Origin of the sequence: Burkholderia orbicola (assembly GCF_900100915.1) — a bacterium.
In the GTDB taxonomy this organism is placed as follows: domain Bacteria; phylum Pseudomonadota; class Gammaproteobacteria; order Burkholderiales; family Burkholderiaceae; genus Burkholderia; species Burkholderia orbicola.
This window is the reverse complement of sequence record NZ_FNKW01000001.1, coordinates 623144-678342: the sequence shown is the minus strand read 5'-3', so window position 1 is coordinate 678342 and position 55199 is coordinate 623144. Positions and strand designations below refer to the sequence as shown.

Sequence of the window (55199 nt, the reverse complement as noted above, 5' to 3'; positions counted from 1 at the left end):
CGGCCGGCGCGGTTGCCGGCACTTCGAACGCGTCGGTCGGCGACACCGCGACCGGAGCCGGGCCCGCTTCCGCGATCACCGGTGCGACCGGTGCCGGTTCTGCTGCCTGGACGGCGACGGCGGGCTCGACCGGGGCGGCCGGAGCCGTCTCGACGCGTGCCGGTGCCGGCTGCGCTTCGACAGCGGCCGGTGCGGCATGCTGCTCGACGACGGCTTCGACGGCGACCGCGCTGGCCACGGCCGCGACGACTGCCGGTGCGGCCGTATGGGCCGGTTCGGCTGCGACCGGTGCGGCCGGCGTCACGGCTTGCGCCGCGACTTCACCTTCGACTTCGATGCCTTGCTCGGCCTGGTCGACTGCGCCGTCTTCCTCGCGCTCGCGACGACCGCCGCGGCGGCCGCGACGGCGACGGCGACGTTCTTCGCCGTCACGTGCGCCGGCTTCCGCATCGGCTGCCAGTTCCGCGCCGGGCAGGGCTTCTGCAACAGCCTTGTCGGTTTCCGGTTCCGGATGGTTTTCACCGCGGGTGACGGTCTCGAGCGTGGCCGCATGCTGGGTCGGCTTGCGGCGTTCGCCGCGCTCGCGACGCTCGCCGCGTTCCTGGCGCTCGCCACGGCCGGCTGCGTCGCCGCCTTCCGGCTGTTCGGCACGCTCGCGCGGCTCGCGATTTTCGCGCGGTTCGCGCGGCTCACGGCCTTCACGCGGCTCGCGACCTTCGCGCGGACCACGGCCCTCGCGACCTTCGCGACCCTCACGGTTCTCGCGACCTTCGCGGCCCTCGCGACCTTCACGCAGCTCACGGCCCTCGCGCGGCTCACGGCCTTCACGCGGTTCGCGCACTTCCTTGCCTTCGCGTTCCTGGCGTTGCGGCTGACCACGGCCTGCTGCTGCCTGGTCGCGGCCGCCTTGCGCCTGCTGGGCGCCGCCGCGACGGTTGCGGTTGCGATCGCCGCCGCGTTGCTCGGTCTTTTCGGTGCGTTCGCGAGCCGGACGGGCTGCCTGCTCCTTCGCCGGTGCCGGAGCAACCGGTGCGGGCGCCGGTGCCGGCGACACGCCGAACAGGCCCTTCAGCCAGCCGATGAAACCGCCGCTTGCCGCTGCGACGGGCGCAGGGGCGGGGGCGGCAACGGGCTCGACCGGACGCTGCGGCGCCGCGCTCGGTGCGGGACGCTCGGGCGTGATGCCCTTGACCGCGGCTTCCTGCTTCGGCTTCACTTCGGCGGCACGCTTGCTGTAGCCGGTTTCCGACTCGAGCTCGCGGGCTGCTTCCTCGGCCATCTTCCAGGACGCGCGCGGATCGTCGAGGCGCGCGTCGTCGTGACGCAGGCGCTCGAGCTTGTAGTGCGGCGTATCGAGGTGCTTGTTCGGGATCAGCACGATGCCGACCTTGAAGCGCGACTCGATCTTGTTGATTTCCTGACGCTTTTCGTTGAGCAGGAAGGCGGTCACCTCGACGGGCACCTGGCAGTGGATCGCCGCGGTGTTTTCCTTCATCGCTTCTTCCTGAATGATCCGCAGGACCTGCAGCGCGGACGATTCGGTATCGCGGATGTGGCCGGTGCCGTTGCAGCGCGGGCACGTCACGTGGCTGCCTTCCGACAGCGCCGGACGCAGACGCTGGCGCGACAGCTCCATCAGGCCGAAGCGGGAGATCTTGCCCATCTGCACGCGCGCACGGTCGTGCTTGAGCGCGTCCTTCAGGCGTTGCTCGACTTCACGCTGGCTCTTCGCCGATTCCATGTCGATGAAATCGATCACGATCAGGCCGCCGAGGTCGCGCAGGCGCAGCTGGCGGGCGACTTCGTCCGCCGCTTCGAGGTTCGTGCGGGTGGCCGTTTCCTCGATGTCCGCGCCCTTGGTCGCGCGTGCCGAGTTCACGTCGATCGCGACGAGCGCTTCGGTGTGGTCGATCACGATCGCGCCGCCGGACGGCAGCGGGACCGTACGCGAGTACGCGGTTTCGATCTGGTGCTCGATCTGGAAGCGGGAGAACAGCGGCACGTCGTCGTGGTAGCGCTTCACCTTCGCGACGTTGTCCGGCATCACGATGTCCATGAACGCGCGGGCCTGATCGTGGATTTCGTTCGTGTCGATCAGGATTTCGCCGATATCCGGCTGGAAATAGTCCCGGATCGCGCGGATCACGAGGCTCGATTCCAGATAGATCAGCATCGGCTGGCCGGAATTGCCGCTTTGCGAGGCGGCCTCGATCGCGCGCCACAGTTGCAGCAGGTAGTTCAGGTCCCACTGCAGTTCCTCGGCGCTGCGGCCGATGCCCGCGGTACGGGCGATCATGCTCATGCCGTCCGGAATCTGCAGCTGCGCCATCGTTTCGCGCAGTTCCTGGCGCTCGTCGCCTTCGATCCGGCGCGACACGCCGCCGCCGCGCGGATTGTTCGGCATCAGCACGAGGTAGCGGCCGGCGAGCGAGATGAAGGTGGTGAGGGCGGCGCCCTTGTTGCCACGCTCTTCCTTCTCGACCTGGACGATCAGCTCCTGGCCTTCGCGCAGGGCATCCTGGATGCGCGCGGAGCGCATGTCGATGCCTTCCTTGAAGTACTGGCGGGCGACTTCCTTGAACGGCAGGAAGCCGTGGCGGTCTTCGCCGTAGTTGACGAAGCACGCTTCGAGCGACGGCTCGATACGGGTGATGACACCTTTGTAGATATTGCCTTTGCGCTGTTCGCGCCCGGCGGTTTCGATGTCGATGTCGATGAGCTTTTGCCCATCGACGATGGCGACGCGCAGCTCCTCCTGCTGCGTCGCATTGAACAGCATGCGTTTCATGAACGACTCCAGGCGGCTCCGCTGCCGGCGCCTCGCGGTTGTCAGGCGCGAGGGCGGGAACGACGACAGGCCGCACCTTGTTGTGTTGTCACGAGCACGCTGGAGCGGGAATGCTGGCGGGGAGAATTGCCTGAAGAGGCGCTTGGGCCCGAAAGACGGGGCCGGCGGCCATAGGGCACCTGCGAATACGGCTTCAAAGCACGGCGTTCACACACCGCACGCTGCAAAAGCGCGCTAAGCCTGTCCGGGCATTGCCACGGGCGCGCGCAATGCGTCGCGCGCGCCGACGGGCGGCAGATGCTGCGGCTTGGGCCGCAGCGGGGAGTATCGAATCCAGCCCGACTTTCCCGCTTGGGGTGTACTTCCCTGGTTTGACGTCGCCAAGCCCCGCACGCTTCGCGGGGCCAAATCGGGCGCAACGCCGTAATTTTCGCAACCGGCAGCCTGCGGACGCACTTCGCGCCGTCGGGCTGCCGATCAAATTCTTTTCAACCAACTTTCCGTTACCGCGGCGCCTTGCCGACCGAATCCGCCTGTGGGCGCGATCCTTGCCGACGGGCGGCGCCGTGCGTGCAACTTGCTGCTTCTCTTTGATTAGGGGTGAGCAGCGGACCCCCGGCGCAAGTAAAATAGCAGTTTGCGCTTGCGCCTTGCCCGATTCAGCCGGGGCCGGCCGAACAGGCCACCCACAACGTCAGGCTGGGCAAAATTATATTCAGTATGAATGAGTTAGGCAAAATATCCCAGAATTCGGTCGCAAGCGGCCAGGTATCGATGATCGAGATCGACGAAAACTCGGCCGGTCAGCGCATCGACAATTTCCTGTTGCGCGTCTGTAAAGGCGTGCCGAAAAGCCATATTTACCGGATCCTGCGCAGCGGCGAAGTACGGGTCAACAAGGGCCGGATCGACGCGCAGTACCGCCTCGAACTGGGCGACCTCGTCCGCGTGCCGCCGGTGCGCGTGGCGGCGGCCGACCTCGCGCGCGCCGACACGCCGGTCGTGCCGCCCGCGAATTTCGACGTGCTGTACGAGGACGATGCGATGCTCGTCATCGACAAGCCGGCCGGGGTCGCGGTCCATGGCGGCAGCGGCGTCGCGTTCGGCGTGATCGAGCAGATGCGGCAGGCGCGCCCGCGCGCGAAATTCCTCGAACTGGTGCACCGGCTCGACCGCGAGACGTCCGGGATCCTGATGCTCGCGAAGAAGCGCACGGCGCTCGTGGGCCTGCACGAGCAGATCCGCGAGAACCGGATGGACAAGCGCTACTTCGCGTGCGCGCACGGCGAATGGCAGCCCGACTGGGGCCGGCGCCGCGCGGTGAAGGCGCCGCTGTTCAAGTATTCGACCCCGGAAGGGGAGCGCCGCGTGCGCGTGCAGGACGACGGGCTGGCGTCGCATACGGTGTTCAATCTCGTCGATCGGTGGCCCGACTATGTGCTCGTCGAAGCGGAACTCAAAACGGGTCGGACCCATCAGATCCGAGTGCACCTCGCCCATCTCGGCCTGCCGATCGCCGGCGACGCCAAATACGGCGATTTCGCACTGAACAAGGCGCTGGCGCGCGCGAATGCGCAGCCGTCGCTCAAACGGATGTTCCTGCATGCGCACCGCCTCAAGCTCGCGCATCCGCTGACCGGCGAGGCGCTGCAGTTCGATGCGCCGCTGCCGGCCGAATGCCGGCGCTTTCTCGATCAACTCAGCGCATTGCGCGATACCGCCTGAACCGCATGGCTCGACAGCAATTTGACCTGATCGTCTTCGACTGGGACGGCACGCTGATGGATTCGACTGCGCACATCGCGCACAGCATCCAGGCGGCATGCCGCGATCTCGGCCTGCCCACGCCGTCCGACGAGGCGTCCCGTTACGTGATCGGCCTCGGCCTGCGCGATGCACTGCAGATCACGGCGCCGACCCTCGATCCGTCCGACTACGCGCGGCTGGCCGAGCGCTACCGCTATCACTATCTGCTCGACGACCAGCGCATCGAGCTGTTCGCCGGTGTGCGCGAGCTGCTCGCCGAACTGCGCGACACGGGCTACCTGCTCGCCGTCGCTACCGGCAAGGGTCGGGTCGGGCTGAACCGCGTGCTCGACCAGTCGAAGCTGACGAGCTGGTTCGACGCGACGCGCTGCGCGGACGAGACGTTCTCGAAGCCGCATCCGGCGATGCTGCACGAGTTGTCGCGGGAATTGGGGCAGGATCTGGCGCGCACCGTGATGATCGGCGACACCACGCACGACCTGCAGATGGCCGCCAGCGCCGGCGCGGCCGGCGTCGGTGTCGCGTACGGCGCGCACACGGCCGATGCGCTGGCGGCGCTCACGCCGCGCTTCGTCGCGCCGGACGTCGGCGCGCTGGCCGCCTGGCTGCGGGAGCACGCATGAGCGCGGCGCCGGACGCCGTGCGCGTGTGCGCATCGGCCGCACTGACCGACGGCGGCGCCGGCGTGCGGGTCGACGCGACACTGCGCGGCGAGCAGGCCGTCGTGTTCTTCGTGCGCTACGACGGCCGCGCCTACGGCTACCTGAACCGCTGCGCGCATGTGCCGATGGAGCTCGACTGGGCCGAAGGGCAGTTCTTCGAGTCGTCGGGCCTTTATCTGATGTGCGCGACGCACGGCGCGATCTACGCGCCGGATACCGGCAAGTGCGTCGGCGGCCCGTGCCGCGGCGGCCGCCTGCGGCCGGTCGAGGTCGACGAGCGCGACACGCCCGACGGCCGTGCGGTATTCTGGGTACCCGATGCCGATCTGCATCCTGCCACTCCCGCCACGACCGACTGACGACATCACTGCATGGCCGACCAACCGAATTCCCCGGATTCCTCCTCCCGTCCCGACAGCCGTGAACCGAGCTGGGAGCGCGCGGCGCTCGAGCGGATCGCGCTCGCGGCCGTCAAGGAGCAGCGTGCCGCACGGCGCTGGAAGATCTTCTTCCGCTTCGCGTTTCTCGGCGTGTTCGTGCTGCTCGCGTTCGCGCTGATCGATTTCTCCAGCGATTCGAAGTTCTCGTCGAGCGGGCGGCATACGGCGCTCGTGACGATCGACGGCGAGATCGCGGCCGGCGTCAACGCGAACGCCGACGACATCAACACGGCGCTCGACGCCGCGTTCGACGACGACAGCGCGGTCGGCGTGGTGCTGCGGATCAACAGCCCGGGCGGCAGCCCGGTGCAGGCCGGCATGGTCTACGACGAGATCCGGCGGTTGCGCGGCAAGTATCCGGACAAGCCGCTGTACGTCGTCGTGACCGACATGTGTGCGTCGGGCGGCTATTACATCGCGTCCGCGGCCGACAAGATCTTCGTCGACAAGGCGAGCATCGTCGGGTCGATCGGCGTGCTGATGGACGGATTCGGCTTCACCGGGCTGATGGGCAAGCTCGGGGTCGAGCGGCGCCTGCATACGTCGGGCGAAAACAAGGGCTTCTACGATCCGTTCTCGCCGGAAACGCCGAAGATGGACGCGCACGCGCAGGCGCTGCTCGACCAGGTGCATGCGCAGTTCATCAAGGCCGTGAAGGATGGCCGCGGCAAGCGGCTGCACGAGACGCCCGACATGTTCTCGGGCCTGTTCTGGACCGGCGAGAAGAGCGTCGAGCTCGGGCTCGCCGACGGCTACGGCACGACCGACACGGTCGCGCGCGACGTGCTGAAGGCGCCGGATCTGGTCGACTATACGGTGAAGGAAAGCCTGACGAATCGCGTCGCGCGCAAATTCGGCGCGGCCGTCGGGGGCGCCGCGATGAAGGCGCTGACGGCCGGCGGCGCGTCGGTCAGTCTGCGCTGACGGCTGACGGCTGACGGCTGACGGCTGACGGCTGACGGCTGACGGCTGACGACCGGCGACCGGCGACCGGCGACCGGCGACAATCGGCGGGCCGCGATGGCCCGCCTTTCAATTAACTGATCGCCGTTCTCGGCATCAGTTCGCGAGCAGCAGGAAGATCGCGGGGCGCTTGTGCAGATTCGGTGCAGGCGCCTTTTTCCAGTCCGCCACAGTGCGGCTCGCGATCGTCTCGGTCGCGAGGGTCAGATCGGCCGCGACGCAGATTTGCGTCGACGGCGCGCAGGTCGCGACCAGCGTGTCGAGCATTGCGTGATTCCGGTACGGCGTTTCGATGAAGATCTGCGTCTGGCGCCCCTTGCGCGACAGTTGCTCGAGTTCGCGCAGGCGTTTCGCGCGCGCGGCCGCATCGACCGGCAGATAGCCGTTGAACGCGAAGCTCTGGCCGTTCAGGCCCGACGCCATCAGCGCGAGCAGGATCGAACTCGGCCCGACGAGCGGCACGACCTTCACGCCACGCTCGTGCGCGCGGCGTACCAGCAGCGCGCCGGGATCGGCGACGGCCGGGCAGCCGGCCTCCGACACGAGGCCGGCGTCCGCGCCGGCCAGTACCGGCGCGAGCAGCCGGTCGATGGCGCCGGCCGGCGTATTGACGTTCAGCTCGCTGATCTCGATTTCCTGGATCGGGCGCGTCGTGCCGATCTTCTTCAGAAACGCGCGCGTCGTTTTCGCGTTCTCGCCGATGTAGTAGCCGAGCGTGCCGGCGCGCGCCTGCACGGCGGCGGGCAGCACGGCGGCGAGCATCGATTCGTCGCCTTCGCCGAGTGTGTTCGGGACGAGATAAAGCGTGCCGGCGGTCATGCGCGGTCTCCACGGGTGGTTGCAAACAGCGGGTAGTCGGCGGCGCGCAGCATCCGCGTGAGGGCGATCAGCGGCAGGCCGACGAGCGCGGTCGGGTCGTCCGAGTCGATTGCATCGAGCAGGGCGATGCCAAGCCCTTCGGACTTCGCGCTGCCGGCCACGTCGTACGGCGTTTCCGCGCGCAGGTAGGCGTCGAGTTCGGCCTCGGGCAGCGAGCGGAAGCGCACGTGCGTGACGATGTCCTCGACCTGCGCGTCGTCCGTCCGGCTGTCGTACAGGCAGAGCGCGCTGTGGAATTCGACTTCGCGGCCCTGCATCGACACGAGTTGCGCGAGCGCGCGCTCGTGCGTGCCGGGCTTGCCGATCTGGTGGCCGTCGAAGGTCGCGACCTGGTCCGACCCGATCACAAGCACGCCGTCCGGCGCGTCGATCGTCGCGGCCACGGCGCGCGCCTTCGCGCCGGCGAGGCGCAGCGCGGTCGCGGCCGGCGTTTCGCCGGCCAGCGGGGTTTCGTCGAGGTCGGGCGACACGACGTCGAACGGTACGCCGAGGCGCTCGAGGAGCGCCCGGCGGTAACGGGAACTGGAGGCAAGAATCAGCCGCGGCGGGCGGCAAACGGTATCCGGCATGGTCGGTTGGATCGGTGAGTCGTCAGGTGGGGCGCGGCGTTGCGCGGACGCAAGCTTAAGTGATTGACCGCAAAAGGTAAAACAGGTATGCTTTCCCGCTTTTCGTCGGCAGGCATCCGTTGTGGTGGCGCCTGCCGGGTCTTCGGAAGTAAAGTACGTCATCCTCGATGAGCCGTACGCGAGCGGTGCCAAGCCGGATCCCGCAAGTCAGCCTGTAGGCAGGAGCGCACATGAACACTTCTTCTGGCAAACCTGCGGCGGCGCTCGATCCGCACGCGGTCGACCTGTTCGAGTTCGCCCGCAGCGGGCGGCAGGCAGCTGGCGCGGTACACCTCTCGCAACTGCCGCGCATGTTAAACGAAGTGCCGACGGACGCGCCAGATCGCGACACGGTCTTCACGTGGCAGGCGGAAGGGTTCACGCAGAAGGAGTTGCAGGACGACGGCGCCGACGGGCAGCAGCCGTATCTGCGCCTCGCGGTGCATGGCCATGCGTGGCTCACGTGCCAGCGCTGCATGACGCCGTACGACCAGACGTTCGACGTCGACATGACGTACCGCGTCGTCGCGACCGAAGAAGAAGCTGAAGAATTTCCGCTCGACGACGATGAAGCCGATGTGATCGTGGGCTCACGCCAGTTCGATCTCGTCGACTTGATCGAAGAGGAATTGCTGCTTTCGTTGCCGCTCGTGCCCAAGCACGAGGTTTGCCCGGCAGTTCACGAAAGCCTCGTGTCGGGTGCGAGCGGTCCCGCGGAAGAGGAGGACGAGGAGTCCGACGAAGCCGGGGACGAAGGCAAACGGCCGAATCCGTTCGCAGCGCTGCAAGCGTTGAAGAAGGACGGTGACGGCACCAAGAAACACTAAGCAGTTGTGGCGCGGGAAGGCGTAAGGGCTTTGGGCCAGGGTAGTTAAGCGCCGGATCGGGCTGTGTTAGAATCCGGAAAATTATTTAGGAGTTAGTCATGGCAGTCCAGCAAAACAAGAAGTCGCCGTCGAAGCGCGGCATGCATCGTTCGCACGATTTCCTGACGGCAGCGCCGCTGGCAGTCGAGCCGAGCACGGGTGAAGTGCACCTGCGTCACCACGTCAGCCCGAACGGCTACTATCGCGGCAAGAAAGTCGTCAAGACGAAGAACGACTAAGCGTCAAGTCACGCGTTGCGCGCTACGCTCGCCGTTCGCGTGACAACTGGTTCGCTTGACACTTTCCTGGCTCAACAAAAAGGCGGCATTCAACTGCCGCTTTTTTGTGCCTGAAATTCGTCGCATTCCATGACCGTAAAGCTCACAATCGATTGCATGGGAGGCGACCACGGCCCGTCCGTGACCGTTCCCGCGGCAGTCAAGTTCGTCCGCGCGCATCCCGATGCGCACCTGATGCTCGTCGGCATCGAAAGCGCGATTCGCGCTCAGCTGAAGAAGCTGAAAGCCCTCGACGATCCCGCGTTGACCATCGTGCCCGCCACCGAAGTCGTGGCGATGGACGACCCTGTCGAAGTCGCGCTGCGCAAGAAGAAGGATTCTTCGATGCGCGTCGCGCTCAACCACGTCAAGGAAGGCGCGGCGCAGGCCTGCATCTCCGCCGGCAATACCGGCGCGCTGATGGCGGTTTCCCGTTACGTACTCAAGACGCTGCCCGGCATCGAGCGGCCCGCGATCGCGTTCGCGCTGCCGAACCCGACCGGCTACACGATGATGCTGGACCTCGGCGCGAACGTCGACTGCGAGCCGCAGCACCTGCTGCAGTTCGCAGAGATGGGGCACGCGCTCGTGGCCGCGCTCGAAGGCAAGGAGCGCCCGACGATCGGCCTGCTGAACATCGGCGAAGAGGTCATCAAGGGCAACGAGACGATCAAGCGCGCAGGCGAGCTGCTGCGCGCCAGCACGCTCAATTTCCGCGGCAACGTGGAAGGCAACGACATCTACAAGGGCACCGTCGACGTGATCGTGTGCGACGGCTTCGTCGGCAACGTCGCGCTGAAGACGTCGGAAGGGCTCGCGCAGATGCTGTCGGACATCATCCGCGAGGAGTTCGGCCGCTCGCTGATGTCGAAGCTGATGGCACTGCTCGCGCTGCCCGTGCTGATGCGTTTCAAGAAGCGCGTCGACCACCGCCAGTACAACGGCGCGGCGCTGCTGGGGCTGAAGAGCCTCGTGATCAAGAGCCACGGTTCGGCCGACGCCTACGCGTTTGAGTGGGCGATCAAACGCGGGTATGATGCCGTCAAAAACGGGGTGCTGGAGCGCCTCGCGCGCGCGATGGCGGATAATTCAGTGTCGCTCGGCGACGGCGAACACGACGCGGGCGGCGCGGGCCAAGCAAGCCCGGCCGCAGGCCATCACGCCGAACCTTCCGCTGCGCAATCCTCTAAAGCATAAATGGCCCAATCGACCCTCTATTCCCGCGTGCTCGGCACGGGCAGCTACCTGCCGCCCGACCGCGTCACGAACCAGCAGCTGACCGATCGTCTTGCGAAGGAAGGCATCGAGACGAGCGATGAATGGATCGTGGCGCGCACGGGCATCCATGCGCGCCATTTCGCCGCACCGGACGTCACGACGAGCGATCTCGCGCTCGAGGCGTCGCGTCGTGCGATCGAAGCGGCCGGTGTCGATCCGCAGTCGATCGACCTGATCATCGTCGCGACTTCGACCCCCGATTTCGTGTTCCCGAGCACCGCGTGCCTGCTGCAGAACAAGCTCGGCATCAAGAACGGCGGCGCGGCATTCGACGTGCAGGCCGTGTGTTCGGGCTTCGCATACGCGATGGCGACGGCCGACAGCTTCATCCGCAGCGGCCAGCACCGCACCGCGCTGATCGTCGGCGCGGAGACGTTCTCGCGCATTCTCGACTTCAAGGACCGCACGACCTGCGTGCTGTTCGGCGACGGCGCGGGCGCGGTGATCCTGTCCGCGTCGGAAGAGCCGGGCGTGCTCGGCAGCGCGCTGCACGCGGACGGCAGCTACTCGAACATCCTGTGCACGCCGGGCAACGTCAATCGCGGCGTGATCGACGGCAGCGCGTTTCTGCACATGGACGGGCAGGCCGTGTTCAAGCTCGCGGTCAACGTGCTCGAAAAGGTCGCGATCGAGGCGCTCGCGAAGGCGAATCTCGCGCCCGAGCAAATCGACTGGCTGATTCCGCACCAGGCCAACATCCGCATCATGACCAGCACCTGCCGCAAGCTCGGCCTGCCGCAGGAGCGCATGGTCGTGACGGTCGACCAGCACGGCAACACGTCGGCCGCGTCGATCCCGCTGGCGCTCGACGCCGCGGTGCGCGACGGCCGCATCCAGCGTGGCCAGCACGTGCTGATCGAAGGCGTCGGCGGCGGCTTCACCTGGGGCGCGTCGGTCTTCCGCTTCTGATCCGCGGCGCGCATTGCCGCGCGCGGGTCCCATCGGCGCGCCGTTCGTGCGCGCCGTCCGAATCGATTCAATTGGGGACGATATGAAATTTGCATTCGTTTTTCCGGGGCAGGGTTCGCAGGCGATCGGGATGCTCGACGCATTCGCCGATCTGGCCGTCGTGCGCGAGACGCTCCAGGAAGCATCCGATGCACTCAATCAGGATCTCGGCAAGCTGATCGCCGAAGGCCCGGCCGAAGAGCTGAACCTGACCACCAACACGCAGCCCGTGATGCTGACCGCGGCGTACGCGTGCTATCGCGCGTGGCAGCAGGCAGGCGGCCCGGCGCCGTCGATCGTCGCCGGCCACAGCCTCGGTGAATACACGGCGCTCGTCGCGGCCGGCGCGCTCGCGTTCAAGGACGCAGTGCCGCTCGTGCGCTTCCGCGCGCAGGCCATGCAGACGGCCGTGCCGGTGGGCCAGGGCGGCATGGCCGCGATCCTGGGCCTCGACGACGACACGGTGCGCGCGGTATGCGCCGAAGCCGCGGAAGCGGGTGTCGTCGAAGCGGTGAACTTCAATGCGCCCGCGCAGGTGGTGATCGCAGGCAGCAAGGCCGCAGTCGAAAAGGCATGCGAAATCGCGAAGGCGAAGGGCGCGAAGCGCGCGCTGCCGCTGCCGGTGTCGGCGCCGTTCCATTCGTCGTTGCTCAAGCCGGCGTCGGATCAGTTGCGCGACTATCTCGCGAACGTCGACGTGAAGGCGCCGCAGATTCCGGTCGTCAACAACATCGACGTCGCCGTGGTCAGCGATCCGGCCGCGATCAAGGATGCGCTGGTGCGCCAGGCCGCGGGCCCGGTGCGCTGGGTCGAGTGCGTGCGGCACATCGCCGGCACGGGCGTCACGCACGTGATCGAATGCGGTCCGGGCAAGGTGCTCGCCGGCCTGACGAAGCGCATCGACGGCAACCTGGTCGGCGCCTCGGTATTCGATCCGGCTTCGCTCGACGAAGCGCTCAAGCTCGCGACCGCCTGACGCGGCGCCTTTTCCCAAACAACGGATATTCGATTCATGGACAAGACTCTCGATAAACAGGTTGCGATCGTGACCGGCGCGTCGCGCGGCATCGGCCGTTCGATCGCGCTCGAACTCGCGCGCCTGGGCGCGACGGTGATCGGCACGGCGACGAGCGAATCGGGCGCCGCCGCGATCACCGCGGCGTTCGCGGAAGCGGGTGTCACGGGCCGCGGCGCGGTGCTGAACGTCAACGACGCGGCCGCCGCCGAGGCGCTGATCGATGCGACCGTGAAGGAATTCGGTGCGCTGAACGTGCTCGTCAACAACGCGGGCATCACGCAGGACCAGCTCGCGATGCGGATGAAGGACGAGGACTGGGACGCGGTGATCGACACCAACCTGAAGTCGGTGTTCCGTCTGTCGCGCGCGGTGCTGCGCCCGATGATGAAGGCGCGCGGCGGCCGTATCATCAACATCACGTCGGTAGTCGGCTCGGCCGGCAATCCGGGCCAGGTCAACTACGCGGCCGCAAAGGCCGGCGTCGCGGGCATGACGCGTGCGCTCGCGCGTGAAATCGGCAGCCGCGGCATCACGGTGAACTGCGTGGCGCCGGGCTTCATCGACACCGACATGACGAAGACGCTGCCGGAAGAACAGCAGGCCGCGCTCAAGACCCAGATTCCGCTCGGCCGCCTCGGCAGCCCGGAGGACATCGCCCATGCCGTCGCGTTCCTCGCATCGCCGCAGGCCGGTTACATCACCGGCACGACGCTGCACGTGAACGGCGGCATGTACATGTCGTAACGGTTTTCGTTTACCATCCGCGCCGTATCCCGTTTTTCAGGCGGACCGGCGCTTGATCGACCATCAAGCCAACGCGCGTTTTGGCGTCAGCAAACCTGATAAAATGCGCGCACTTGTAAATCTGAACTTTCCCTCGGAGGGGTAATGGACAACATCGAACAACGTGTCAAGAAGATCGTCGCTGAGCAACTGGGCGTCGCGGAAGCCGAGATCAAGAACGAAGCTTCGTTCGTGAACGACCTGGGCGCGGACTCGCTCGACACGGTCGAACTGGTGATGGCTCTGGAAGACGAGTTCGGCATGGAAATCCCGGACGAAGAAGCAGAGAAGATCACGACCGTTCAGCAAGCGATCGACTACGCTCGCGCAAACGTCAAGGCGTAAGCGCCTTTCGCGCTTGTCCGCCACGTCGCCGCGATCTTCGCGATTGACGCGCCATCCTGCCGGCTTCGCGCCGGACGGACTAACAGCCACAGGGCTCGCAGGGCTGGTTCCTGTGGCCACTGTGGCTTTTGTTTTTGTCATCCAATAATGGAAAAGAGGTTACCGTGAGCCGCCGTCGTGTTGTCGTTACAGGCCTGGGGCTGATTTCGCCTGTTGGCAATAGTGTTGCCGACGGCTGGGCCAATCTCGTCGCCGGCAAGTCCGGTATCGCCACCGTCACGAAGTTCGATGCGTCGAACCTCGCGTGCCATTTCGCGGGCGAAGTGAAGGGTTTCAGCGCCGAGGAGTACATCCCGGCGAAGGAAGCCCGGAACATGGATACGTTCATCCATTACGGCATCGCCGCCGGCGTCCAGGCCATGCGGGACAGCGGGCTGGAAGTGACCGAAGCCAATGCGGAACGCATCGGCGTGCTGGTCGGTTCCGGCATCGGCGGCCTGCCGATGATCGAGGATACGCACCAGACCTACGTCGATCGCGGTGCGCGCCGGATCTCGCCGTTCTTCGTGCCGGGTTCGATCATCAACATGATCTCGGGTCACCTGAGCATCATGTTCGGCCTGAAGGGCCCCAACCTCGCGGCCGTCACGGCCTGCACGACCGGCCTGCACAGCATCGGCCTCGCCGCGCGGCTGATCCAGGCCGGCGACGCCGACGTGATGGTCGCGGGCGGTGCCGAATCGACGGTGTCGCCGCTCGGCATCGGCGGTTTCGCCGCCGCGCGCGCGCTGTCGACCCGCAACGACGATCCGGCTACCGCGTCGCGTCCGTGGGACAAGGACCGCGACGGCTTCGTGCTGGGCGAGGGTTCCGGCGTGATGGTGCTCGAGGAGTACGAGGCGGCGAAGGCGCGCGGCGCGAAGATCTACGCGGAAGTCGTGGGCTTCGGCATGACGGGCGACGCGTACCACATGACCGCGCCGAACATGGACGGCCCGCGCCGCTGCATGGTCGCGGCGCTGCGCGACGCCGGCCTGAATGCCGACGAGGTGCAGTACCTGAACGCGCATGGCACGTCGACGCCGCTGGGCGACAAGAACGAGTCCGACGCGGTGAAGGCGGCCTTCGGCGAGCACGCGTACAAGATGGTGGTCAACTCGACGAAGTCGATGACGGGTCACCTGCTGGGTGGCGCGGGCGGCCTCGAATCGGTGTTCACGGTGCTGGCGCTGCACAACAACGTGTCGCCGCCGACCATCAACATCTTCAACCAGGACCCCGAGTGCGATCTCGATTACTGCGCGAACACCGCGCGTGACATGAAGATCGACGTAGCCGTGAAGAACAACTTCGGCTTCGGCGGCACCAACGGCACGCTGGTGTTCAAGCGCGTCTGACGTCGAATCGCTTGACGAGTCCATTCGATGCTCCGGCCGGGCGTCCGCAGCGCTTTGCGTTGCGGGCCTCGGCCGTGTCGTATCTCGTGCTGGCCGCGTTCGTCGCGTCGGCTGCCGCCTCGGCGTACCTGTTCTGGGCGTCGCGCGCGGGCGCTGCCGCCGGCGCAGGCGTGTCGGCCGCGACGGCGGCACTGCTGGCCGTATGGGCGGCGCGCACTTGCGCCCGCCGGCTGCCGGCCGAGTTGCGGATCGATGCCTTCGGGGAGATTGCGGCGTTTGGCCGCACCGGGCGGTTGCTGGCCCGTGGCCGCGTGACGGGCCATGCGCACTGGAGCAGCCTGCTGCTGGTGCTGTCGGTCGGGCAGGGTGCCCGGCGGGCCCGGCCGCTGCTGATTCCGGCCGACGCGCTCGACGCCGCGTCGTTCAGCGCGCTGTCGGTACTGGCGAGAACGGCCGGAGCGGCGGGGCGGGCATGACGGCGGTGCGGTTACCGACCGTAACCAGCGGCCGGCGCCGGAACGCTACAATAACGCTCCGCGTTGCATCCCTAGTTAACGGATTTGTCAGGTGAGTGAAAAAGAAATCGATCAGGCTCTGGTCGAGCGCGTACAGAAGGGCGACAAGGCGGCGTTCGAACTCCTGGTCTCCAAATACCACCGCAAGATCATTCGGCTGATCTCGCGCCTCGTGCGGGATCCCGCCGAGGTCGAGGATGTGGCCCAGGACGCGTTCATCAAGGCGTATCGTGCGCTGCCGCAATTCCGCGGCGAATCGGCGTTCTATACGTGGTTGTACCGAATTGCCGTCAACACGGCGAAGAACTACCTTGCGACGCAAGGCCGCCGGGCGCCGACCTCGACCGAGGCCGATGCGGAGGAAGCGGAAACTTTCTCCGACGCAGACCAACTAAGGGATATCAACACGCCTGAGTCGATGTTGATGAGCAAGCAGATTGCCGAGACGGTCAACGCTGCAATGGCTCTGCTGCCCGAGGAACTGCGCCAGGCAATCACGCTGCGCGAGATCGAGGGCCTGAGCTACGAAGAGATCGCGGAAATGATGGGCTGTCCGATCGGGACGGTCCGGTCGCGGATCTTCCGCGCGCGCGAGGCAATCGCTGCCAAATTGCGTCCGCTGCTCGATACGCCCGAAGGCAAGCGCTGGTAAGCGCGACGGGCGGAACGACGCGGGTCGGGGTCTAGTTACGGATAGAGTCGTGAAGTCACGACGGGGTGTGCAAGATGGGGAGCATCATGGGGTCGGTCAATACGCAATCGCAAGCGTGCTCGCGCGGCGAGCGCCTTTCCGCGCTGGTCGACGGCGAAATGTTCGATGGCCCGGATCACGGGCAGTTTCTGGCTGAGCTCGACCGCGCGGATCGCGCCGTGTGGGCCCATTACCACCTGATCGGCGATGCGCTGCGCTCGGACGAGCTCGCGCTGTCGCCCGCGCTGAGCGTCGCGTTCACCGCGCGCATGTCGGCGGCGCTCGAAAGCGAGCCGCACCTGTTGGCACCGGCGGCCGCGCCGGTCGCGCGCAAGCTGCTGTCGCTGCGCCGCCGTGTCGTGCCGGCATTCGCGGTGGCCGCCGCGGCCGCCACGCTGACGTGGATCGTGGTCCCGCAGATGCAGACGGCCGGTGCGCCGGGCGCCGTCCAGGTCGCGTCGACAGGCGCGCCGCAGAACGGCAATCTGCAGCGCGTGACGGTTGCGCAGGCATCGGCCCAGCCGGGCCTGCAGGACGTCAACATCATTCGCGACGCCAGCCTCGACCAATACCTTGAAGCGCACCAGCAATTCGCCCAGCAGCCCGTCGTCACGGGCTCGATGCCGCTGATCCGCGCTGCCGTGACCACCACGCCAGGCCAATAAACCCGATGCGGACATTGCAGTTGAATCACGCCATCTCCGGATGGAAGCGGCTGCCGGCCCTCCTGCTTTGCGCAGCCGCCCTGTTGTCCGTTCAATCCCTTCCCGCCAGCGCCCAGCAACCGGACGATCCCGTCGCGACCCGCAAGGGTGCCGCCGACTGGCTCGACCGCGTCCAGCAGGCGGCGCAACAGCAGAGCTACGAAGGTACGTTCGTCTACCAGCGCGGCGGGTATGTGCAGTCGTCGCGCATCGCGCACGTCTCGTCCCGCGACGGCGAGTTCGAGCGGATCGAGACGCTCGACGGCAAGCCGCGCAAGCTGCTGCGGCACAACGACGAGCTGTACACGTTCGTGCCCGAGCGCAAGCTGTGCGTGGTCGAGCGCCGCCAGACGCGCGACTCGTTCCCCGCGCTGCTCGGCGCGAGCGGCGAGCACGTGATGTCCGTCTACGATGCGAAGTCGCTCGGCAAGGACCGTGTGGCCGGGATCGACGCGCAGGTCGTCGAGCTCGTGCCGAAGGATGCCTACCGTTTCACGTACAAGCTGTGGGCCGACGCGCGCACCGGGCTGCTGCTGCGTTCGCAGACGCTCGACGCGAACGATCACGTGCTCGAACAGATCGCGTTCTCGCAATTGCAAACCGGCGGCGCGAGCGGCGACAAGGCCGCGATTGCAGCCGGCATGCGCAACCTGAGCGGCTGGACGGTCGTGCGCCCGCCGGTCGCGGCGGTCGACATGGAAGCGCAGGGCTGGCAGCTCGCGCCGAGCGTCGCCGGCTTCCAGAAGATTCGTGAAGTGCGCCGGCCGATGGCCGCGCGCGATGCGGGTGATCCGCCGATCCCGGTCGATCAGGCCGTCTTCACCGACGGCCTCGCGACGATCTCGGTTTTCATCGAGCCGGCCGAAAAGAATACGCGCAAGGAAGGCGCGGGCAGCACCGGTGCGACGCACGTTCTCGTGAAGCGCCGCGGCGACTACTGGATCACCGTGCTCGGCGAAGTGCCGCCGGCGACGTTGCAGCAGTTCGCGTCTGCCATAGAATACAAGGCTTCCAAGTAACGCTACGGCTTCCGACATGACGAAACTCACGCTGCGCAAAGTGCTCGCGGCGGCGGCGCTGTGTGCCTGCCTGCCGCTCGTCCCGCAAACCGCGGTCGCTGTCACGCCTCCGGCTGCCAGCCTTCCCGATTTCGCCGACCTCGTCGAAAAGGTCGGCCCGGCCGTCGTGAACATCCGGACCACCGCCAACGTGCCGACGAGCGGCCCGCGCGGGATGCTCCCGCCCGGCTTCGACAACGGCGACATGTCGGAATTCTTCCGGCGCTTCTTCGGCATTCCGCTGCCGCAGGCGCCCGGCAACGGCGGCGGCAACGGCAGCAACCCGAAGAACGCGCCGGCGCCGGACAACGGGCCCGACACCGAGCAGAATCGCGGCGTCGGCTCAGGCTTCATCGTGTCGGCCGACGGTTACGTGATGACCAATGCGCACGTCGTCGACGATGCCGACACCATCTACGTGACGCTGACCGACAAGCGCGAATTCAAGGCGAAGCTGATCGGCGTCGACGACCGCACGGACGTCGCGGTCGTCAAGATTCAGGCGTCGAACCTGCCGGTCGTCGCGATCGGCGATTCGAACAAGGTGCGCGTCGGCGAGTGGGTCGTCGCGATCGGTTCGCCGTTCGGCCTCGACAACACGGTCACGGCCGGCATCGTCAGCTCGAAGAGCCGCAATACGGGCGACTACCTGCCGTTCATCCAGACCGACGTCGCCGTGAACCCCGGCAACTCGGGCGGCCCGCTGATCAACATGCAGGGCGAGGTGATCGGCATCAACTCGCAGATATACAGCCGCACCGGCGGCTTCATGGGCATTTCGTTCGCGATTCCGATCGACGAGGCGATGCGCGTGGCCGACCAGCTGAAGGCGACGGGCAAGGTCACGCGCGGTCGGATCGCGGTGGCGATCGGCGAGGTGACGAAGGACGTGGCCGACTCGATCGGACTGCCGAAGGCCGAAGGCGCGCTCGTGAGCAGCGTCGAGCCGGGCGGCCCGGCCGACAAGGCCGGCATCCAGCCGGGCGACATTATCCTGAAGTTCAACGGCCGTCCGGTCGATGCGGCGTCGGACCTGCCGCGCATGGTCGGTGACACGAAGCCCGGCACGAAGGCGACGGTCAACGTGTGGCGCAAGGGTCAGGCACGCGATCTGCCGATCACGATCGCCGAGACGCCGGCCGAGTCGACGGCCAAGGCCGAGCAGCGCAAGAACGCGCCGCAGAAGCCGCGCCAGACCAATTCGCTCGGCCTGACGGTTAGCGACCTGACGGCGGAGCAGTTGAAGACGCTGAAGCTGAAGAACGGTGTGCAGATCGACGGCGTCGACGGCCCGGCCGCCCGTGCGGGCCTGCAGCGCGGCGACATCGTGCTGCGCGTCGGCGACACCGACATCACGAGCGCGAAGCAGTTCACCGAGGTGACCGCGCAGCTTGATCCGCAGAAGGCGGTCGCGGTGCTCGTGCGGCGTGGCGACAACACGCAGTTCGTGCCCGTGCGGCCGCGCCAGAAGTAACGCGCCGATGTTCACGCTCTACGGCCGCGGCTGGTGCCACCTGTGCGACGACATGCGCGACGCACTGGCGCCGGTGGCGGCCGAATTCGGCGTCGCGGTCGACTATATCGACATCGACACCGATGCGGCGCTCGTCGCGCGTTACGACGAGGACGTACCCGTGCTGCTGCTGGACGGCGCGGAAGTGTGCCGCCACCGGTTCGACGATGCGCGGGTGCGCGACGCGCTGGCGGCCCGGCGCTGAACCTGGCCTGCCGTCGGCCGGCGCCGCTTCGCACGGGGCTCGATCCGGCGGGTGTCCCGCCGGGCTCCGCGGGGCGGGCGTCCGAAATCCCGCCCGGCGTAAGCCTTTTCGGCTAAAATAAGCCGTTTTTTCACCGACTTACACAAGGCGTGCTCCGCAGTCGTCGAGCGCGCCTTTTTCGCTTGATCGGCACTGAATGGATCATATTCGCAATTTCTCGATCATCGCGCACATCGACCATGGCAAGTCGACACTCGCGGATCGCATCATCCAGGTATGCGGCGGCCTCGCCGACCGTGAAATGGAAGCGCAGGTGCTCGACTCGATGGACATCGAGCGCGAGCGCGGCATCACGATCAAGGCGCAGACTGCCGCGTTGTCCTATCGCGCACGCGACGGCAAGGTCTACAACCTGAACCTGATCGACACGCCGGGGCACGTCGACTTCTCGTACGAGGTCAGCCGCTCGCTGTCCGCGTGCGAAGGCGCGCTGCTGGTGGTCGACGCGAGCCAGGGCGTCGAGGCGCAGACGGTCGCGAACTGCTACACGGCGATCGAGCTCGGCGTCGAGGTCGTGCCGGTGCTGAACAAGATCGACCTGCCGGCCGCGAACCCCGAGAACGCGATCGAGGAGATCGAGGACGTGATCGGCATCGATGCGACCGACGCGACGCGCTGCAGCGCGAAGACGGGCCTCGGCGTGGAAGACGTGCTCGAGTCGCTGATCGCGAAGGTGCCGCCGCCGAAGGGCGATCCGGCCGCGCCGCTGCAGGCGCTGATCATCGATTCGTGGTTCGACAACTACGTCGGCGTCGTGATGCTCGTGCGCATCGTCAACGGCACGCTGCGTCCGAAGGACAAGATCAAGATGATGGCGACCGGTGCGCAGTATCCGGTCGAGCACGTCGGCGTGTTCACGCCGAAGTCGCGCAATCTCGACTCGCTGTCGGCCGGGCAGGTGGGCTTCATCATCGCCGGCATCAAGGAACTGACGGCCGCGAAGGTCGGCGATACCGTCACGCACGCGGCCAAGGCCGCTGCCGAGCCGCTGCCGGGCTTCAAGGAAGTGAAGCCGCAGGTGTTCGCGGGGCTGTATCCGGTCGAGGCGAACCAGTACGACGCGCTGCGCGAATCGCTCGAGAAGCTGAAGCTGAACGACGCATCGCTGCAGTACGAGCCGGAAGTGTCGCAGGCGCTCGGCTTCGGTTTCCGCTGCGGCTTCCTCGGGCTGCTGCACATGGAAATCGTGCAGGAGCGGCTCGAGCGCGAATTCGACATGGATCTCATCACGACCGCGCCGACGGTCGTCTACGAGGTCGTGCAGAGCGACGGCTCGACGATCATGGTCGAGAACCCGGCGAAGATGCCGGAGCCCGGTCGCATCGCCGAAGTGCGCGAGCCGATCGTCACCGTGAATCTCTACATGCCGCAGGACTACGTCGGCTCGGTGATCACGCTGTGCGAGCAGAAGCGCGGCTCGCAGATCAACATGCAGTATCACGGCCGTCAGGTGCAGCTCACGTACGAGATCCCGATGGCGGAAATCGTGCTCGACTTCTTCGATCGCCTGAAGTCGGTGTCGCGCGGCTATGCGTCGATGGACTACGAGTTCAAGGAATATCGTTCGTCGGACGTCGTGAAGGTCGACATGCTGATCAACGGCGACAAGGTCGACGCGCTGTCGATCATCGTGCACCGGTCGCAATCGCAATACCGCGGCCGCGAAGTCGCCGCGAAGATGCGCGAGATCATTCCGCGCCAGATGTACGACGTGGCGATCCAGGCCGCGATCGGCGCGCACATCGTCGCGCGCGAGAACATCAAGGCACTGCGCAAGAACGTGCTCGCGAAGTGCTACGGCGGCGACATCACGCGGAAGAAGAAACTGCTCGAGAAGCAGAAAGAAGGTAAGAAACGGATGAAGCAGGTGGGTTCGGTCGAGATCCCGCAGGAGGCGTTCCTCGCGATCTTGCGCGTCGAAGACAAATAACAGGACTGATCCTTTTATGAATTTTGCGCTGATTCTTTTTGTGCTCGTCGTCGTGACGGGCGTAGCGTGGGTGTTGGACAAGCTGGTGTTCCTGCCGCGGCGTCGCAAGGCGGCCGACTCGGCGATCGAGGAGTTCGATCGCCAGCAGTCGCGCATCGACAAGCGTTTCGCGGACGAAAACGCGGTGCAGACGCGTTCGAAGCTGCGTGACGAAAAGCTGCGTCAGCCGTGGTGGCTCGAGTACACGGCGAGCTTCTTCCCGGTGATCCTGGCCGTATTCGTCGTGCGTTCGTTCGTCGTCGAGCCGTTCAAGATTCCGTCGGGCTCGATGGTGCCGACGCTGCTCGTCGGCGACTTCATCCTCGTCAACAAGTTCGAGTACGGGCTGCGCCTGCCGGTCACCAACACGAAGATCACGCAGGGCAGCCCGCTGTCGCGCGGTGACGTCGTCGTGTTCCGCTATCCGAAGGACGAGTCGGTCGACTACATCAAGCGCGTGATCGGCCTGCCGGGCGATACCGTCGCATACCAGGACAAGCAGCTCACGATCAACGGCCAGCCGGTGCCCGAAACGCCGCTGCCCGATTTCTTCGATGACGAGCGCCAGAATTACGCGAAGCAGTTCGAGGAAACGATCGGCAACAAGAAGAACGCGATCCTCAACAACCCGGCCGTGCCACCGTTCGTGATGGGCGCATACGACTATCCATATCGCGACAACTGCACGTACAACAGCCGCGGCGTGATCTGCAAGGTGCCGCCCGGTCACTACTTCATGATGGGCGACAACCGCGACAACAGCGCGGACAGCCGCTACTGGGGTTTCGTGCCCGACCAGAACATCGTCGGCCGCGCGTTCTTCATCTGGATGAACTTCAGCGACCTGAAGCGCATCGGCTCCTTCAACTGACCGCATTCGATTCACACGCAATACGCGACGCACGGGCCGCGTCGCGTATTGCCGAACTACTTTAAGAACCGGCGGTAACACCGCCTCGTCACGCCTTTTCGCGTCCGGCCGTGCCGTTTCGGCCCGACCGGGCGCCCGCGTTATACTCCTGCACATGCCCTCATCCCAGTTGGAAAGCCGGCTGCGCTACGAATTTCGCAATGCGGAATTGTTGCGCCAGGCTTTGACCCATCGCAGTCACAGTGCCACGCACAATGAACGGCTCGAGTTTCTCGGCGATTCCGTTCTGAATTGCGCGGTGGCCGCCCTTTTGTTCCAGCGTTTCGGCAAGCTGGACGAAGGTGACCTGTCGCGCGTACGCGCCAATCTCGTCAAGCAGCAGTCGCTGTACGAAATTGCTCAGGCCCTGAATATCTCGGACGGCCTGCGGCTGGGCGAGGGCGAACTGCGCAGCGGCGGGTTCCGTCGCCCGTCGATCCTCGCGGACGCGTTCGAAGCCATCATCGGGGCCGTGTTCCTCGATGGGGGCTTCGAAGCCGCCCAAGGGGTCATCAAGCGCCTCTATATCCCGATTCTCGACCACATCGATCCGCGTACGCTCGGCAAGGACGCGAAGACGCTGCTGCAGGAATATCTGCAGGGGCACAAGATCGCGCTGCCGACCTATACGGTCGTCGCGACGCATGGTGCGGCGCACAATCAGCAGTTCGAGGTCGAGTGCACGGTGCCGAAGCTGGACGTGAAGGTATCGGGCTCCGGCGCGAGCCGGCGCGCGGCCGAGCAGGCTGCCGCGAAGAAGGCGCTCGACGAAGTGATGGCGGCCGCGCCGATGCTGGCCGCGAAGCCGAAGCGCTCGAAAAACGCGCGCGGGTCCAAGCATGTCGAACCCGAGATCGTGCCGGGCGTGAAGGGCGTGCAGGAAGCGCTCGACCTGCGCTCGCCCGAGCGGAAGGAACGTGCGGCGGCGCGCGAGGCGAGGGCGGCGGGCGCGGTGCCGTCTGCCACCGCCGCGGCCGCGGCGACGGGCGCTGAACCGGCCGTCGCGCCGATGGCGGCGATTCGCGCGGCGCATGTCGAGCCGGCCGCGGACAAGGGCGAACGGGCGGCGAAGCCGGCGGCCGACAAGGTTGCCGACAAACCGGCCGAGCGGCCCGACAAGGCCGCGGAGAAGCCGGCCGAGGCCGCGCCGCGCGCAGCTGACAAGCCGGCCGGTCACGCAGCCGATCCGGCATCGTCGTCGGCCGACAAGCCTGGCGCGAGTGCCGACGCCGCCCCGCGCACGCCTGCGCGCGCACGCGATGCCGCGGCGCCCGACGCCGACACGCCGCCCGGCGGCGCGAGCCTTGCTGCCGCGCAGGCGCGCGTGGCCGATGCCGACCACTGAATTGCCCAGCGATCGTGCCGCGCGCCGCGCGGCCGTTTCCGAACCTGTCTCCCAAACGATATGAACACTCCCGCTCCTACCGGTTTCCGTTGCGGCATGATCGCGATCGTGGGCCGCCCGAACGTCGGCAAGTCGACGTTGATGAACGCACTCGTCGGCCAGAAGATCAGCATCACGTCGCGCAAGGCGCAGACGACCCGCCACCGCATCACCGGCATCAACACGTTCGACGACGCGCAATTCGTGTTCGTCGACACGCCCGGCTTCCAGACCCGTCACAGCACCGCGCTGAACCGTTCGCTGAACCGCGCGGTCACGTCGACGCTGACGTCGGTCGACGTGATCCTGTTCGTGATCGAGGCCGGCCGCTTCGGGCCCGACGACCAGAAGGTGCTCGACCTGATCCCGCCCGGCATGCCGACGCTGCTGATCGCCAACAAGATCGACCGCGTGAACGACAAGGCCACGCTGTTCCCGTTCATGCAGAAGGTGAGCGAGCTGCGCGAATTCACCGAGCTCGTGCCGCTGTCGGCGCAGAAGCCGGAAGACATCAAGCGCCTGCTGGACACGATCAAGCCGTACCTGCCGGAAGGCGAGCCGATCTACGGCGAGGACGAGCTGACCGACCGCAGCTCGCGTTTTCTTGCGGCCGAAATCCTGCGCGAGAAGGTGTTTCGCTGGACCGGCGACGAGCTGCCCTACACGAGCACCGTGCTGATCGACAAGTTCGAGGAAGAGGGCCGCCTGAAGCGCATCTTCGCGACGATCCTCGTCGAGCGCGATTCGCACAAGGCGATGGTGATCGGCAAGAAGGGCGAGAAGCTCAAGCAGATCAGCACCGAGGCGCGGATGGACATGGAAAAGCTGTTCGACGGCCCCGTGTACCTCGAGACCTTCGTGAAGGTGAAGAGCGGCTGGGCCGACAACGAGGCGGGGCTGCGTGCCTATGGGTACGAATGACGCGCTGACGTCGACCGAAGACGCGGTGACGGCCGGCGCGAACGACGCGCCGCTGCCGGCACCGCCCGAACCGCCGCGCAAGGCGCGGCGCGCGACGTCTCGCACGTCCGATTTCCGCGTCGCCGAGCAGCCGGCGTTCGTGCTGCACAGCTATCCGTATCGGGAAACGAGCCTGATCGTCGACGTGCTGACGCGCGACCACGGCCGGCTCGCGCTCGTCGCGAAGGGCGCGAAGCGCCCGCACTCCGCGTTGCGCGGCGTATTGCAGACGTTCCAGCCGCTGCTGCTGTCCTGGTCCGGCAAATCCGAGGTGCGCACGCTGACGGGCGCCGAGTGGGTCGGCGGGATGCTGCCGCTCGGTGGCGACGGGCTGTTGTGCGGTTTCTATGCGAACGAGCTGCTCGTGAAATTTTGCGCGCGCGAGGATCCCCAGCCGCCGCTGTTCAATCATTACGTGCTGACCCTCACGCGCCTCGCGCACGGCGAACCCGCGGTGCAGGTACTGCGTTCGTTCGAGCGCGTGCTGCTGCGCGAGACCGGCTATGCGATGGCGCTGAACCGCACGGTCGCCCGCCGCGCGGTCGAACCCGAGCGCCGCTACGTGTTCGATCCCGAGCGCGGCGTGCGCAATGCGGACGACGACGTGCCGTCGCACTGGCCGGTCATCACCGGGCAGACGTTGCTCGACATGGAACAGGACGATTACCATCGAGCCCAGACGGTTGCGCAAAGCAAGACGCTGATGCGCTTCCTGCTGAACACCTATCTCGGCGGCACGCCGCTCGCCACGCGTCAGATCCTGATCGACCTGCAAAACCTATGAGCTTCTTCCTGACAACGCCCACCGCCATCGACCTTGGCGTGAACATCGACCACGTCGCGACGCTGCGCAATGCGCGCGGCACGCGCTATCCCGATCCAATCCGCGCGGCGCTCGCCGCCGAAGAGGCGGGCGCGGATGCGATCACGCTGCACCTGCGCGAGGATCGTCGTCACATCGTCGACGCCGACGTGCGCGAACTGCGCCCGCTGTTGAAGACGCGCATGAACCTCGAATGCGCGGTCACGGCCGAGATGCTCGACATCGCGTGCGAAGTGCGTCCGCACGACGCGTGCCTCGTGCCGGAGAAGCGCGAGGAACTGACGACCGAAGGCGGTCTCGATGTCGCCGGCCACTTCGAGGCCGTGCGCGCGGCGTGCAAGCAGCTCGCCGACGTGGGCGTGCGCGTGTCGCTGTTCATCGACCCGGACGACACGCAGATCCGCGCCGCGCACGAAGCGGGCGCGCCGGTGATCGAGCTGCATACGGGCCGCTACGCCGAAGCGCACGACGAAGCCGAGCAGCAGCGCGAATACGAGCGTATCGTCGCGGGCGTGCAGGCCGGCGCGCGGCTTGGCCTGAAGGTCAACGCGGGCCACGGGCTGCACTACACGAACGTGCAGCAGATCGCCGCGATCGACGGCATCGTCGAACTGAACATCGGCCACGCGATCGTCGCGCACGCGATTTTCGCGGGCTGGGACAACGCGGTGCGCGAGATGAAGGCGATCATGGTTGCCGCACGCGTCGCCGCGCTGCACGGCGGCGCGCGCTGACGATGCGAGGCCGCCGCGCCCCGCACGCCGTTTGCGACGCGTTTGCCCCGACGCTGCCGGGCCACTTCGGCGGAGACTAACATGGCGATCTACGGCATCGGTACCGACATCGCGCAGGTGAGCCGCGTCGCGGCCGTGCTCGAACGCACGGGCGGCCGGTTTGCCGAGAAGGTGCTCGGCCCCGACGAACTGCGCGTGTTCCACGCGCGGCGCGCACGCTCCGAGGCGCGCGGCATCGCGTTTCTCGCGACGCGCTTTTCCGCGAAGGAAGCGTTCTCGAAGGCGATCGGGCTCGGCATGCACTGGCCGATGACGTGGCGCGCGCTGCAGACGCTCAACCATCCGAGCGGCGAGCCGTACGTGGTCGCTTCGGGCGAGCTGGCCGACTGGCTGGCCGCGCGCGGCATCACGGCGCGCGTGACGGTCAGCGACGAACGCGACTACGCGGTGTCGTTCGTGGTTGCCGAGACGGACGCCGCGCCGGCCCCTGCAGCTGCACCTGTTTCCCGAACCTCCTCCTGACGGAATTCCCGATCTGATGAAAACGACTCCCGGCCCGGTCATGCTCGACGTCGTCGGCACGACCCTGTTGCGCGACGATGCGCGGCGCCTCGCGCATCCGAATACCGGCGGCGTGATCCTGTTCGCGCGGCACTTCGAGAATCGTGCGCAACTGACCGCGCTGACCGACGCGATCCGCGCGGTGCGCGAAGACATCCTGATCGCCGTCGACCACGAAGGCGGGCGCGTGCAGCGGTTCCGCACCGACGGCTTCACGGTGCTGCCCGCGATGCGCCGCCTCGGCGAACTGTGGGATCGCGACGTGCTGCTCGCGACGAAGGTCGCGACCGCCGTCGGCTACATCCTGGCCGCCGAATTGCGCACGTGCGGGATCGACATGAGCTTCACGCCCGTGCTCGATCTCGACTACGGGCACTCGAAGGTGATCGGCGATCGGGCGTTCCATCGCGACCCGCGCGTCGTCACGCTGCTCGCGAAGAGCCTGAATCACGGGCTGTCGCTCGCCGGCATGGCGAACTGCGGCAAGCATTTTCCCGGGCATGGCTTCGCGGAGGCCGATTCGCACGTCGCGCTGCCGACCGACGACCGCACGCTCGATGCGATCCTCGAGCAGGACGTCGCGCCGTACGACTGGCTCGGGCTGTCGCTTGCCGCGGTGATTCCGGCACATGTGATCTACACGCAGGTCGACAAGCGGCCGGCCGGGTTCTCGCGCGTGTGGCTGCAGGACATCCTGCGCGGCAAGCTCGGCTTCACGGGCGCGATCTTCAGCGACGACCTGTCGATGGAGGCCGCCCGCGAAGGCGGCACGCTCACGCAGGCGGCCGACGCCGCGCTCGCCGCCGGTTGCGACATGGTGCTCGTCTGCAACCAGCCGGACGCGGCCGAAGTCGTGCTGAACGGGCTGAAGGCGCGGACCTCGGCCGAGTCGGTGCGGCGCCTCAAGCGGATGCGCGCGCGCGGCAAGGCGCTCAAGTGGGACAAGCTGATCGCGCAGCCCGAGTATCTGCAGGCGCAGGCACTGCTGAACAGCGCGCTGGCGTAAGCGGGTAGGGGATGGCGCGGGTCGCGCCGTTCCAGTCATTCCAAACGAAAAAGCCGCGCAATAGCGCGGCTTTTTTATTACGGATTGCGATGGCCTGATTCGGGAGTCGCTGGAATGGATTCGTACGCAACTAACGGTCAGATCCGACCAGCGCCCGTATCCAGAGGCCGCCCACTCAGTTCACCTTCATCCGCTGCAGCTTGTTGTACAGCGTCTTCGGGCTGATGCCGAGCAGCGTCGCCGCGCGGTGGCGCGTCCCGCCGACCGCGTCGAGCGTCGCGCGGATCAGCAGATCCTCGACGTCGGACAGCGGGGTGCCGACCTTGATCTGCACGCTGCTGCCGTTCAGCGCGGCGCCGGCGGAGAAGCTGGCTTCGCCCGCGCGCAGCGTCTCGATGAAGTCGCCCGATGCGTCGTACGCGAAACGCACGCGCTCCTGCAGTTCGCGCACGTTGCCCGGCCATTCGTACGACAGGCATTCGCGCACGAAGCCCGGGGCCGCGCGTTTGTCGGTCGTGCTGCGGCCGGTTGCGCGCGCTTCCCGGTTCAGTTCGTCGATCTGCGCGTCCGCGATCGCGAGTGCATCGCCGTCGCGCTCGCGCAGCGGCGGCATCGTGATCGACGCCGCGTCGAGGCGCAGCCACAGATCCTCGCGCAGCGTGCCGTTCGCCACCGCTTCGCGCGCCGGGCGGCGGGTGGCCGCGATCAGCCGGAAATCGCTGGTGATCGAGCTCGTGCCACCGATCCGCATGAAGTTCTGCGAATCGAGTGCATGCAGCAGCGCTTCCTGTAGCACGAGCGGCAGTGCGGTGATTTCGTCGAGGAACAGCGTGCCGCCGCCGGCTTGCTCGAACAGGCCCGTCTCGCGGCGCTCGGCGCCGTCGAACGCACCGCGCTCATGGCCGAACAGCACGCTGTCGAGCGACGCGCCGTGCCGGCCGGCCTGCACGAGCATGCGGCAGTCGAACGACACGAACGGGCCCTTGCGGCGCCGGCTCAGGTCGTGCAGCGTGCGTGCCGCCAGCTTCTTGCCGGTGCCGGCTTCGCCCGAGAACAGCACGGCCGTTTCGGTGCGGGCGTTGTGCTCGATCATGTCGTACACGTGCTGCATCGCGTCGCTGCGGCCGACCAGCGCGCCGAAGCGGCCGAGATGGCGCAGCGACGCACGTAGCGACTGCACTTCGTCGATCAGTTCGTACGGGCGGGGAATCCGCGCGAGCAGGCTGCGCAGGCGCGGGATGTTGATTGGCTTCAGCAGGTAGTCCCAGATGCCGTGACGCAGGCCCTCGATGGCGCTCTCGACCGTCGCGTTGCCCGTCAGCACGATCACGGGCAGCGAGCCGTTCGGCTGTTGCTGCGGCAGGTGCTGGAGCAGATCGAACCCGCTGCCGTCCGGCAGGTTCAGGTCGACGAGCACGACGTCGGGAATCGAGCGGCCGAGCGCCGTGCGCGCTTCAGCGAGCGACGTGGCCGTGTCGACCGAGAAGCCGTCTGCGGCGAGCAGCGCGGTGAGGCCTGACAGGCTGTTGGGATCGTCTTCGACAATCAGGGCGTGTGGCATGGTGGACGCGAGTCGAGTCAAGAGAGGCGGGCTGTCGGCCAGCGGGCCGCAGCCGCATGTCGGATTAAAGATTGATTTTATGCCCCGCCGAACGCGTCACGCGCATTATTTCTCCGGCGCTATAAAACAGTTACCGATGATACAAATTGAATATCTTTACCGGTGGCTTTTGTGCTGCGCATGGCTCCGGTTTGTGGCAGCTGTTGGCGCCAGACAAACAAAAAGCGCCCCGAAGGGCGCTTTGTTCGATGCGGAAATCGCTGACGATTACGCGCGGCTGCGGTATTCGTTCGTGCGCGTATCGATTTCGATCTTGTCGCCGGTGTTGCAGAACAGCGGCACTTGCAGTTCGAAGCCGGTGGCCAGCTTCGCGTTCTTCAGCACCTTGCCCGACGACGTGTCGCCCTTGACGGCCGGTTCCGTGTAGGTGATTTCGCGAACGAGGACCGTCGGCAGTTCGACCGAGATCGCCTTCTCGTTGTAGAACACGACTTCGCAAGCCATGCCGTCTTCGAGGTAGTTCAGCGCTTCGCCCATCATTTCGGCTTCGACTTCGTACTGGTTGTAGTCGGCGTCCATGAACACGTACATCGGGTCGGCGAAGTACGAGTACGTCACTTCCTTGCGGTCGAGCACGACGACCTCGAACTTGTCGTCAGCCTTGTAGACCGATTCCTGACCTGCGTTGGACAGCAGGTTCTTCATCTTCATCTTGACGACGGCCGAGTTACGGCCCGACTTGTTGTATTCCGCTTTTGCGATGACCCATGCTTCGCTGCCGATCTGCACGACGTTGCCTACGCGGAGTTCCTGTGCGGTTTTCATAAAAAACTGTCCTGATCAAATCAAATAAATAGGTGCCTGAGCGTTGCGCAACGGCTGACGGCGCAAGCGGCGGTGCGTTCCGGTGGGCGCCAGGAGCCCAAACGCGAGCGCTTGCGTGGTCAGCCGTCGGATAACCGCTTATTTTAACTGAGATTTTGCGTATTCCGCCAGCTTTCCGGCGAGATCGCCGACGGCCGCGAGCGCGTCGGCCCAGCGGAGCGCATTCGCGTCAAGCGCGGGGCGGTGTTGCCAGAAATCGGCCCAGTCGGGCGTGCCGGCGCCGTTCCACGCATGCCAGAACCGCTCGAGTGCGGCGCGCGGCGCATCGGCGAGGCCGGCCGACACGTGCGCGAGCGCCGCATCGAGCTTGGGCAGGTGCACGTCGTCGGCCTGCGGATAGATGTGCCACACGAACGGCTTGCGCGCCCACTGCGCGCGGACGAACGAATCCTCGCCGCGCACGAAATTGAGATCGGCGACCCACAGCAGCGGATCGTAGTCGGCCTGCGGAACGAACGCGAGGCCATGGGCGGTCAGGTTGCCGCTGCGCGCCCGTACGCCCGCCGCGAACGATTCGACCCCGAAAAAGCGCGCGACGGCGGGCGACAGGCGCCCGGTCGGCACGAGCGCGACGACCGGCGACGGGCCGTCGCGCCACTGCGCGAGCAGCGCGTCGACGGCCGGGTTTTCGTAGGCGAACAGGCTGACGACCGTCGTGCCGGGCGCCGGCGCCGCGCCGCCGGTCGCGCGCTGCCACCACGCGGCGCGGGCTGCCGGATCGGCGTCGAAGGCTGCGTGGCGCGCGTCGAGGTCGCGCTCCTTCGGCACGCCGCCGGTGCCGGCCGACAGGCCCGGGAAGAAGAACGTCTTCAGGAGCGGATAGCGTGGATGCGGCGACGGCCGCAAATGGAAATCGGCGACCCAGTCCTCGGCGCTCAGGTATTCGAGGTTGATCCACACGGGGCGGCGCGCGCGCCGCGCCATCGCCGCGAGATACGGACCAGGCAACTCGCATGCGAACGCCTCGATCACGACATCGGCGATGTCCAGCGCGTCGCCGACTTCCGCATGCCAGTGCTCGATCGCGATCGCGTCGACCGTCTGCCGCCCCGCGTCGGGGTCGACCTGCGGCAGCAGGCGCGCGAACGTGTGCAGGTCATCGACGAACAGGCGAACCTGCCAGCCGTGCTCGTGCGCGAGCTGGCGCGCGACGCGCCAGCACACGCCGATGTCGCCGAAATTGTCGATCACCGTGCAGAAGAGGTCGCAGGCAATCGGTTCGCCCGGCGCGAGCGGCACGGCGGAGAGGGGGGCAGCGGTGGTGCGTGGCATCGAAGCGGGCCGGTGAATGCTCTAAACTGGCGATTCTAATAGACCCGTTCCGCGTTACAAGGCGCCCGGATCACGCATGACATCCCCAGAAGCCTCCGCTACTCCGTTCGAACCGAAGAAGATCCTCGCGCAGCTGCCGCACATGCCGGGCGTCTATCGCTATTACGACACGGCGGGCGCCGTCCTCTACGTCGGCAAGGCGCGCGACCTGAAAAAGCGCGTGTCGAGTTATTTCACGAAGACGCAACTGTCGCCACGCATCGCGATGATGGTCACGCGCATCGCGCGCATCGAAACGACCGTCACGCGCTCGGAAGCCGAAGCGCTGCTGCTCGAGAACAACTTGATCAAGGCGCTCGCGCCGCGCTACAACATCCTGTTTCGCGACGACAAGTCGTATCCGTACCTGAAGCTCACCGCGCACCGCTTTCCGCGGATGGCCTACTACCGCGGCTCGGTCGACAAGCAGAACCAGTACTTCGGGCCGTTCCCGAGCGCGTGGGCCGTGCGCGAGAGCATCCAGATCCTGCAGCGCGTGTTCCAGTTGCGTACCTGCGAGGATTCGGTCTTCAACAACCGTACGCGGCCGTGCCTGCTGCATCAGATCGGGCGTTGCACGGCGCCGTGCGTGGGCGCGATCTCCGACGAGGATTACGCGGTCGACGTGTCGAACGCCGCGCGCTTCCTGCTCGGCCGGCAGTCCGAAGTGATGAAGGAACTCGAGCAGAAGATGCACGCGTTCGCGGCCGAGCTGAAATTCGAGCAGGCGGCGGCCGTGCGCAACCAGATGAGCTCGCTCGCGACGGTGCTGCACCAGCAGGCGATCGAGGTCGGCAGCGACAGCGACGTCGACATCCTGGCCGTCGTCGCGCAGGGCGGACGCGTGTGCGTGAACCTCGCGATGGTGCGCGGCGGCCGGCACCTCGGCGACAAGGCGTATTTCCCGACGCACGTCGAAAGTGCGCTGACGCTCGCCGAAGGCGGTCTCGGTGAAGAGGTCGAGCCGGCGGAGTCGGTCGATGCGCCGGCCGACGCGCCGGTCGACACGGTGCCCGATCAGCCTGCGGAAGAGGCGGGCAGCGCGCGCGGCGCGGCGGCGGCCGCGTCGGTCGAGGCCGAGGTGCTCGACGCGTTCATCGCGCAGCACTATCTCGGCAACCGCGTGCCGCCGGTGCTCGTCGTCAGCCATGCGCCCGCGAGTCGCGACCTGCTGGAGCTGCTGTCCGAGCAGGCCGGCCACAAGGTATCGCTGGTGCGGCAGCCGCAGGGACAGCGGCGCGCGTGGCTGTCGATGGCCGAGCAGAACGCACGGCTCGCGCTCGCGCGGCTGCTGTCCGAGCAGGGCTCGCAGCAGGCGCGCACGCGCGCGCTGGCGGACACGCTCAGCTACGACAGCGACGATCTCGCGACGCTGCGGATCGAGTGCTTCGACATCAGCCATACGATGGGCGAGGCGACGCAGGCGTCGTGTGTCGTTTATCACCATCACAAGATGCAGTCGAGCGAATACCGCCGCTACAACATCACGGGCATCACGCCGGGCGACGATTACGCGGCGATGCGGCAGGTGCTCACGCGCCGCTACGAGAAGATGGTCGAGCAGGCCGCGCAGGCGGCGGCCGTCGACGAGGCGGCCGGCATCGACGGCGAGTCGACCCGCCAGGCCGAGGCGTCGAGCCTGCTGCCGAACATCGTGCTGATCGACGGCGGCAAGGGTCAGGTCGAGATCGCGCGGCAGGTGTTCACCGAGCTCGGCCTCGACACGTCGATGCTGGTCGGCGTCGCGAAAGGCGAGGGGCGCAAGGTCGGCCTCGAGACGCTGGTGTTCGCGGATGGCCGCGCGCCGCTCGAACTCGGCAAGGAGAGCGCCGCGCTGATGCTCGTCGCGCAGATTCGCGACGAGGCGCACCGCTTCGCGATCACCGGCATGCGGGCGAAGCGGGCGAAGGCTCGCCAGACGTCGCGGCTCGAGGAGCTCGAAGGCGTCGGCGCGAAGCGGCGGCAGCGGCTGCTCGCGCGCTTCGGCGGGTTGCGCGGCGTGGTGGCCGCGAGTGTCGAGGAACTGGCGAGCGTCGAGGGCATTTCGCACGCGCTCGCCGAGCAGATCTACAAGCAGCTTCACTGACGCGGCCGTGCGGCCGGCTGCATTGCCAGCGTTCTTGTGGCAGGCCGGTCGACACGGCACAATTGCGAATCCTTTACTGTCCCGCATGCCATGCCGTTCAATTTCCCGATTTTCCTGACGTGGGTACGGATCGTGCTGATTCCGCTCGTCGTCGGCGTGTTCTATCTGCCGGACACGGTGATGGGCGGCGCGCACCGCAATCTCGCGGCGGCGGCGATCTTCATCCTCGCCGCGCTGACCGACTGGTTCGACGGTTTCCTTGCCCGCAAGTGGAACCAGACGTCGTCGTTCGGTGCCTTTCTCGACCCGGTGGCGGACAAGCTGATGGTGACGGCCGCGCTGCTGATCCTCGTGCAGATTTCGCGGGTCGACGCGGCGATCGCGCTGGTGATCGTCGGTCGCGAGATCGCGATTTCGGCGCTGCGCGAATGGATGGCGCAGATCGGCGCGTCGAAGAGCGTCGCGGTGAACCAGCTCGGCAAGTTCAAGACCGCGTGCCAGATGGTCGCGATTCCGATGCTGCTGTTCTACGGGCCGCTGCCGCTCGGCGTCGTGACGATCGATACGCGCGTGTGGGGCGAGTGGCTGATGTATCTGGCCGCGGTGCTGACCATCTGGTCGATGCTGTACTACATGAAGCTCGCGTGGCCGCAGATTCGCGAGCGCGGCGGTGCGTGAGCCGCGCCGGTGCGGCGGCGGTTTTTGTAAAAAGGGCTGGAAAAGCCCTTGACACACGAATGTGCCTTCGACATAATCTCGCTTCTCCGCTGCACGACGAAGTAAGTGTGTGACGGGGAAGCAGTAGCGTAGCAATACGCGGGAGTAGCTCAGTTGGTAGAGCGCAACCTTGCCAAGGTTGAGGTCGCGAGTTCGAGACTCGTCTCCCGCTCCAGATTTTTTCTGGCAGCGCGTGGTACGGCAAAGCGCTGCAGATGCAGGACACATGCGGGAGTAGCTCAGTTGGTAGAGCGCAACCTTGCCAAGGTTGAGGTCGCGAGTTCGAGACTCGTCTCCCGCTCCAGATTTTTCTGGCAGCGTGTGGTACGGCGAAGCGCTGCAGATGCAGGACAATGCGGGAGTAGCTCAGTTGGTAGAGCGCAACCTTGCCAAGGTTGAGGTCGCGAGTTCGAGACTCGTCTCCCGCTCCAAGTAATGGGGAAGCCACGCTTCCCTTTTTATTTGATGGACTTCCGGTCCTCGAATAAAAATCTGTCGCTTGCCTCACGGCATCCGGACAGTCCGCTTTTGGCGCGATAGCAAAGCGGTTATGCAGCGGCCTGCAAAGCCGTTTAGGCCGGTTCGACTCCGGCTCGCGCCTCCAAGTAGAACGAGATAAAGCCCTGATTCTTCAGGGCTTTTCTTTTTTCTGCGTCGCTTTCATTCTTGTAATAGAGTTGCCTAGAGTGGTAAAAAGTCGCCTGTAACCAACTAAAAACCGACGCCAACCACCCGTCAATCGGCTAATTGGCAATCGAGGCGAGTTCATCTAGGCATGGCGAACAAACGACTGCGGCCGTCCGGCACGTGGGAATACACGATCAAGCGGGCGAAGCTGCTACCAAAGCCACTTTCCCTGACCTTTGACACTGAGGAAGAAGGCGACGCGTACGTCGCCCGATTGGAGCAGCTGCTGGACGCCGGCATCGTGCCGGACGAAGTGGTCGAGCAGCGCGAAGCGATCGCGACAACAGGGGACGCCATTCGAGCGTACCTGCGCCGGGTATCGGTCCCTGATTCCGACGTCCAGGTGCTCAATGCGCTCCTCGGACGAGCGGCCATCAAGGCAAAGTCGCTTGCGACACTTGATTACCGGTGGGTCGAGCAGTGGGTGACCACCATGAAGCGACACGATCACCTTTCGCCGTCAACGATCCGACACTACGTCGGTGCCTTGGCTCGCTGCTTCGATTGGGTGGTGAGATCGGGCACGCCGATGTTGGCGACCAACCCTCTCCGCCTGCTCCCGAAGCGATACGCCACCTACACCGATGAAGATCGGGTCGCGGTCGAGGCGCAGGATGTTGACGCGAAAGAGGACGTACACCGGGATCGACGGCCGAGCGAGGCGGAACAGGCCGAAATTCGACGACTGATGGCCGGCGGGAAGCCAAACGGCCGCGAGCGAGCGTTCGATCTCCCGTACCGGCCGGCGCTGGTGTTCCTTTTCGAGCTTGGCATCGAGTCCGCCATGCGGATGCGGGAAATGTATACGCTGGAGGTCGACCAGTTTGATGTTGCTCGGCGGACGGTGTCTCTTGAGAAGACGAAGAACGGCAGCAAGCGCTCGGTGCCGCTCACGACGATCGCAATCGCCGCGTACGAGCGGTACATGGTCGCCGTGAATGGCGGCGATCCAGAGATGAACGGTTTCACCTTCGACTGCGGCCGCTTGTTCCCGTGGGTCGACGATATGGAGGCGTCGATGCGGGCCGAGGGCGTGCAGCTGCTCAAGCGCAAGGTGCTTGCTCGCGTCTCGTCCCGGCTATCGGCGCAGTTCGGGCGGATATTCGACGCGGCAGGTTGCTCGGATCTCGTGTTCCATGACCTGCGGCACGAGGCGACGTCGAGGCTGTACGAGCGTACGACGTTGAGTGACGTTCAGATCGCGAAGATCACGGGACACACCAATCCCAAGGTCTTGATGCGTTACGCCAACCTGCGGGGGAGCGATCTCGCCGAAAGGCTTTGGTGAGACCCCGGCCGGATGGCCGGGGTGGGTCTGGAGCGATTACGCGGCCATTGCGGCCGGTGCGTCCATTTCGGGGAGGCGTGGAAGGGGCCGTGCTTTGCGGCCGGGCCGGCGCGGGTCCGTCTGCGAAAGTTGCTTTCGGATTGCCTTGTCGACTCGGGCGTCAGTTGCTGGCGATCCGCATCGGATCTGTTCGATCCGCTTCTGCGTTTGCGCCTGCACCTGTTCCCGCAGGTAGGCCACGACGTCGTCCTCCAGAAAGACCCATGCTCGGCCGATCTTGGCACCAAGGATGTCGCCCCGGTGGACGATGTCGAGCAGCGTCGTGCGGTCGATCTTCAGGAATTCCGCGCACTCGATCAGGTCAAGCGTCCTCACGCATTACCTCCTCGATCTGCAGTGATGCGGTCGCGCCATTGCTCCAGTTGCTCGATGTATTCGGCGTGCGTCGGGTGATCCGCGACGGTAAGCCAGCATTCGTGGCTGCTGAAGGCGCCGCCGCTGATCACATGCGCGCTCAACCGGTTCGCACTGATTTGCGCGGCGAGATCGGTAAGTGCGATGACCAGGTGGTCAACGGTGTCCGCCTGCAGTTCGAGACGAAACCGGACCGCGCGCTTCGGAGGTGTTGTCATCGGCTACCTCCTGCGAGTGCAGCTGCGCGATCGAGCCGTTCGATCTCGGCGAGGATCAGTGCGCCAGCCTTCACCAGTTCGCGTCGCCGGTCATCACCGATCTTCGCGCTCCAGCCATCAGGCAAGATCGCTTGGCCGAACGTGCAGCTATAGCCAGTATCTGTCGCCGGCCAGTCGCGGACGCTGGCGGGCATCGCATAGTACGCGGCGAGCGCCGCGATCTCGCCGCATGCATGCGCGTCATCATGTTCTTCCGTCCAGCCTTTCTCCGCGATCTGCCGGCGGCGCTCGGTGCGCACATCTACTTCTGCTGTCGATTCGACAGGGGACGCGGCGCGGCGATTCCACGCGTCCACTGCGGAGCGGAACGCTTCCTTGTATTCCGGGTGAAGGTTGTCGAACGCGGCTTCAAAGCCGGTATCGTCCGGCGTCGGCGAATAGTGAAACCGATCCACGCGGACCGTGCCAGTCGGCGTCGGGAAGTGCTCGCCGGTCGCTTCAGCGTCGCAGCCGATGCACTGAACCGAAAAAGACGGGGTGTGAGTGTTCCAAATCTCGGGGTCGGTGCCGCCACAAAACGGACACGGCAGCAGTTCTGCGATGGCATCAGCTCGGCTTTTATCGGTAGTGTTCATTGTTGGTCTCCGGTGGTGGTTGCGGGGAGGGCGCGGCCAAGTTGCATCAGGCCAGTTTCCAGCGTGATGCCGGCGGTTGCCGCCCAGGTGCGTGCGTCCTGAGCCGCCTTGTGGCGAGCGAACGATCCGATCTCGTCGGCCATCAGGTCCAGTAGCTCGACGTCGGCCGCGTGCGAGATATCGACGATCAACGCGCGGATCTCGATGCGCAGAGCGTCGAGCCGCGCGAGCGTGCCTTGGCGGGTATCCGCCAAGGCTTCGTTCATCTGGACTGGTTTGCGCCGCGCGAGCGGCGCTTCGTCTTTCTGGATCGCTTTTACGGGCGTCAGCCCGTCGTTGTCCGATTGCATCGAAGTGCCGTTGACGCTCGCCAGTGCGATAGCCGGGCGCTTCTTCGCGTGTTCCCGCTTTCGCGGCAGCGGACGTGGGGTAGAAAGGGCCGGGCGCGGGGTCAATTTGCGGCTCCGGTCGGGAACGGCCACGCGGACGCAGGGCCAAGAGCGAGCTTCGCCTTGTAAGTCGGGAATGCGGCGTCGAGTAGCGCCCGATTCGACGCGACCCGTTGCTTGTGCCCGATGGCCGTCAGCACATCCGACAAATCGGGGCGTTCACCCTTCGCGGTGGCAGCGGAGAATTCGGCCGTCATGTCGGGATCGGGCATGCCGACGATCTCGTGCGCCCATTCGAGAATGCGCTTGAATGACGCTTGCTCGGCCTTGGTTCGCCCGTGGACCGGCGATTTGATCGTCTCGATGAGCCGCGCTGCGCCGGAACGAATCGCTTGAACGCGCGTCCACACCGCGCGCGTCTGGTGCGATACCTTCAGCGGGTCGCTCGCGAAGCTGGTGCCGGTGTTGTATTCGATCGCGTAGATCCATGCGCCGGGTGCGGGCTGCGCGACGCGAATGTATGCGAGCGGCCCCTTAATTCTTCCGGTTCGCTCAGGTCCGCATACCGTATCGACAGGCTCGCAGCAGCCGTTTGCATCCGGCTCTGACAACGGCCAGACCTTCGTGGACGAGGGGCGGCCGAGTAGATCGGCGAGCGGTATCAGCGCGGAATGAACTGCTTCGATCGTCGGCTTTGCCAGTCGGCCAAAGTTCTTGTCATGGAGTACAGCCTGCAGGGCCTGCAAAAGTTGCTTTGACTGCTTGTCGCTGATCTTGGCGGGGGCGCTTTGTCGCGACGCCGCCTGCAACGGCGCCTGCGGCGTAACCGTGCCTTTCGGGGCCGCCGACGATGCAGGCGGTGCTGCGTCGTCGCCCGCGTTTTCGTCGGCGTCGGCTGCTGCTGTGGCGGTTGCCTGCTCGGGCGAAGGTTCGGAGTCCGGGTGCGTATCGAGCAGGGGCGTTGCCACGAGGTACTTCTTCGTCACCTTCGTTTTGCCGGCTTCAGCCGCTTTGGCAATCCCGGCGACGATGCGTTCGAGCGCCTTTTCGCCGCCGTGCTGGCGTATCTGCTCGATGGCCAGTGTGCCGGTACATTGGCCTTTCCGTACGAGTTGGTGCAGTTCGACCGGTGCCCGTTCAAGCAGGGCGACGTCGCGGATCGTTTGATCGGTGACATCCAAGCGCTTGCAGATGGCGGCAAGGGGCATGCCATGAATGTCGCGCAACTCTGCGACGGCTACGGCCAGATCAAGGGGCGACGAAGGCTTGCCGTTGTTGCTGAGATAGCCGTCGATCACCATTTCGGCGCGGTTGACGTTCTTGGCGTCGCGGACGACAACCGGAATCTTGCCCAAATCTTTCCCGGTGGCGATCGCGTGTCCCGCCGCGAGATAGCGGTGCTGCCCCTTGTAAACGTAGAGCAGATCTTTGCCGTCAACCTTGCGGGCGTAGCAATGGAGGGGGGAGCCTTTGTCGTATCCGTTCTCCCGCATAAGCGCGGCGAGATGTGCCACCCATTCGGGATCAACCGGTCGGATGTTGTCGGAGGGATCGTAGTGAAGCTGGTCGTAGGGGACCATCCACAGGTCCGCTGACGTCGCGCCTGCCGCAGCGGCCGCGGCCTTGATGTTGCCGGTCGGGATCGGGGCGGTCAGGTCGAGCTGTTGCGTGCGGTCGTCCATTACGCAACCTCCTGCGTTGCCGCCACCCGTGTCTTGCCCGGCTTCTTCGCCTTATCGATTGCCTTCGACGCCTCGACATTCGCTGCGCGCTTGGCGTCGCGCAGGCGCTTGATTGCGTCGGCGCAGGTGCCTTCGTCCGGAATCGAAATCTGCCTGCGGGCGATCTCTGCGCCGTCGAGGATCAAGTATTCCGTATGTACGCTGTCCGGGAGCGGGCGGCGTCCGACTACATACTTGCCGATCAGAATCGGTGTCGACGGACGGCGTGCGTTTCGGTCGTATCGCGTGATGGTGCGGAGTGCGAGGGTATCTCGTCGTTCGATATCGAAAAGAGGTTCGGCTTTGACTTTAATGCGCGTCATGACGGTCTCCATGACGCCGGGGCCGAGTGCCCCGGCAGGATCGGGGCGGTTAAACGGTGACGTGGTAAGCCGTCGTCGGCGCGACGACCGGGTCGTCTTGAAAGATGTTGACGGCGACGAACAGCAGGCAGGCGACTATCGTCCATCGAAAAACTTTGGACTTTTCAAAGTTGCTTTGGCGGGCGGGTTCGGATGCCGTGATGCGGGGTGTTTGTTCGTCGCGGAGCCAGTCGTGGCGGGTTTCCGCGTGCAGATCGGTCGTTTTCATGGTGGATCTCCGGGTCTGCGCGACATTGCGCAACCCGGAGATTAGTCTTATATGGCTTATATGGTCAAGCCTAATATGACTATTTTGGGGCGGACGTCAGCCCCGGCTGATGTCTTCGGCCCGTCTTATTTGTCTCGGATCGCCATGCATTCGATCGCGTCGCATAACGGCGATGCCGGCCAGCAATTGACCGGCAACGGATAGGGCGACGTCCATCCACGGCACGACGTTGATGTACGTCGCCGCAAGAATCGCAGCTGATACGAGCGGGATAAGTTGTGCGAAACCGGCCTGATTGCGTCGGCGACGTCGGCTGGTGCGTTCATCGATCCGGTCATGGATGCGAGTTAGTCCGGACAGGATCGCGGGTGCGAACTCCGGTTCAATCCCGGCGGCCGACAAAGTGATGTCGCCGTTCTCCGACATGAGCACGGCGGCGTATGCGATGACAGGGGAGCTGCGTGAAGCGAGTTCACCCAGTAGGGCGTTGCGCGTCACGGACTCCCGATCGCTGCGGAGTTCTGGGGCCGTGCTCGATGCCGACTGGAGCTTGAGTGCACGAAAGGCAGACAGGTTAGCGACGTCCGCGCTTTCCCTCGGTGGCGTGGCTTTGGTCTTCATTGATGCTCAACGTTTTGTCTGATAATGGTCGTTGAGCTGCGCGTCTAACCGATGCGGTCTGCGCCTTCGACGCCGGCATCGTTTCCGAGATATTCACTGTCTCCTGGCCGCCGGTACGGGCTGCGCCGCTGGTGCTCAGGACAAACTCAATATACGACTCGATCTTTTCTCGGTCCTCGCCGGACAGTTGAGCAACGGCTGCCGAGTCGTACTGAAGTCCACCCCCACTCGCCGATTCATCGGAAATCAAGCTGACGAGAGACACGCCGAGCGCGTCAGCGACAGCTTCGACGTGGCCGAGCTGCGGGTCGGCTTCGTTGTTCCGCATGCGTCCGACCGTCCGCTGCGCTAGTCCTGCGCGCGCCGCGAGTCGCCCCTGTGTGTTGAGCGTCGGGTGTGCGTCCATCAGTTTCCTCAGCTTGAGCGCGAGGATTTCGCGGGCGGGTGTCTTGTTCATCCTCTGATGTTGCCAAATATGGCTAGACATTCGTTACTTTTCCCCGGCTGTCGGCGGATTGAAAAATAGCCAAATAAGACTTAAAATCGATCCCGCACCTAATTGGGGAAACGATATGAGTCAGCGTGTGAGCTCTTGGTTGGAGTTCGTCATCGAGCAACTGCATAAGAACAAGGGCAAGTGGCGGCGCATCGCGCACGACGCAGGCGTGCCGTACGACACGCTGACCAAGATCGCTCTGTCGAGAGTTACCGATCCGCGCGTATCGAACGTGCAGGCACTCCACGACTACTTCGTAAGGGCCGAGGCGTCTTGCCCAAGTGTCCGGCGCGAGGAGCCTATCCCCGTCACAACAGCAGCTTGATGAATCGTAGTCAATGCGCTCCCGCCGCGACAGCATGAAAGCGGCACATTCCCAATGTTCCGATATGACCTGCCGATACGACAGTACCGAATGGCTGGACGTCCTCTATACGTCCGTTCGCAACACGCCCGGCGGCGTCGCCGACGCGGCGAACCACCTCACGATCCGGCGCGGTAAGAACATCACGCCGGAATCGCTTCGCCTTCGCTTGCGTGGTGTTGGCGACAGTCGCTTGTCGATGGAAATGTTCGAGTTGCTGATCGAGTGGATGCAGGAAAAGGCAGAGGGCGAGGTATACGCGCTCGACGCGCTACATGCGCTGAACGCGCGCTTCGGGCTGGTTGCCGAGCACGTCGACGACCATGCCGCAGACGACGTCGGCGAACCCGGCACGCTGCGTCTTGTTTCGACGGCGCTGCACCTGCAGGCGCATGTTGGCCTCGTCGCCGACGACGTGACGCGTGCGCTGGCTGATCAGCGGATCGACGACCAACACGCGGAGAAGATCATCGCGACCGGCCGCAAGGGCCAGCGTCTGTTCCAGCGTTTGATTCACGCTGCCCGCAACCTTGCCGCGCGTCGACGCCGTCGTCATGGAGCGGTTTAAGCCCGGCATGGGGTGCTGTCGTCCCGACCGTGAGCATATCGGCCTTTGCTGCTCGCCTGAGCAGCAATTGGCATGCGCTGTCACGACGCTCGCATCCCGTTTCGAATGTGCCCCCGCTGAAGCGGGGCGCTTGCTATCCGAACTGATCGCCACGTTGCCCGATCGCCTCGCTCCGATTCTTGCGGAAGCGAACGCAGCCGGGAGCGTGCGCTTGTTCATCGAGCGAGCTGCGCGCGCATGCGCCGCGCTCGCAACCAAGGCGGAACGTCACGCGTTCCGCGACCAGCTTACCGATCGTCTCTGCGCGCTGGACCTTGCCGCGTTCGACGATCTCATGTCGGCGGAATGGCGTCGACTGCGCGGCAAATAACCGGAGACACATGTGAACGTGAACGGGATCAGTAGCGCGTTGCGACGCGGCGCATCGCAGTACAGCCGCTCGCCGAGCGGGCGGCAGTGCTATGCGGCGGGGCGAGCCGCATGGCGAAGCTTTTCTCACAAGGTCGAGCGCGACCGTCGTCTCGTCGAGCTGGAGGCGGCTCGTCGTGCGAGCTAACAGCGCGCAACTCAACGAATTGTGATCTGGCCGCGACATGCGGCCAAAGTAACTTTGATCGAGGGAATTTTTGTATGGCGACACTGGACCAGATTATTCAGCAATTGCGTGCGGCGGGACATCCCGACCTGCCCGCCGGACATCCGATCGCGGACGGCAAACATCACCGATACGGGCCGCGCAAGAAATACTGGTATCAGCTTCGCGAAGTCATCTGCAAGGGCGCGGTAATCGGCTATGGCGGAACGTTCGGCCATTTCTCGGGCGACGATCCGGGCACCGAGCGATTCGAATGGAGCGGCGCACCGATGAGCGAGGAAGTGCTCGCGGAGACGCGTCGCCGGCAGGAAGCGGCCGACCGTGAGCAGGCCGAGCGCGATGCGCGTCAGGCGAAGCTCGCCGCGAACCGCGCGCGAGATCAGTGGAACCGTGCGGCAGAGCATGGCGAGTCTGCCTATCTTGAACGCAAGCGCATCACGGCCGAAGGCGTGCGTTTCGACGCGGACGGCACGATCTTCGTGCCGATGTATCAGTACGGCGATGACGCTCGGCTCGTCGGTCTGCAGAAGATCACGCCAGACGGCGCGAAGCGCTTCAACAAGGGCATGGAAAAGAAGGGTGCGTCGTATCTGCTCGGCGAGGTCGGCGCAGACGACCAGATCGTGCTGGTCGCCGAAGGCTACGCGACCGCGCGCTCGATCCGCATGGCGATCGACGAGGCGTTCGCCGTCAATGTCTGTTTCGACGCGGGCGGCATCCTCCCGGCCGTGCGCTACCTGCGTTCGACGTATCCGGATGCGCATGTGCTGGTCTGCGCCGACGACGACTGGAAGATCGAGCAGCGCATGCGCGACTGGCTCGCCGACGAGTTCGCTTTCCGGGGCGAACTGGTGTTTGGTGCCGAACCGGTGCGGATCGAGGCGAAGAACACGTGGTACATGGTCGCCGCGTCACGCCGTCGTGACGACAATGGCGTGCCGTATGTCGAGGTGAGCTACGGAAACGACGTGATGCCGTTGCGCCGTAAGCGCTTCGAGAATACGGGCCTGAAGCGCGCGTACGAGGCGGCAGCGACGGTCGCCGACGTCAGCGTGGTCTATCCGGCATTCACCAATCGCGGCGAGCGCAAGCTGACCGACTTCAACGACCTGCACGTCGAAGAGGGTATCGATCCTGTCCAGGCGCAGGTGCAGGCGGCGATCTTGCGCGTCATCGCGCCAGCGAACGAAGAGATCCGACCCGCGACGGTTGCGGTGTCGACCGCGGACGACACGCCGACGAAATCCGCCGCGACGTCCGCTGCCGCGAAACAGCCGGAATGGGATGGCCGCGAGGCAGAGAACGGCGCGCACACATGGGAGCAGGATCTCGCGCGTTCGGACAAGGGCACGCTGCTGCCGACGCTCGGCAACGTGCACATGATCTTGGCGAATCACAAAGCGTGGCAGGGCGTCATCGAGCAGGACGACTTCGGTGGCCGCGTGATGAAACGCAAGGCACCGCCGTTCCGGCAAGGCGTGAAGGGCGAGTGGACAGACATGGACGATCAGCGCTGCGCGCTTTGGTTGTCGCAGCGCTACGGCCTCTCGGTGCGTACCGATATCGTGATGAACGCGGTTCTGTTGGTGGCGGACGAGAAGCACTTCCATGACGTGCGCGAATACCTCGAAGGGCTCAAATGGGACGGCGTGTCGCGCGTGCGATCGATGCCGTCTACGTACCTGCGTGTCGCCAACAGCGAGTATGTGCAGCTCGCGTTCATGAAATGGATGATCGCCGCCGTCGCGCGCGTGATGGAGCCGGGCTGCAAGGTCGACAACGTCCTGATCCTCGAAGGCAAGCAGGGGCATCGCAAATCGACGGCGCTGAAGGTATTGGCCGGCGCTTCGTGGTTCACGGATACGCCAATCCAGATCGGCAACAAAGACACATACGCGGTGCTGGCCGGGAAGTGGGTGATCGAGCTGGCCGAGCTGGACTCGTTGAACAAGGCCGACTCGTCGGCGGTGAAGAGCTTCTTCGCGACGGCCGTCGACCGGTTCCGCAACTTCTACGGCAAGCGGGCGACCGATGTCCCGCGTCAGTGCGTGTTCGCCGGCTCGGTCAACTTCGACACGTACCTGAAAGACGAATCGGGCAACCGGCGTTACTGGCCGCTGCGTGTCGGTGGGCTGGTCGACATCGACGGAATTGTGGCCGTTCGTGATCAGCTCTGGGCGGAAGCCGTGCATCTGTATCGCTCGGGCGTCGTGTGGCACGTAGAAGAGCATGAGCGCCCGCTGTTCGAGATCGAACAGGCGGAGCGCTATGAGGGCGACGTGTACGAGGACAAGATCGCCAAGGCCCTGGAATTCGTGTCGCGCACGACGATGGAAGAGATCCTCGCGGACATTCTGAAGCTCGACACGTCGAAGTGGACGCTGGCCGAGCAGCGCCGCATCGGCAAGGCGTTGAAGTCGCTCGGGTGGGTGCGCAAGCGGGAGTCGACCGGATCGCGCGGTTGGTACTACGTGAAGGAAGAGCAAGAGCCGGAAGCGGAGCGCGAACTGGTCGCAGCGGGTGATGACGACAGTCCGTTGTGATTGCGTGGCGCGCTGTGCCTGCACGGCAGGCGCGCCACTTGGCCCGTCTTGGCGCGCTGCGGACGTCCCATGTCCCAATGTCCCAAGGCGCGGTCTCGGGCGCGTGTGCGGGGGCGCGACATGCGCGACGTGAGCGGCGCATGTCGCGCATGTCGCAGGCGCGCACCCCCACAAGCCTTTTCCCTTGGGACATTGAGACATTAGGACGAGTAGGAGAGAGTCATGATCGATTTGAAAGAGCGGGTGGGCGTTGCGATGAGCGTTCGTGGTCAATTCACTGACCCGATTGCCGATCCTAAAGTTACTTTGGGCGCGCTCGCCTTTGCGAACGATCTCGGGAGCTTGCTGGCCCGAATCAAGGCCGGGCCGCTGCCGACTCCTGCGATGGTGCGACGAGCAACGTTGCTGTTGGCGCAGATGATCCGGACGTCGGGCCGATTCAAGCGTGCGCGGTTCACGGGCCTGTCGCGCGACGAGCGCCGTGATCAACGTACCGGGCACGCTGTCGAGCGTTCGAAGGTCGACATCATCGAGCGCTTCGCGCTGCGATTGCTGGATGAGTGGGTGAACGATCAATGTGTCGAGTGCGAAGGGCGTGGCGTCGTGCGTCGCGCGCGTGCCGTCACGACATCAACGCACGCGTGTGATGTATGCGGGGGCAGCGGGAAGGTGTGTGTATCGGAGGAGCGTATCCCGTTCTTCGAAGGGCGTAACGGGCCGCTGGTCTTTCGAGAATACGAACCGTGCGACGACTGCGGCGGGATGGGGCGGATCGCCGCGTCGCCGGTGTCGGATGCGAAGGGCCGACACATTTGCCCCGACTGTTCCGGTTCCGGCAAGCGGCAAGTCGACGACGCTGGCCGGGCGCACGCGCTTGGCGTATCGCTCGAAGAGTATCGCAAGAACTGGTCGTGGCGCTTTCACGACATGCTCGCGCTGCTGGATACGGTAGATGGATCGGTGTACGACACATTGCGTCGACAATTGCGAGGATGAAACGTATTCCATTTCAAGAGCGGATCGCGTAAACTTTGCACATCCTTTACCGCGTCACTGGATAAATGAGCGACCGCATACTCGTGTCGCAACCTTCGCCCGACAGGCGTACTGAATCGCGGGAGCGCCGCGACCAACAACGATACCTGTCTGTCGGGATCTGTTGGGAGGGCGTTCGCCCTTACGAAATGAATATCGAAGCCCTGAGTGCGAAAGCCCTCAGGGCTTTTTGCATTGGGGCGCTGAAATGCGAATCGAGTCGACGAGCGCCGGGCCGAGCGAGGTCTGGTCGACGTGGGATGAAGATCGAAGCATGGGGCGCGTTACCGCGCGGTGCTTCGTGTTTGACGATGCGATGGACCGTGTCGTGTGGGCGATGGACCGAGCGGGCGATCGCGCGATCGCGGATGTCAGGATCGGCGCAGGTACGTCCAATAGTTAGGTCCTTCGTGGATTCCCGCAGACGTCTCTTGTGGTCCCGGAGGAATAAGTCATCTACATGCAACGTGCGGCATAGAACCGAGTTGAATTGATGGTTCGGCCGTACCGATGCATCGTGCGCGTCAATAGGAATCTATGCGCGCGGCACCGTGACAAGAGACTGCACGGTCTGCTCGATGATCGGCCAAGAAACAGGTTTCTGGAGGAATGCGTGCCATAGCCCATCGTCCGTTGGAGCCTGATTTGCAGACATCAACACGATCGGAAGCCGGGAAAACGCAGGATTAGTGCGGAGCGTCCGACAAAGCGTTACCCCGTCCATACCGGGCATTGACCAATCGGTTATCACAAGATCCACTGCAATTTCCAATATTTGGGCAAGGGCTTCCTGACCGTTTCGAGCCAACATAACGTGGTAGCCGGCGTGTTCAAGAAGTAGTCCAAACGCGTGCAACGTTGCTTCGTCGTCTTCAACAACAAGGATCGTCGCCATAATTAATATCCGTGGTTGCGAGAGTGCAAATGCGGCCCCCGTGGCCCGCAGCCAGACTGTAGTTTGCCTCGTAGATTGCGCGCGTACTAGTTCTGATATTTACGCGATCGCTCAGTCGCGCGTACGAATTACCGGGAAGCAATATTTGCGCCCGATTACGTCATGCGATCGGTACGAACGCATTTTTGCAGTGCGCCGCCTATTTCGATGCGTACTTTATCGATCTGCCCCGTCCTGCGGGGAATCGACGGCGTGTATGGCCGCCGAACGTAGACATCTCTCCCGACATTCCCTCGGAAGTCCGCGATGAACCATTGATAAGCAAGCGGGGACCCTGTAGGTGGCCGGACACGCGGGGGCTCGCACCCGCGTTTTTTCTCTACTGGCGAGTTTCCATAGGGGGTCATATTCATGCCGACTCAGCAGCAGATCGCTGACCATCTCGACCTTGACCAGTCGGCCGTTTCGCGGTTCGTCGACAAGGTCCGGCTCGATTACCGCGCGGTGTCGATCGACGAGATCCGCATCGCATACATCCGGCACTTGCGCGAGGTCGCGGCCGGCCGCTCCAGCGAGACCGGGATCGATCTCGTCGCCGAGCGTGCGATGACGGAGCGCGTCGATCGCGAGATCAAGCTGCTGACGCTTGCCGAGAAGAAGGGGCAGCTCGTCAACGCGGCGCAGCTCGAACAGGCGTACGGCCTGATGGTCGGCGCATTTCAAACGGAGCTGCTGTCGCTGTCCGACAAGCTGGTGCAGGAGCTGCGCACGCTATACGGCGTCGAGGTGGACGTCGAATGGTTAAACGAGCATATATATGGATGCCTTGAGCAGCTTTCTGAATACGACCCAGACAGTCCACGCGGTGATTCGCCGGATCGCGACGATGCTGCGTCCGCCGGAGCGGATTGGGACGACGGACTGGGCACGCAAACATCGTCGATTGAGCGCGAAGGGATCGGCCAGTCCCGGCCGGTATAACCCGAACATCACGCCGTGGGTGTTCGGCATGCACGAAGCGCTGGACGATCCGACCGTGCAGAAGATCGTGTGCATGAAGTCGGCGCAGGTCGCGTGGACAGATGGCGTGCTGCTGAACTACATCGGCAAGCGGATCGACGTTGACCCGTGCCCGATGATCGTCATGTTCCCGAAAGAGAAGACGGCGAAGAAGTTCAACCTGGAGAAGTTCGAGCCGATGGTCGAGGTGACGCCTCGCCTATCGGCGAAATTGCCGGTTCATGCGGCCCGCGACAAAAACAACTTGTGGGATCACAAGACGTTCGCACGCGGCTTCCTGAAGTTCATCACGTCGAATGCGCCGGACGAAGTGAAGTCGACACCGGCCCCGGTCGTTGCGGTCGAGGAGCCGGACGATGCGAATACGAACGTTCGCGAGCAGGGCGATTCGATCACGCTGCTGGAGGAACGGAACAAGAGCTATTCGGCCCGGCGACGCAAGATGATCTTGGGCGGCACGCCGACCATCGACGGCCTGTCGCGCATCCAGCAGGCTTACGCGGCATCGGATCAGCGCGTGTATCTCGTGCCGTGCCCTGAATGTGACGAGGAGCATGAGCTGGCGTGGGAAAACGTCACGTGGAGCGAGGGCGCCGAAGTCGTACATGAGGTCTACGGTCGCGCAGAACCGGAGACGGCCCGTTACACCTGCCCGCATTGCGGCTCTTTATGGGACGACGCGACGCGCATTCGCGCGGTCCGTCGCGGGCGATGGGTCGCGACGGCACCGTTTCACGGCGTTGCCGGCTTCCGCATCAACGAGCTGGTGTCGCCGTTCCCCGGCTCGAACATGGCCGAGCTGGTCAAGAAGTGGCTGACGGCCGACAAGGCGCTGCGCGAGGGCGACGATACGAAGATGCGTTCGTTCGTGAACAACTCGCAGGGCCGGGCGTACAAGTACAAGACCGATCTGCCCGAGCTGGACGTGCTCGCGCAACGTGCGTTGCCGTACGCGGAGCTGACAGTGCCGCTCGGCGGTTTGGTGTTGACACTTGGCGTCGACGTGCAGCATGACCGGCTCGCGATCGTCGTGCGTGCATGGGGACGCGGCGAGGAAAGCTGGCTCGTCGCATGGGGCGAGATCTACGGCAACGTGACGGAGCAACAGCAAGACCCGATGACAGGCGGCGTATGGGGCGCGTTGACGATGCTGTTGTCGCACGCATACCGGCATGAGAATGGCTGGCTGCTGCGTGTACGTGCAACGTCGATCGACTCGTCGGACGGCGCAACATCGGACGCGGTATACAAGTATGTGCGCGCGGCGCAGCAGGCCGGTTACAACGTGATGGCCGTCAAGGGCAGCAGCAACGTCGACGCGGAGATTTTCAGCGTACCGAAGGCGTCGATCGACTCGACGCGCAACAACAGCAAGGCGGCGAAGTACGGGCTGCGCCCGTATATGGTCGGCGTCAGCCGCGCGAAGGATCTGATCCTCGAAAACCGACTGAAGCTCGAAGGTGACGGGCCGGGCCGCATGCACTGGTATAGCGGCGTGCGCAGCGACTACCTGTCGCAGCTCACGGCGGAGGTCAAGGTGCCGGGGCCGCGTGGCGGAAAGCGCGTGTGGAAGAAGATCAGCCCGCGCAACGAGGCGCTGGACTGCGAAGGCTACGCGCTGCACGCGGCTCGCAGCGTGAAGGTGCACCTGATGACCGAGGCGCACTGGCAGGTCGAGCAGCATCGTGCGTCGCAAGTCTCCCTGTTCGATGCGGTCCCGGTGCTGGAGGCATTGCCTGCGGCGCTGCCGGCTGAGGTGCCGCCCGATCCACCGCACGTGCCCGAGACTATCGAGACGCCGCGGCCGTCGCCGCAAGTAGCAAAACCCACCGAAACCCCGCCACCGAGCGGGGTTTCGCGCATTCAGGGGCGTCGTGTTGGTCGCTCGACGTACCTGAAGCGGCGCTAAACGAGGGAATGGCATGGCATACACAAAACAGGATCTGCAGAACATCCAGTCTGCAATCGCGAAGGGCGAGCTGGAAGTCCAGTATGCCGACCGGCGCGTGAAATATCGCTCGATCGGCGAGCTGCGGGAGGCACGCACCGAGATCATTCGCGATCTGAACGGCGCGGCCGGACGTTCGTCGATCGTCCGGATTCGCCACGCCGGCAAGGGGGTGCGATGAAGGGGGGCTTTCCATCACTCGCGCGGCGCGGATTCGTGGTGCCCACGCGGCTGAAGGCGGCGGCATATGAGTCGGCGAGCACGACGGGCGCACGTGCGAAGTCGTGGCGTGCGTCGAGCGCGGGGCCAAACGCGGCGGCGGCGCAAAACCTGCCGCTGTTGCGCTCGCGCGCTCGCGACGCGATTCGCAACGATCCGTGGGCGAAAACGGCGATCGCGCGACTCGTATCGAACACGATCGGCAACGGCATCCAAGCGCACCCAAAGCATCCGAACGCTGCGGTGCGAAAGATGCAAAAGCAACTTTGGGAGGATAGCTGCGAGGAGGTCGACGCGGACGAGCTGTTCGACATGGCGGGCGTGCAGACGCTTGCCGCACGGGCGTTTTTCAGTGACGGCGAGGTACTGGTTCGTCGTCAGTTCCGCAGTCCGAGCGAAGGGTTGGCGGTCCCGATGCAGATCCGGCTTCTCGAAGGCGATCTGCTGCCGATGGAGAAGAACGAGACCGTGCAGGGCGGTGGCGAGATCGTCAACGGTGTCGAGTTCAATGCGGACGGTCGACGCGTTGCGTATCACCTGCTGCAGCGTCATCCCGGCGAGTACGGGCGTGCATCGACGGCCAACATGCAGACGGTTCGTGTGCCGGCCGACGAGATCGCGCACGTTTTCCTGGCGTTGCGGCCCGGCCAGGTGCGAGGTGTTCCCGAACTGTCGACCGTGCTGCTGCGGCTCAAGTCGCTGGACAACTTCGACGACGCGGTGCTGTTCCGACAGGAGGTCAGCAACCTCTTTGCGGGATTCATCACGAAGCCGCCTGCCGAGCCGGGCCTGATGGGCGATCCAGTCACGGGCGCGGCGATGGAGTACGACGTCGACGGCTTTTCGCCGGTCGTATCGCTTGAACCGGGGAGCATGCAGGAGCTTGCTCCCGGCGAAGACGTCAAGTTTGCGGAACCGCCGGGGGCGGGGACCGACTACGGCCCGTTCATGCGTCAGCAACTGATGGCCGCTGCGGCGTCGGTCGGCATGCCGTACGAGGTCATGACGGGAGATCTGCGCGACGTGAGCGATCGCGTGCTGCGGGTGATCTTGAACGAATTCCGGCGGTCGATCGAGCAGATCCAGTGGAACGTGTTCATTCATCAGTTTTGCCGGAAGGTCTGGCGCTGGTGGGTCGACGCTTGCGCGCTGTCGGGCGCGATGCCAATGGCCGACTACTACCGACGTCGTCGCGACTATCTGCGGGTCCGATGGGTGCCGCAGGGCTGGCCGTATATCCATCCGGTGCAGGATGTCACGGCGAAGCGGATGGAGATCCGGTCCGGGCTGGCGAGCCGGACAGGTGCAGTGCTCTCGCGCGGTGACGATCCCGAGCAGGTCGATCAGGAGAACGCCGACGATCTCGCGCGCGAGCGCCGGCTCGGAATTCGATATGACACGCTCGATCCGGTCGATGGGGCGGGCGATCTTTCTAATGGGGATGGCGAATGAAAGAGAAGAAGCGGTGGTGGGACATCCGTGCGCAGGCGAATGCGACGGGCGGCAGCGAGGTAGAGATCCGGATCTATGGCGAAATCGGATTCTGGGGCACTGACGCCGAGATGTTCGCCGCGAAGCTCGATGAGGTTGCGTCGACAGCGACATCGATCGTCGTCGCGATCAACTCGCTGGGTGGCGACGTGTTCGACGCGTTCGCGATCTACAACGCTGTGCGGCGGTACGCCGGCAAGGTGACGGGGCGCGTCGACGGTGTGGCTGCGTCGGCAGCGTCGCTGATCCTGATGGCATGCGACACGATCGAGATGCCTTCGAATGCGCGGCTGATGATTCACAACCCGCATACGTTCGCGGCCGGCGAGGCCGGCGATCTGCGCAGGCTTGCGGATCTGCTGGACAGTACGTCCGACAGTATGTTGGCGGCATACGTCGAGCGCAGTGGCCGGACGGCGGAGGAGGTCCGCACGATCATGGATGCTGAGACCTGGCTCACGGCTGCGCAAGCGAAGGAGCAAGGGTTTTGCGACACGATTGTCGATCCGGTCCGCATTGCCGCATACGCGGGCGCAGCCCGGCACGCGGCACGCTTCACGTCGGTGCCCGCCGAAATCATGGCCGCGCTGGAGAGCGACGGCGAGGTGCCGCCGGTCAATCCGCCGGCCGATCCTGCGCCGCAGCCGCAGCCGCAGCCGCAGCCGCCGGCAGCGCCGGACGTTGCGGCGCTGGCGTCACATGTGTACGCGGCATGCCGTGACGCGCGCATCGAGCACTGCGCCGAAGGCATCGTGCTGGCGACCGGCCTGCGGGATCGCGCGACAGTCGACGCGGCCATCCGCAACGCACAGGACATCGCGGGCATCTGTCTGGCCGCGAGTCTGACCGAGCTGACGGCCGGCTTTGTCTCGGACGGCCTGTCGCCGGATCAGGTGCGCGCGCGGCTGTTCGAGCGCATGACGGCCTCGCAGAAGCCGATCAACCATCGTGCTGCCCCGGTTGCGTCGCAAGACGCGCCCGTGGTCGCGAATGCGCCGCGTGCGGCGTCCATCTACGCGGCTCGCAAGAGCGGCAAGTAACTTTGACGTAACCCGAGGAGGGGAAAACTCATGTCGAACTGGAAGGTACAGGCAAATCTCCCGGCCGAATTTCTCGTGTCGGAGGGTAACGGGCAGATCTCGCGCGAGCAGATCGTGGTGAAGGCGGGCGCTGCGCTGCCGGCCGGGCAGGTGCTCGGCGTGACCAGTACCGGCGAATACGCGCCGTACGACAACGCCGCGAACGACGGTTCCGAAGTCGCCGCAGCCGTGCTCTACGCGCCGCTGGCGGCGTCCGAAGCGTCGCGTCCGGCGACGGGGATCGTCCGGCTCGCCGAAGTCGCGGGCGGCCTACTCACGGGACTCGATGCAGCGGGTCGCGGGGATCTCGCCGAGCGACACGTGATCGTCCGCTGATCACATCGCACGCCATTCAAGGCCACGCCGACCGCGTGGCCTTTTTTGCATCCATTTTCATGTCGGAGGTTGTATGGCGGATATCGCCCTGTTTCAAGACGATGCGTTCTCGCTCGCATCCCTGAGTGCTGCAATCAACGATCAGCCGTATGTTCCCGGCCGGATCGGCACGCTCGGCCTGTTCGAAGAGGACGGCATCACGACGACGACGATCCAGATCGAGCGCGACGGCGACACGCTCGCACTCGTCGCGGCTGGCGAGCGCGGGTCGCCGGCAGCCGTCGTCGCCGGTAGCAAGCGCAAGATGATCCCGTTCAATACGGTGCATCTGCCGCAGCGTGCGGTGATCAAGGCGGACGAGATCCAGAATCTGCGTGCGTTCGGTTCCGAGACCGAGTTGGAGGCGCTGCAGACCGTCGTGAATCGCCGGCTCGCGAAGATGCGCCGCCAGCTCGACGCAACGCACGAATTCCACCGTATCGGCGCGATCAAGGGTGCAGTGCTGGATGCGGACGGCAAGACGGTGCTGATCGATCTGCTGCAGTACTTCGGCATCGAGCAGACGGTGATCCCGTTCGAGCTGGGCAAGGCCGACACCGAGATCCGCGTGAAGTGCGTCGAGGTGCAAGACGCGATCGAAGATGCGCTGGGCGCGACGACGTACACGGGCGTGCGTGTGCTCTGCGGCCGGGCGTTCTGGAACAAGCTGATTGCCGCGAAGACCGTGAAGGAGACGTACCTCGCGACCGCGATGGCGGCGTCGCTGCGCGGCGACGCACGCGATGCGTTCGACTTCGGCGGTTGCACGTTCGAGCGCTATCGCGGTCGCGTCGGCGATGTCGGCTATGTGGCGGACGACGAGGCGCACGCGATTCCCGAAGGCGTGCCGGACCTATTCATCACGCGCTTCGCGCCGGCCGACTACGTCGAGGCCGTCAACACGACGGGCATTCCGTACTACGCGAAGCAGGAGCTGATGGACTTCGGCAAGGGCGTCGAGATCGAGGCGCAGTCGAACCCGATCCACCTTTGCACGCGCCCGAAGGCGCTGGTCAAGCTGAAGGCGTGACATGGCGTTCCGGGATCTGATGGCCGACGTCGACACGGCCGTGAAGCGAGACCTGTCGGATGACGTCACGATCGACGGCAAACCGCTGCAGGGCATGTTCAAGGCGCCTTGGCTCGGCCCGGATCTCGGAACGCAACGCACGCAGCTCGTTGCGCCTATCCTCGACATCACGGACGACGATGCGGCGCGTGTGCGCGAGGGCAGCATCGTCGAAGCGGGTGGCGAGCGGTTCCGCGTTTTGGAGATGCACCCGACCGGCACGGGCTGGACGATTCTGATTCTGAGGTGACGATGGATCTGCTCA

The 55199-nt window shown here is 65.2% G+C and carries 59 protein-coding genes and 4 tRNA genes (2 of these 63 running past the window's edge); 47 read left to right on the top strand and 16 right to left on the bottom strand.

The window, feature by feature from the left end; genetic code table 11:
- Positions 1-2788, bottom strand: partial view of an Rne/Rng family ribonuclease gene (locus BLS50_RS03165; protein ID WP_074800716.1) — the 5' portion only. It extends 371 nt beyond the left edge of the window; 2788 of the gene's 3159 nt are visible here — the first part of the coding sequence; the start codon lies at positions 2786-2788; its stop codon lies off the left edge, out of view.
- Positions 2789-3508: 720 nt separating this feature from the next.
- Between BLS50_RS03165 and BLS50_RS03160 the strand changes: the two genes are divergently transcribed.
- From BLS50_RS03160 to BLS50_RS03145, 4 genes are read left to right on the top strand one after another with little or no spacing between them, the layout of a single operon-like run.
- The gene (locus BLS50_RS03160) at positions 3509-4513 is read left to right on the top strand and encodes an RluA family pseudouridine synthase (RefSeq protein ID WP_011544930.1); all 1005 of its coding nucleotides are present in this window, start codon (positions 3509-3511) and stop codon (positions 4511-4513) included.
- Positions 4514-4518: 5 nt separating this feature from the next.
- On the top strand, positions 4519-5178 hold the full coding sequence (locus BLS50_RS03155; protein WP_023475864.1) for an HAD-IA family hydrolase: 660 nt from the start codon (positions 4519-4521) through the stop codon (positions 5176-5178).
- Positions 5175-5576 (top strand): Rieske (2Fe-2S) protein, encoded by a 402-nt coding sequence (locus BLS50_RS03150; protein WP_011544931.1) that lies wholly within the window; start codon positions 5175-5177, stop codon positions 5574-5576. The genes BLS50_RS03155 and BLS50_RS03150 overlap by 4 nt, the downstream gene beginning before the upstream one ends.
- 12 nt (positions 5577-5588) lie before the next feature.
- Positions 5589-6581 (top strand): S49 family peptidase, encoded by a 993-nt coding sequence (locus BLS50_RS03145; RefSeq protein WP_074800713.1) that lies wholly within the window; start codon positions 5589-5591, stop codon positions 6579-6581.
- A gap of 135 nt (positions 6582-6716) precedes the next feature.
- On the opposite strand, the gene BLS50_RS03140 is transcribed toward BLS50_RS03145, so the two are convergent.
- A complete protein-coding gene (locus BLS50_RS03140; RefSeq protein ID WP_074800710.1) occupies positions 6717-7439 on the bottom strand; it encodes an SAM-dependent methyltransferase in 723 nt (240 codons plus the stop codon).
- A complete protein-coding gene (locus BLS50_RS03135) occupies positions 7436-8068 on the bottom strand; it encodes a Maf-like protein (protein WP_012328148.1) in 633 nt (210 codons plus the stop codon). The genes BLS50_RS03140 and BLS50_RS03135 overlap by 4 nt, the downstream gene beginning before the upstream one ends.
- 230 nt (positions 8069-8298) lie before the next feature.
- Between BLS50_RS03135 and BLS50_RS03130 the strand changes: the two genes are divergently transcribed.
- The 22 genes from BLS50_RS03130 (at position 8299) to nagZ (ending at position 28113) form a co-directional block, all read left to right on the top strand.
- Positions 8299-8934: a YceD family protein gene (locus BLS50_RS03130; protein ID WP_027805411.1), complete on the top strand. Its 636-nt coding sequence runs from the start codon at positions 8299-8301 to the stop codon at positions 8932-8934.
- A 98-nt stretch (positions 8935-9032) separates the two neighbouring features.
- The gene (gene rpmF, locus BLS50_RS03125; RefSeq protein WP_006051932.1) at positions 9033-9212 is read left to right on the top strand and encodes a 50S ribosomal protein L32; all 180 of its coding nucleotides are present in this window, start codon (positions 9033-9035) and stop codon (positions 9210-9212) included.
- A gap of 129 nt (positions 9213-9341) precedes the next feature.
- Positions 9342-10448: a phosphate acyltransferase PlsX gene (gene plsX / locus BLS50_RS03120; RefSeq protein ID WP_006476507.1), complete on the top strand. Its 1107-nt coding sequence runs from the start codon at positions 9342-9344 to the stop codon at positions 10446-10448.
- A complete protein-coding gene (locus BLS50_RS03115) occupies positions 10449-11438 on the top strand; it encodes a beta-ketoacyl-ACP synthase III (protein ID WP_006476506.1) in 990 nt (329 codons plus the stop codon).
- 82 nt (positions 11439-11520) lie between these two features.
- A complete protein-coding gene (gene fabD / locus BLS50_RS03110) occupies positions 11521-12453 on the top strand; it encodes an ACP S-malonyltransferase (protein ID WP_011694225.1) in 933 nt (310 codons plus the stop codon).
- A gap of 36 nt (positions 12454-12489) precedes the next feature.
- Positions 12490-13239 (top strand): 3-oxoacyl-ACP reductase FabG, encoded by a 750-nt coding sequence (gene fabG, locus BLS50_RS03105; protein ID WP_006476504.1) that lies wholly within the window; start codon positions 12490-12492, stop codon positions 13237-13239.
- Positions 13240-13383: 144 nt separating this feature from the next.
- On the top strand, positions 13384-13623 hold the full coding sequence (gene acpP, locus BLS50_RS03100) for an acyl carrier protein (protein ID WP_004197638.1): 240 nt from the start codon (positions 13384-13386) through the stop codon (positions 13621-13623).
- 164 nt (positions 13624-13787) lie between these two features.
- On the top strand, positions 13788-15020 hold the full coding sequence (fabF, locus tag BLS50_RS03095; RefSeq protein ID WP_011544937.1) for a beta-ketoacyl-ACP synthase II: 1233 nt from the start codon (positions 13788-13790) through the stop codon (positions 15018-15020).
- An 11-nt stretch (positions 15021-15031) separates the two neighbouring features.
- The gene (locus tag BLS50_RS03090) at positions 15032-15496 is read left to right on the top strand and encodes a hypothetical protein (protein WP_053524391.1); all 465 of its coding nucleotides are present in this window, start codon (positions 15032-15034) and stop codon (positions 15494-15496) included.
- Between the two features lie 91 nt (positions 15497-15587).
- Positions 15588-16187: an RNA polymerase sigma factor RpoE gene (gene rpoE / locus BLS50_RS03085; RefSeq protein ID WP_006490873.1), complete on the top strand. Its 600-nt coding sequence runs from the start codon at positions 15588-15590 to the stop codon at positions 16185-16187.
- A gap of 86 nt (positions 16188-16273) precedes the next feature.
- Positions 16274-16891, top strand: coding sequence for a sigma-E factor negative regulatory protein (locus tag BLS50_RS03080; RefSeq protein WP_011544939.1), 618 nt, complete (start codon positions 16274-16276; stop codon positions 16889-16891).
- Positions 16892-16896: 5 nt separating this feature from the next.
- Entirely contained in the window at positions 16897-17949 is a 1053-nt protein-coding gene (locus BLS50_RS03075) for a MucB/RseB C-terminal domain-containing protein (RefSeq protein WP_011544940.1), read from the top strand.
- Positions 17950-17965: 16 nt separating this feature from the next.
- Positions 17966-19462 (top strand): DegQ family serine endoprotease, encoded by a 1497-nt coding sequence (locus BLS50_RS03070; protein ID WP_074800708.1) that lies wholly within the window; start codon positions 17966-17968, stop codon positions 19460-19462.
- A 7-nt stretch (positions 19463-19469) separates the two neighbouring features.
- On the top strand, positions 19470-19706 hold the full coding sequence (locus tag BLS50_RS03065) for a glutaredoxin family protein (RefSeq protein WP_006476497.1): 237 nt from the start codon (positions 19470-19472) through the stop codon (positions 19704-19706).
- Between the two features lie 196 nt (positions 19707-19902).
- Complete coding sequence (gene lepA, locus BLS50_RS03060) at positions 19903-21696, top strand: translation elongation factor 4 (protein ID WP_011544942.1); 1794 nt, start codon at positions 19903-19905, stop codon at positions 21694-21696.
- A gap of 16 nt (positions 21697-21712) precedes the next feature.
- Entirely contained in the window at positions 21713-22606 is an 894-nt protein-coding gene (lepB, locus tag BLS50_RS03055; protein WP_011544943.1) for a signal peptidase I, read from the top strand.
- A 154-nt stretch (positions 22607-22760) separates the two neighbouring features.
- Entirely contained in the window at positions 22761-23990 is a 1230-nt protein-coding gene (gene rnc, locus BLS50_RS35120; protein ID WP_074800705.1) for a ribonuclease III, read from the top strand.
- 60 nt (positions 23991-24050) lie between these two features.
- Positions 24051-24950: a GTPase Era gene (gene era, locus BLS50_RS35115; RefSeq protein ID WP_006476493.1), complete on the top strand. Its 900-nt coding sequence runs from the start codon at positions 24051-24053 to the stop codon at positions 24948-24950.
- Positions 24937-25773 (top strand): DNA repair protein RecO, encoded by an 837-nt coding sequence (recO, locus tag BLS50_RS03040; protein ID WP_006476492.1) that lies wholly within the window; start codon positions 24937-24939, stop codon positions 25771-25773. The genes era and recO overlap by 14 nt, the downstream gene beginning before the upstream one ends.
- Positions 25770-26546 carry a pyridoxine 5'-phosphate synthase gene (pdxJ, locus tag BLS50_RS03035; protein WP_011544945.1) on the top strand — a complete coding sequence of 259 codons (777 nt, stop codon included), beginning with the start codon at positions 25770-25772 and terminating at the stop codon, positions 26544-26546. The genes recO and pdxJ overlap by 4 nt, the downstream gene beginning before the upstream one ends.
- Before the next feature lie 81 nt (positions 26547-26627).
- The gene (gene acpS / locus BLS50_RS03030) at positions 26628-27068 is read left to right on the top strand and encodes a holo-ACP synthase (protein ID WP_006476490.1); all 441 of its coding nucleotides are present in this window, start codon (positions 26628-26630) and stop codon (positions 27066-27068) included.
- Positions 27069-27084: 16 nt separating this feature from the next.
- Positions 27085-28113 (top strand): beta-N-acetylhexosaminidase, encoded by a 1029-nt coding sequence (nagZ, locus tag BLS50_RS03025; RefSeq protein WP_074800702.1) that lies wholly within the window; start codon positions 27085-27087, stop codon positions 28111-28113.
- A 175-nt stretch (positions 28114-28288) separates the two neighbouring features.
- On the opposite strand, the gene BLS50_RS03020 is transcribed toward nagZ, so the two are convergent.
- The 3 genes from BLS50_RS03020 to earP form a co-directional block, all read right to left on the bottom strand.
- Positions 28289-29674: a sigma-54-dependent transcriptional regulator gene (locus tag BLS50_RS03020; RefSeq protein WP_054927542.1), complete on the bottom strand. Its 1386-nt coding sequence runs from the start codon at positions 29672-29674 to the stop codon at positions 28289-28291.
- A gap of 267 nt (positions 29675-29941) precedes the next feature.
- Positions 29942-30499: an elongation factor P gene (efp, locus tag BLS50_RS03015; RefSeq protein ID WP_006476487.1), complete on the bottom strand. Its 558-nt coding sequence runs from the start codon at positions 30497-30499 to the stop codon at positions 29942-29944.
- 138 nt (positions 30500-30637) lie between these two features.
- On the bottom strand, positions 30638-31831 hold the full coding sequence (gene earP / locus BLS50_RS03010; protein ID WP_074800698.1) for an elongation factor P maturation arginine rhamnosyltransferase EarP: 1194 nt from the start codon (positions 31829-31831) through the stop codon (positions 30638-30640).
- Positions 31832-31907: 76 nt separating this feature from the next.
- On the opposite strand from earP, the gene uvrC reads away from it, so the two are divergent.
- The 7 genes from uvrC (at position 31908) to BLS50_RS02975 (ending at position 36648) form a co-directional block, all read left to right on the top strand.
- The gene (gene uvrC / locus BLS50_RS03005) at positions 31908-33956 is read left to right on the top strand and encodes an excinuclease ABC subunit UvrC (protein WP_074800695.1); all 2049 of its coding nucleotides are present in this window, start codon (positions 31908-31910) and stop codon (positions 33954-33956) included.
- 90 nt (positions 33957-34046) lie between these two features.
- Positions 34047-34634, top strand: coding sequence for a CDP-diacylglycerol--glycerol-3-phosphate 3-phosphatidyltransferase (gene pgsA, locus BLS50_RS03000; RefSeq protein WP_011544951.1), 588 nt, complete (start codon positions 34047-34049; stop codon positions 34632-34634).
- A gap of 138 nt (positions 34635-34772) precedes the next feature.
- Positions 34773-34848, top strand: a tRNA-Gly gene (locus BLS50_RS02995).
- A gap of 53 nt (positions 34849-34901) precedes the next feature.
- Positions 34902-34977: transfer RNA gene (locus BLS50_RS02990), tRNA-Gly, on the top strand.
- A 51-nt stretch (positions 34978-35028) separates the two neighbouring features.
- A tRNA-Gly gene (locus tag BLS50_RS02985) sits at positions 35029-35104 on the top strand.
- Positions 35105-35203: 99 nt separating this feature from the next.
- Positions 35204-35277 (top strand) — tRNA-Cys (locus tag BLS50_RS02980).
- A 171-nt stretch (positions 35278-35448) separates the two neighbouring features.
- The gene (locus BLS50_RS02975; protein ID WP_074800692.1) at positions 35449-36648 is read left to right on the top strand and encodes a site-specific integrase; all 1200 of its coding nucleotides are present in this window, start codon (positions 35449-35451) and stop codon (positions 36646-36648) included.
- A gap of 36 nt (positions 36649-36684) precedes the next feature.
- On the opposite strand, the gene BLS50_RS02970 is transcribed toward BLS50_RS02975, so the two are convergent.
- The 9 genes from BLS50_RS02970 to BLS50_RS02930 all read right to left on the bottom strand — a co-directional run bounded on the left by BLS50_RS02970 (position 36685) and on the right by BLS50_RS02930 (position 41694).
- Positions 36685-37023, bottom strand: coding sequence for a helix-turn-helix domain-containing protein (locus tag BLS50_RS02970; RefSeq protein ID WP_074800689.1), 339 nt, complete (start codon positions 37021-37023; stop codon positions 36685-36687).
- Positions 37020-37280 carry a hypothetical protein gene (locus BLS50_RS02965; protein ID WP_074800686.1) on the bottom strand — a complete coding sequence of 87 codons (261 nt, stop codon included), beginning with the start codon at positions 37278-37280 and terminating at the stop codon, positions 37020-37022. Before BLS50_RS02965 ends, BLS50_RS02970 begins: the two co-directional genes overlap by 4 nt.
- Positions 37277-37915 carry a hypothetical protein gene (locus BLS50_RS36165; protein ID WP_143028319.1) on the bottom strand — a complete coding sequence of 213 codons (639 nt, stop codon included), beginning with the start codon at positions 37913-37915 and terminating at the stop codon, positions 37277-37279. Before BLS50_RS36165 ends, BLS50_RS02965 begins: the two co-directional genes overlap by 4 nt.
- Complete coding sequence (locus BLS50_RS02955) at positions 37912-38370, bottom strand: hypothetical protein (RefSeq protein ID WP_256333926.1); 459 nt, start codon at positions 38368-38370, stop codon at positions 37912-37914. Before BLS50_RS02955 ends, BLS50_RS36165 begins: the two co-directional genes overlap by 4 nt.
- Positions 38367-39986, bottom strand: coding sequence for a ParB/RepB/Spo0J family partition protein (locus BLS50_RS02950; protein WP_074800678.1), 1620 nt, complete (start codon positions 39984-39986; stop codon positions 38367-38369). Before BLS50_RS02950 ends, BLS50_RS02955 begins: the two co-directional genes overlap by 4 nt.
- Positions 39986-40348 carry a beta-hexosaminidase gene (locus BLS50_RS02945; protein WP_074802751.1) on the bottom strand — a complete coding sequence of 121 codons (363 nt, stop codon included), beginning with the start codon at positions 40346-40348 and terminating at the stop codon, positions 39986-39988. Before BLS50_RS02945 ends, BLS50_RS02950 begins: the two co-directional genes overlap by 1 nt.
- Positions 40349-40397: 49 nt before the next feature.
- Entirely contained in the window at positions 40398-40616 is a 219-nt protein-coding gene (locus BLS50_RS02940) for a hypothetical protein (protein ID WP_074800676.1), read from the bottom strand.
- 96 nt (positions 40617-40712) lie between these two features.
- Entirely contained in the window at positions 40713-41237 is a 525-nt protein-coding gene (locus BLS50_RS34775; RefSeq protein WP_176934171.1) for a hypothetical protein, read from the bottom strand.
- On the bottom strand, positions 41191-41694 hold the full coding sequence (locus BLS50_RS02930; RefSeq protein WP_074802750.1) for a helix-turn-helix domain-containing protein: 504 nt from the start codon (positions 41692-41694) through the stop codon (positions 41191-41193). Before BLS50_RS02930 ends, BLS50_RS34775 begins: the two co-directional genes overlap by 47 nt.
- A gap of 139 nt (positions 41695-41833) precedes the next feature.
- Between BLS50_RS02930 and BLS50_RS02925 the strand changes: the two genes are divergently transcribed.
- The 5 genes from BLS50_RS02925 to BLS50_RS02905 all read left to right on the top strand — a co-directional run bounded on the left by BLS50_RS02925 (position 41834) and on the right by BLS50_RS02905 (position 46799).
- Positions 41834-42058 carry a hypothetical protein gene (locus BLS50_RS02925; protein WP_256333925.1) on the top strand — a complete coding sequence of 75 codons (225 nt, stop codon included), beginning with the start codon at positions 41834-41836 and terminating at the stop codon, positions 42056-42058.
- A gap of 64 nt (positions 42059-42122) precedes the next feature.
- On the top strand, positions 42123-42665 hold the full coding sequence (locus tag BLS50_RS02920) for a phage regulatory CII family protein (protein ID WP_176934211.1): 543 nt from the start codon (positions 42123-42125) through the stop codon (positions 42663-42665).
- A complete protein-coding gene (locus BLS50_RS02915; RefSeq protein WP_074802749.1) occupies positions 42652-43035 on the top strand; it encodes a hypothetical protein in 384 nt (127 codons plus the stop codon). The genes BLS50_RS02920 and BLS50_RS02915 overlap by 14 nt, the downstream gene beginning before the upstream one ends.
- 260 nt (positions 43036-43295) lie before the next feature.
- Positions 43296-45803, top strand: coding sequence for a virulence-associated E family protein (locus BLS50_RS02910; RefSeq protein ID WP_074800665.1), 2508 nt, complete (start codon positions 43296-43298; stop codon positions 45801-45803).
- A 222-nt stretch (positions 45804-46025) separates the two neighbouring features.
- Complete coding sequence (locus BLS50_RS02905; protein ID WP_074800661.1) at positions 46026-46799, top strand: zinc finger-like domain-containing protein; 774 nt, start codon at positions 46026-46028, stop codon at positions 46797-46799.
- Between the two features lie 574 nt (positions 46800-47373).
- On the opposite strand, the gene BLS50_RS02895 is transcribed toward BLS50_RS02905, so the two are convergent.
- Positions 47374-47733 (bottom strand): response regulator, encoded by a 360-nt coding sequence (locus BLS50_RS02895; RefSeq protein WP_074800655.1) that lies wholly within the window; start codon positions 47731-47733, stop codon positions 47374-47376.
- A 411-nt stretch (positions 47734-48144) separates the two neighbouring features.
- Here BLS50_RS02895 and BLS50_RS35840 point away from each other — a divergent pair, with 411 nt between their 5' ends.
- From BLS50_RS35840 to BLS50_RS02855, 9 genes are all read left to right on the top strand, one after another.
- On the top strand, positions 48145-48714 hold the full coding sequence (locus BLS50_RS35840) for a MarR family transcriptional regulator (protein WP_176934169.1): 570 nt from the start codon (positions 48145-48147) through the stop codon (positions 48712-48714).
- Positions 48677-50662: a phage terminase large subunit family protein gene (locus tag BLS50_RS02890; RefSeq protein WP_176934167.1), complete on the top strand. Its 1986-nt coding sequence runs from the start codon at positions 48677-48679 to the stop codon at positions 50660-50662. The genes BLS50_RS35840 and BLS50_RS02890 overlap by 38 nt, the downstream gene beginning before the upstream one ends.
- Before the next feature lie 13 nt (positions 50663-50675).
- Positions 50676-50882 (top strand): phage head-tail joining protein, encoded by a 207-nt coding sequence (locus BLS50_RS02885; RefSeq protein WP_006497114.1) that lies wholly within the window; start codon positions 50676-50678, stop codon positions 50880-50882.
- Entirely contained in the window at positions 50879-52372 is a 1494-nt protein-coding gene (locus tag BLS50_RS02880) for a phage portal protein (protein WP_074800650.1), read from the top strand. Before BLS50_RS02885 ends, BLS50_RS02880 begins: the two co-directional genes overlap by 4 nt.
- Positions 52369-53451 carry a head maturation protease, ClpP-related gene (locus BLS50_RS02875; RefSeq protein WP_074800647.1) on the top strand — a complete coding sequence of 361 codons (1083 nt, stop codon included), beginning with the start codon at positions 52369-52371 and terminating at the stop codon, positions 53449-53451. The genes BLS50_RS02880 and BLS50_RS02875 overlap by 4 nt, the downstream gene beginning before the upstream one ends.
- 30 nt (positions 53452-53481) lie before the next feature.
- Positions 53482-53826 (top strand): head decoration protein, encoded by a 345-nt coding sequence (locus BLS50_RS02870; RefSeq protein ID WP_074800644.1) that lies wholly within the window; start codon positions 53482-53484, stop codon positions 53824-53826.
- Positions 53827-53899: 73 nt separating this feature from the next.
- Positions 53900-54895 carry a major capsid protein gene (locus tag BLS50_RS02865; RefSeq protein WP_074800640.1) on the top strand — a complete coding sequence of 332 codons (996 nt, stop codon included), beginning with the start codon at positions 53900-53902 and terminating at the stop codon, positions 54893-54895.
- A 1-nt stretch (position 54896) separates the two neighbouring features.
- The gene (locus BLS50_RS02860; protein ID WP_006497108.1) at positions 54897-55184 is read left to right on the top strand and encodes a head-tail joining protein; all 288 of its coding nucleotides are present in this window, start codon (positions 54897-54899) and stop codon (positions 55182-55184) included.
- A 2-nt stretch (positions 55185-55186) separates the two neighbouring features.
- Positions 55187-55199 carry the start of a phage tail protein gene (locus BLS50_RS02855; RefSeq protein WP_074800637.1) on the top strand. It continues 518 nt past the right edge of the window, so the window shows 13 of its 531 coding nt (coding positions 1-13); the start codon lies at positions 55187-55189; its stop codon lies beyond the right edge, outside the window.

What these genes read in the sequence shown, in the direction of transcription:
- BLS50_RS03160 (WP_011544930.1), top strand. Translation starts at nt 3,509, where the DNA reads ATGAATGAGTTAGGCAAAATATCCCAGAATTCGGTCGCAAGCGGCCAG.
- BLS50_RS03155 (WP_023475864.1), top strand. Translation starts at nt 4,519, where the DNA reads ATGGCTCGACAGCAATTTGACCTGATCGTCTTCGACTGGGACGGCACG.
- BLS50_RS03150 (WP_011544931.1), top strand. Translation starts at nt 5,175, where the DNA reads ATGAGCGCGGCGCCGGACGCCGTGCGCGTGTGCGCATCGGCCGCACTG.
- BLS50_RS03145 (WP_074800713.1), top strand. Translation starts at nt 5,589, where the DNA reads ATGGCCGACCAACCGAATTCCCCGGATTCCTCCTCCCGTCCCGACAGC.
- BLS50_RS03140 (WP_074800710.1), bottom strand. Translation starts at nt 7,439, where the DNA reads ATGACCGCCGGCACGCTTTATCTCGTCCCGAACACACTCGGCGAAGGC.
- BLS50_RS03135 (WP_012328148.1), bottom strand. Translation starts at nt 8,068, where the DNA reads ATGCCGGATACCGTTTGCCGCCCGCCGCGGCTGATTCTTGCCTCCAGT.
- BLS50_RS03130 (WP_027805411.1), top strand. Translation starts at nt 8,299, where the DNA reads ATGAACACTTCTTCTGGCAAACCTGCGGCGGCGCTCGATCCGCACGCG.
- rpmF (WP_006051932.1), top strand. Translation starts at nt 9,033, where the DNA reads ATGGCAGTCCAGCAAAACAAGAAGTCGCCGTCGAAGCGCGGCATGCAT.
- plsX (WP_006476507.1), top strand. Translation starts at nt 9,342, where the DNA reads ATGACCGTAAAGCTCACAATCGATTGCATGGGAGGCGACCACGGCCCG.
- BLS50_RS03115 (WP_006476506.1), top strand. Translation starts at nt 10,449, where the DNA reads ATGGCCCAATCGACCCTCTATTCCCGCGTGCTCGGCACGGGCAGCTAC.
- fabD (WP_011694225.1), top strand. Translation starts at nt 11,521, where the DNA reads ATGAAATTTGCATTCGTTTTTCCGGGGCAGGGTTCGCAGGCGATCGGG.
- fabG (WP_006476504.1), top strand. Translation starts at nt 12,490, where the DNA reads ATGGACAAGACTCTCGATAAACAGGTTGCGATCGTGACCGGCGCGTCG.
- acpP (WP_004197638.1), top strand. Translation starts at nt 13,384, where the DNA reads ATGGACAACATCGAACAACGTGTCAAGAAGATCGTCGCTGAGCAACTG.
- BLS50_RS03080 (WP_011544939.1), top strand. Translation starts at nt 16,274, where the DNA reads ATGGGGTCGGTCAATACGCAATCGCAAGCGTGCTCGCGCGGCGAGCGC.
- BLS50_RS03075 (WP_011544940.1), top strand. Translation starts at nt 16,897, where the DNA reads ATGCGGACATTGCAGTTGAATCACGCCATCTCCGGATGGAAGCGGCTG.
- BLS50_RS03070 (WP_074800708.1), top strand. Translation starts at nt 17,966, where the DNA reads ATGACGAAACTCACGCTGCGCAAAGTGCTCGCGGCGGCGGCGCTGTGT.
- BLS50_RS03065 (WP_006476497.1), top strand. Translation starts at nt 19,470, where the DNA reads ATGTTCACGCTCTACGGCCGCGGCTGGTGCCACCTGTGCGACGACATG.
- lepA (WP_011544942.1), top strand. Translation starts at nt 19,903, where the DNA reads ATGGATCATATTCGCAATTTCTCGATCATCGCGCACATCGACCATGGC.
- lepB (WP_011544943.1), top strand. Translation starts at nt 21,713, where the DNA reads ATGAATTTTGCGCTGATTCTTTTTGTGCTCGTCGTCGTGACGGGCGTA.
- rnc (WP_074800705.1), top strand. Translation starts at nt 22,761, where the DNA reads ATGCCCTCATCCCAGTTGGAAAGCCGGCTGCGCTACGAATTTCGCAAT.
- era (WP_006476493.1), top strand. Translation starts at nt 24,051, where the DNA reads ATGAACACTCCCGCTCCTACCGGTTTCCGTTGCGGCATGATCGCGATC.
- recO (WP_006476492.1), top strand. Translation starts at nt 24,937, where the DNA reads ATGGGTACGAATGACGCGCTGACGTCGACCGAAGACGCGGTGACGGCC.
- pdxJ (WP_011544945.1), top strand. Translation starts at nt 25,770, where the DNA reads ATGAGCTTCTTCCTGACAACGCCCACCGCCATCGACCTTGGCGTGAAC.
- acpS (WP_006476490.1), top strand. Translation starts at nt 26,628, where the DNA reads ATGGCGATCTACGGCATCGGTACCGACATCGCGCAGGTGAGCCGCGTC.
- nagZ (WP_074800702.1), top strand. Translation starts at nt 27,085, where the DNA reads ATGAAAACGACTCCCGGCCCGGTCATGCTCGACGTCGTCGGCACGACC.
- BLS50_RS03020 (WP_054927542.1), bottom strand. Translation starts at nt 29,674, where the DNA reads ATGCCACACGCCCTGATTGTCGAAGACGATCCCAACAGCCTGTCAGGC.
- efp (WP_006476487.1), bottom strand. Translation starts at nt 30,499, where the DNA reads ATGAAAACCGCACAGGAACTCCGCGTAGGCAACGTCGTGCAGATCGGC.
- earP (WP_074800698.1), bottom strand. Translation starts at nt 31,831, where the DNA reads ATGCCACGCACCACCGCTGCCCCCCTCTCCGCCGTGCCGCTCGCGCCG.
- uvrC (WP_074800695.1), top strand. Translation starts at nt 31,908, where the DNA reads ATGACATCCCCAGAAGCCTCCGCTACTCCGTTCGAACCGAAGAAGATC.
- pgsA (WP_011544951.1), top strand. Translation starts at nt 34,047, where the DNA reads ATGCCGTTCAATTTCCCGATTTTCCTGACGTGGGTACGGATCGTGCTG.
- BLS50_RS02975 (WP_074800692.1), top strand. Translation starts at nt 35,449, where the DNA reads ATGGCGAACAAACGACTGCGGCCGTCCGGCACGTGGGAATACACGATC.
- BLS50_RS02965 (WP_074800686.1), bottom strand. Translation starts at nt 37,280, where the DNA reads ATGACAACACCTCCGAAGCGCGCGGTCCGGTTTCGTCTCGAACTGCAG.
- BLS50_RS36165 (WP_143028319.1), bottom strand. Translation starts at nt 37,915, where the DNA reads ATGAACACTACCGATAAAAGCCGAGCTGATGCCATCGCAGAACTGCTG.
- BLS50_RS02950 (WP_074800678.1), bottom strand. Translation starts at nt 39,986, where the DNA reads ATGGACGACCGCACGCAACAGCTCGACCTGACCGCCCCGATCCCGACC.
- BLS50_RS02945 (WP_074802751.1), bottom strand. Translation starts at nt 40,348, where the DNA reads ATGACGCGCATTAAAGTCAAAGCCGAACCTCTTTTCGATATCGAACGA.
- BLS50_RS02940 (WP_074800676.1), bottom strand. Translation starts at nt 40,616, where the DNA reads ATGAAAACGACCGATCTGCACGCGGAAACCCGCCACGACTGGCTCCGC.
- BLS50_RS34775 (WP_176934171.1), bottom strand. Translation starts at nt 41,237, where the DNA reads ATGAAGACCAAAGCCACGCCACCGAGGGAAAGCGCGGACGTCGCTAAC.
- BLS50_RS02930 (WP_074802750.1), bottom strand. Translation starts at nt 41,694, where the DNA reads ATGAACAAGACACCCGCCCGCGAAATCCTCGCGCTCAAGCTGAGGAAA.
- BLS50_RS02920 (WP_176934211.1), top strand. Translation starts at nt 42,123, where the DNA reads ATGACCTGCCGATACGACAGTACCGAATGGCTGGACGTCCTCTATACG.
- BLS50_RS02915 (WP_074802749.1), top strand. Translation starts at nt 42,652, where the DNA reads ATGGAGCGGTTTAAGCCCGGCATGGGGTGCTGTCGTCCCGACCGTGAG.
- BLS50_RS02910 (WP_074800665.1), top strand. Translation starts at nt 43,296, where the DNA reads ATGGCGACACTGGACCAGATTATTCAGCAATTGCGTGCGGCGGGACAT.
- BLS50_RS02905 (WP_074800661.1), top strand. Translation starts at nt 46,026, where the DNA reads ATGATCGATTTGAAAGAGCGGGTGGGCGTTGCGATGAGCGTTCGTGGT.
- BLS50_RS02895 (WP_074800655.1), bottom strand. Translation starts at nt 47,733, where the DNA reads ATGGCGACGATCCTTGTTGTTGAAGACGACGAAGCAACGTTGCACGCG.
- BLS50_RS35840 (WP_176934169.1), top strand. Translation starts at nt 48,145, where the DNA reads ATGCCGACTCAGCAGCAGATCGCTGACCATCTCGACCTTGACCAGTCG.
- BLS50_RS02885 (WP_006497114.1), top strand. Translation starts at nt 50,676, where the DNA reads ATGGCATACACAAAACAGGATCTGCAGAACATCCAGTCTGCAATCGCG.
- BLS50_RS02880 (WP_074800650.1), top strand. Translation starts at nt 50,879, where the DNA reads ATGAAGGGGGGCTTTCCATCACTCGCGCGGCGCGGATTCGTGGTGCCC.
- BLS50_RS02875 (WP_074800647.1), top strand. Translation starts at nt 52,369, where the DNA reads ATGAAAGAGAAGAAGCGGTGGTGGGACATCCGTGCGCAGGCGAATGCG.
- BLS50_RS02870 (WP_074800644.1), top strand. Translation starts at nt 53,482, where the DNA reads ATGTCGAACTGGAAGGTACAGGCAAATCTCCCGGCCGAATTTCTCGTG.
- BLS50_RS02865 (WP_074800640.1), top strand. Translation starts at nt 53,900, where the DNA reads ATGGCGGATATCGCCCTGTTTCAAGACGATGCGTTCTCGCTCGCATCC.
- BLS50_RS02860 (WP_006497108.1), top strand. Translation starts at nt 54,897, where the DNA reads ATGGCGTTCCGGGATCTGATGGCCGACGTCGACACGGCCGTGAAGCGA.